Below are 57,671 nucleotides of genomic sequence, written 5' to 3'. Positions count from 1 at the left end.
AGGATTAACTACAAGCTCTGTTACTTTCTCACATAAATTTGGGATGGGGATTAGCGGGGTTATTTCTGGCGTTATGCTATCAATGTTCGGCTATCAAGCTGGTGAGGTTCAGAACCCTCAAACCTTGCACAGTATTTTATTAATGATGAGCATAATGCCTGCCATCGGTTTTCTCGCCAATGCAGCTGTCCTGACGCTATACCCGATAAACAAGCAGGTGAGTGAGCAGATGCAAAAGGAGTTAGCTGCGATCAGAGCTGAATAGTCTTTCTTTAAGGTATTTGGGTGTAATTAGGGAGTTTGAGATGCAATACAGACATGAGCTTGTACGCTTGGAAGAAGGTCTAAACGTCAAAATTTATGTTCATTCTATCTTAGATGTAACAGCTCATTGGCATCATGAACTAGAACTTCTTATGGTGTTGAAGGGGAGTGTTGATGTTCAGAAGGAGAATCAGCACTTTGTGATGCAAGCGGATGATCTTTTGTTGCTGAACCCGAATGAACTTCATGCCATTAAGGCCACTTCTGAAGACAATGTATTGTTAGCGATTCAGTTTTCTCCGGATATGCTTAGTAACTTTTATCCGGAATTGCTTCACGTTGTCTTTGATTGCAATAGCATTAAGGAGTGGGAACAGGAGAACTTTGATCGGGTACGCGCTCATTTAGCCAAAATCATTTGGTCTTTTGTGAAAAAAAAGCACTGGTTCAAATTTACTATTGAACAGGAGCTGATGGCCCTGATCGAGACACTGGTAACAAGCTTTCCCACACATCTTGTTGAAAAAAATCATCAGCAATTACGAGAAAGAGAGCTAGAGCGATTAACTCGTATCGTTCAGTACATAGAGCAACACTATGGTGAACGTATACAATTGCAGCAGTTAGCGGAAAAGGAGTGTGTCACCGTACATCACTTATCTCGTTTTTTTAAAGAGAGGATGGGCATCGCTTTTCAAGAGTATTTGTTTGACTATCGATTGTACCGAGCTTCCAACCGAATCGTAATGGGTAGCGATAAAATCTCAGATATTGCATTAGAGTGTGGATTCAATGACCCTAAGTTGTTTTATCGAAAGTTTCGAGAGAAGTATCAGCTTACACCAGTAGAGCTGCGTCGCCAGCGCAGTGCAGCCTACCCAGTATCGTCACTGGCGAGTTACATGACTGTCGATGATAATGACATTTACAAACCTCTATTCAAATACTTGAGCACAACCCTTACTCACCCTCCTAAGCCTAAAACAAAACTGCAAACAACCACACTGAATCTCTGTAATAGCCTTGGTTCGTTAACGCCTGTCTGGAGTCAGATTATGACATTTGGTTGCGCTTATGAGGGGTTAAAAGCTGAGGTGCAACAGCAAATGCGTTATACGCAGGCAGAGCTGAAGTTCAAGTACGCACGCTTCCAAGGGATATTTGTTGACCAGATGCAGATTGTTGTCTCAGCAGGGCGATATCAGTGGCGTTACGTCAATGAGTTGTTTGATTTCCTGCTATCACTCAATTTAAAACCTTTTGTTTGCTTAGGCTTTACTCCTGAACTGCTTGCTAGTGGGCAACATACAGTAGCTCAGTGGCGAGGAAACGTGACTTCTCCAAAACAGTTAGAGTTATGGCAAGATCTACTCAGTGAGTTTTTCTACAACATCTTGGAACGTTATGGGGAACAGGAAGTTTCCAGTTGGTATTTCGAGGCTTGGAACGAGCCTGACTTGGAGGGGATTTTTTGGGCAGATAGTCAAGATGCTTACCATCAACTCTATCTGGCAACCTATCAAACTGCACGCAGGGTAAATAGAAACATCAGACTTGGTGGTCCTTCAGTTAGCCACATGGCGTTTAGCCAAGGGGCATGGTTAGATAACTTTGTCGCTTTTTGTGTGCGTGAGAACCTACAACCAGATTTCTTTTCCTACCATATATATCCAGAAAAGTATGGCGCCTTTGATTCTTTGGAGAGTACCCAGAATGTATCACGTCGCTCAATGGGTCCCGATGGATGTCGAGAATTAATTGAGCTAGGGAAAAAAGCCATCTCTCCGTTAGCGATCAAAGAGCTGCATATTACTGAGTGGAATGTATCTGCTGTATGGGGGAACCGTCTGTTAGATACTGCCTATACGGCTGCCTTTATCGTCCAAAATGCGCTGAAACTCTATGATAAGGTGGATTCGTTGGCAATATGGACGTTTAGCGATCTTTTTGATGAACGTGGTCCAGCTATCGACACCTTTCATGGTGGCTTTGGTTTGCAAACCCGAGAAGGGATCCCTAAGCCAAGCTATCATGCTATTTCTCTACTGAACCGGATGGGTAAACAGGTCATTGCTCGCGACAATAACTACCTAGTCAGTCGAAGTGATAATGAGTTTCAGATTTTGATGGTCAATTATGTCCATTTTGATGATCTGTATGCGAGTGGGGATATTTCGGCAATTGAAATCATCGATCCTTACAGTGCATTTAACCCTCATCCTCAACAAGAATTTTGTTTTGAACTGGATATTGCCAAAGGGCATTATCGTTTAACTCGTTATACCTTGAGTCGTGAACATGGCTCGGCCTATGATGAATGGCAAAAGATGGGAGCACCATGCCCCCTTGATGAAGATGATATAGCGCAGCTAAAACGTGATGCCTGGCCGTCTCGGGTGTCGGAATCTCTAGTTCATCCGGGCGGAAAGCTCCAGTTATCCGCTTCTCTTTCTGAGCATGCGGTTGAACTAATTCTTATTAGTTTAAAGAGTTAGCTGGGAGGAAAACACACACCCGTTCCCCCGAGTCCACAGTAGCCGTTCGGGTTTTTAGCGAGATATTGCTGGTGGTAGTTCTCGGCGTAGTAGTATTTACCTGCGGGTAATATCTCTGTGGTGATGGCGCCATTACCGTCACCGAGTAGCACTTGATAGGCTTGCTTAGATGCTAGCGCTGCTTGGTATTGTTCGTCGCTGTATACATAGATGGCCGAGCGGTATTGAGTTCCGCGGTCATTGCCTTGTCTCATACCCTGAGTTGGGTCGTGCTTTTCCCAAAAAGCTTGCAACAGTTGCTCTAGGCTAATGATACTTGGATTGAAAACAACACGTACAATCTCTGTATGGCCAGTTTGTCCGCTGCATACCTCTTCATAGGTTGGGTTAGGCGTATAACCTCCCGCGTAGCCAACCGAGGTATTTACCACGCCATCAAGTTGCCAGAACAGACGCTCGGCTCCCCAAAAGCAGCCCATTCCAAGTAGAATTTTCTCGCAACCTTCTGCGGGTTCTGCAGTCAAACTGGTTTGATTGACGAAATGAATGTCATCGAGTGCAAGTGGCGTCTCTCGTCCTGGAAGAGCTTGTTGGGCGGTAATCATGGTTTGTTTGTCGAGCATCGTGATTTCCTTGTTGGAGTATTTTTTATATAGACCGCCTAATTCACTGTTTTCGTACAGACTTATTATTTTAGTGGCGGTATTTTTTCCTTACTTGATGTAGACAGATAATTAAGCATGATCAGCAAACCTTTACCAGTTCTAATCGCACTTGTTTCCTTTGCCCCTTCGGTATGGGCACAAAGTGTCGACCTCTCGATAGAAGGTCTAGAGGGTGAGCTGAATGATAATGTTGAAGCTTACTTATCATCTATTCCTGAAACTGAGTATAAAACCAGTTTACGTTTCCAAGCGCGAATAGAGAAAAATATCATCGAAGCGCTTAACGCTTTAGGTTACTACCACCCGGAGATTGATTTTACTGTCACACCAGATGAATCAGAGTTGATCGTCAATGTGAATCCTGGACCTGCGGTTATTTTGCAGCAGATCGACATTAAAATTGAAGGTGAAGCGAAAAGTGATCCTCAGTTCAACGCGCTGGTTGAAAACAGTGGCTTAAAACAGGGAGATCGGCTCAATCATAGTTTGTATGACACGTTAAAATCTTCGATTCGCAACCTCGCTTTGCAAAAGGGCTACTTTGAAGGGGACTTTACCGCGAGTCGATTGGAGGTCGCTCCCGACCTCAACCAAGCCTTTATCCACCTTCATTTTGACAGCGGGATGCGTTACCACTTTGGTGCCAATACCATAACCGGCAGCCAAATTGATCAAGATAGGGTCGCGTCTTTATCGCCTTATCAAGCCAATGACCCTTATCAGGCTTCCAAAGTCGGTGAGTACAACCAGAATCTTTCCAATACAGATTGGTTTTCATCGGTATTCGTTGAGCCTGACCTGAGTAAGATAGGTGAAGGGCGCGAGTTACCTATGAAAGTCTCCCTCGCGCCACAAGCAAGAAATAAACTTGAAACCGGTATCGGTTATGCAACGGATGTTGGTGTTAGAGGTTCACTCAAATGGAAGAAACCTTGGGTGAATAGTCGCGGTCACAGTTTTGATAGTAGTTTGTCTATTTCCAAGCCAGAACAAACCATCACCGCTGGATACCGAATTCCACTCGAAGATGCACTTAATGAGTATTATCGCATCCAATATGGGATGAAAAATCTCAATCAGCGTGATACGAAAAGTCTTGAGTCCAACTTGGCGCTAGAAAGGCACTGGGTGCTTGACAATGGTTGGCACCGCACCCTGTATGTTCGCTACCTGCTGGAGAACTATACTCAAGGTAAACAAGAAGATAGTGCCCAGTTTATGCTACCAGGGATAACTTTTTCTCGCAGCCGAGTTCGAGGGGGCGCGATGCCAACTTGGGGTGATCGACAAAGCTTTACGTTAGAGTATGGCGACCCTAATGCGCTCTCAGAGACTCGAGTCACTCGTTTGATTGGTGCGACAACTTGGATTCGTAGTGCCGGTCAAAACCACCGCGGTATATTCAAACTGAATGGTGGTGCCAACTTTTCTGAAGAGTTTAATAAGCTCTCGCCATCGTTACGTTTCTTTGCGGGTGGTGATAATAACCTCCGTGGTTATGGCTATGAGTCCATCTCGCCCAAGGACTCCGACGATAAATTAACCGGTGCCAAATATATGCTGACTAGCTCAATCGAGTATCAATATCGCGTATATGGTGATTGGTGGGGCGCGGCTTTTTACGATGTTGGTGATGCGTTTAATGATAAGCCAGATATTAAACGCGGTACGGGTGTTGGTGTGCGTTGGGCTTCCCCTGTCGGCCCTATTCGTCTTGATTTTGCTTGGGGGCTTGATGCAAATAAAGGCGACGAATTTAAAATCCACTTTACTTTAGGACCTGAGCTATGACCCGTGTTGTGATTAAGTGGTCAAAATGGCTTTCACTCACTTTACTCATTTTACTCCTCAGCGTTTTAGTTGCGCTGGGCGGATTACTATTTACTAATCCTGGCTTAAACCTTGTTTTGTGGGGGGCTGAGAAGTTTGTTCCTCAGCTTAAAGTTGGATCGAGTCAAGGCGCGTTTTTTCCTCGATTTACCCTTAGCAATGTTGTTTTTAAAGATGACAGCTTGCATGTCGATACTCAGGCAAGGTCACTAACGCTTGCAGTCAATGCGACATGCTTTACTGAGCCGGGTGTTTGTATCGATGAACTTGCGATTGATGGTTTGTCATTCGCTATGCCAGAGTTACCGCCAAGTTCGTCGCCAACTCAAGAGCAAGCTGAGGCGTCATCATCAGCTAAAATTACCTCTCCAATTCCTATCAAGTTAAGTCGATTGGCGCTAAGCGATATTAAGCTGGATATTTTAGGTAATCAGATCTCGTGGGATTCGTTTACCTCTGGGGCATCATTTCAAGGTAATCGCCTGCGTATCAATGCAACCGAACTTAAAACGCCAGTAGTTAAGTTAGCGGAAAGTCCGGCTGAAAATGAGCAAGCCGCCGCGCCAGAGAATCAAGCGTCAACACCAACAGAGATTGTTCTCCCCAATATTGTTATGCCACTGCAAATTGATCTTGTACGTCTTGATGTTTACGACTTTAAGCTTGATCAACCAACGCCAGTCATCGTCAACCATTTAGGCTTAGAGGCCAACGCCAAAGATTCTAAATTGGTGGTCAAAACGCTTGAACTAGATGTGCCGCAGGCGACTGCGCAGCTAAAAACAGACATTGATCTGCAAGGTGATTATCCACTCGACTTGCAACTAGATGCGACAATCAAAGAAGAGATGGCTGCAGGACAAACGATATCTCTCAAAGCGGATGGTAGTGTGGCGAAGCTGCAGCTATCGGCTCAATTGGCAGGGTTAGCCAAAGCTTTCCTTACTGGGGAACTGCAACCACTCAAGCCTGAACTACCTTTTGATTTTACTGTCACCCAAGGTGATCTGCAGTGGCCGTTAAAAGGAAAAGGGGATTACTTTGCCTCGATAGATAAACTTCAAGCTCACGGCTCTCTTAATGGCTATAACCTAGATCTAGATACCGCTCTTAAAGGGGTACAACTTCCTGATGTGTCTCTCTCGCTGCAAGGCAAAGGGGATCTCTCCCATATCAAATTGAGCCAAGTGGACATTGCCACGCTGGGAGGAACGATCTCTGGCGATGTAATGGTGGATTGGCAAGCGCCGATTAATTGGGTAGCAAACTTGACACTGGCTCACATTCAGCCCGGTTTACAGTGGCCAGAAGCAGAAGGCGATATCAGTGGGGCAGTGTCAACCTCCGGCAATTTGACAGAGCAAGGTGGATGGCAAGTCGATGTCCCGAAACTCGATATTGATGGTGTACTGCGAGAGTACCCGCTGAATATAGCAGGTAGCGTTAGCGCTGCAGATGTGGCTGGCAACAATGAGCTCAGTGTTAAAACGCCGCAGCTAGTGCTTTCTCATGGCCCCAACAGTATTAAAGCCAGCGGGGAGCTAGATAAACAGTGGCGGATGGATCTGGAACTCAACTTGCCAGACTTAATTAAATCAGTACCAGACTTAAAAGGACGTGTTGCTGGTGAAGTGGCCCTGCGTGGAGATTTAAAAGCGCCAGATGTGGGGCTAAACCTTGTCGCTAAAGGGATTGATTGGCAACAGCAGGCTCAGATTAGCAAGCTCAGTATGAAGGGGAATATCACACCACTGCCAATGCCAAGCGGTCAATTAGTGCTTAAGGTTAATCAGGCTAAGTATCAAGACAAAGTGATCGATGACGTGAGCTTGAACTTTACTGGCTCTCAGAAAAAGCATCAACTTAACCTGGATGTGAATTCGAATATCGTGTCGACGAGTTTGGCTCTGACAGGCTCACTGACCGATAAACCTGAACTCGTTTGGCAAGGTAAGCTTGAGCGGATGCGACTCTCTTCGCAGCAAGGTGAATGGCGACTGAATCAGCCAACCGCATTAGGTTTTGAAATGGCGACTGAGCAGGTTTCTGTTGCTGCCCACTGTTGGTTGCAAGCCGACTCTTCACTCTGTTTAGAGAAAGATATTAAGGTTGGACAAAGCGGTGAAGCTGCGCTCGCGTTAAGTCAGTTTGATTTTGAGCAGATCAAAACTTTTATTCCTCAGACAACGCAACTCCAAGGGCAAGTAGACGCCAATGTGTGGGCCAAGTGGGGTGATAACCAGCCACCACAAGTAAAGGCTAAGATCGAATTAGCCAAAGGTGAAGTGGTTCAAAAGATTGAACAACCTCTAGAGTTAGGTTGGGAGAGCGCGACACTGACGGCGCAACTTACAGACAATAAGCTGAGCGCAGAGTGGTTACTTGATGTAACCGATAATGGTGATATTTCTGGTAATGCCACTATTCCCGATGTGCTCAGTGACGACAAGCAAATCGATGGGCGTTTGAAGCTCACCACGTTTAATTTAGACTTCTTAGCCCCACTAGTCGGAGAGTTCAGTAAACTCAAATCGAACATTACCGCCGATCTCGCGATCACAGGCCCGGCAATGCAGCCTAAAGTAAATGGCCAGTTTGTTGTCGATGATATCTTGCTCAAAGGGGATATCTCTCCTGTTGAAGTAGACTCAGGGCGCTTAAACATTAACTTTACTGGTTATGACGCGACCTTAGCTGCCTCTATTCACACTCCAGACGGAAAGCTAGAACTCGCGGGTGATGCTGATTGGCAGGACTTGAATGATTGGAGTACCAATGTACGTGTTTTTGCCGAGGAGTTGCTAGTCAACGTGCCGCCTATGGTCAAAATCAAAGTACAACCAGATATGACCATCTCTGCTTCACCTAAATTGGCGCGTATCGATGGCACCATCGCCTTGCCATGGGGACGTGTCGTGGTCGAAGAGTTGCCACCAAGTGCGATTAGCGTCTCCAAAGATCAGGTCATTCTTAATGATCAACTGCAACCTATTGATAAGAAAAACCAAGTGCCTTTCACGGTGCAATCCAATATCAATATTAAGATTGGCGATGATTTTAAGCTCTCAGCGTTTGGTCTAGAGGGGGAGTTAGTTGGTAATCTCAATGTAGCACAGAGAGACAAAGGGCCTTTTGTTACGGGTGAGGTCAATATCGTCGATGGTTCATACCGCTCGTTTGGTCAAGACCTGTTAATTAAAGAAGGTAAGGTGCTAATGAATGGTCCGGTGGATCAGCCTTACTTGCAAATTACCGCTATTCGCAACCCAGATAACACCAAAGATGATGTGACGGCTGGGGTAAAAGTGACTGGGCCTGTTAGTGAGCCGACAGTGACCATTTTTTCTGAGCCAGCGATGGCGCAGTCGAACGCTTTATCTTATTTGTTACGTGGTCAAGATATTGATGGCGAAACGGGTGGTAATGCCATGACAACAACCTTAATCGGTTTAAGTCTCGCGAAAAGTGGTCGTGTTGTTGGGGAAATTGGCGAAGCCTTTGGGGTACAAGATCTTCAGGTTGATACCGCAGGGTCCGGCAATGATTCTCAAGTGACAGTAAGTGGTTATATTTTGCCCGGCTTAAAGGTTAAGTATGGCGTTGGTATTTTTGAGTCTGTCGGTGAGTTCACCGTGCGCTATCGCTTGATGCAAGACCTCTATGTTGAGGCATTATCTGGCGCGACCAACGCCGTTGATCTTCTGTATCAATTTGAGTTCAATTAGTCGGTAAACATCGAAAGGAGTCGATGTCATGCAACAGTTAGTATTTGTTTATGGCACATTGCGTCAGGGGCAAAGTAATCATCATTTCTTGGTGCATTCAGAATGGTTAGGGAAGTATGCGACGCCTCCCATTTACAGTCTTTATGATCTTGGCGCTTATCCAGCCGTAGTAGATGGGCATAGCGTGATTTATGGTGAAGTCTATCGGGTCAATGACCAGACGCTGCGCCAGTTAGACCTACTGGAAGATGTGCCGATAACCTATCGTCGTGAGCAAATCGACACGCCTTTCGGCTTAGCTTGGATGTACATTTATCAGCAAGCTCACCAACTAGAGACGCTAATCTCCTCCGGTGATTGGTGCCAAAAGGTGTAATACTTACCGATAGCGAATGGGTAACTTGACTAAGGAGAGAGCGATGAAATTACAATTTGTTCTAGTGGCATTAATGTTAGCCGGATGTGCCACGCAACCACCCCCGTTAAGCAGTGTGGAAGGCGATTGGTCATTATGGTAAGCAACATTATATATCAGGATGTCACTCAATCGCAGTTTCAGCCTTTTTAAACGCAAAAGAGTCGCGATTAAGCGACTCTTTTTCTTTCCTACTTTGGAAGATTAGTTTTCTTCGCGATTGAGTTCTAAAAACTCTTCCACTTTTTTAACCATGTTTTTCGAACCAACAAAGAATGGCACACGCTGGTGCAGTTCTGTTGGTTTGATATCCATAATGCGTTGTACGCCGTCAGACGCGACACCACCTGCTTGTTCGATGATGTAAGCCATAGGGTTACATTCGTATAGCAGGCGCAGCTTACCGTTTGGATGGCTTTCTGTGCTTGGGTAGAGGTAGATACCCCCTTTCAGCAGGTTGCGGTGAAAGTCTGCTACCAAAGAGCCAATGTAACGTGAAGTATATGGACGATTGTCGCTTGGCGCACTTTCCTGACAGTACTTGATGTACTTCTTCACACCCATAGGGAAGCGAATATAGTTACCTTCGTTGATTGAGTAGATGCTACCGTCTTGTGGAATCATCATGTTTTCATGTGATAGACAGAAGGTGCCTAATGAAGGGTCGTATGTGAAGCCGTTAACACCATTACCTGTTGTGTATACCAACATGGTTGAAGAGCCGTAAATGACATAGCCTGCGGCAACTTGCTTGTGACCAGGCTGAAGAAAATCTTCTTCTGTTGGCGGCGTACCGATTGGTGATACACGGCGATAAATCGAGAAAATAGTACCAACAGAAACGTTAACGTCGATGTTAGAAGAACCATCCAATGGATCCATTAATACAACGTATTTTGCGTTTTTGTTGAGTTCTTTATTAAACGCTACCGCCTCGTCTTCTTCTTCACTGGCAACACCACATACTTGATCTCGGGCTTCAAGAGCGGCCTTAAATTTATCGTTCGCGTAGACATCGAGCTTTTGCTGATCTTCACCTTGAACGTTTGCAGTACCAACTGCACCAGTAATATCACCTAGACCGGCTGCGTTAATTTCGCGGTTAACAATTTTTGCAGCAAGGCGAATTGAAGAGAGTAGGGATGATAGATCACCGCTAGCGTGGGGGAAGTCCGCTTGCTTTTCAACAATGAACTCGCCAAGGGTGCGCATTCCAGACATGGTTTTTCCTTTAAAAGTCGCTCATAGATAGGGGGAATGGGACGTCTCGTTCTCTAACGGAGCTTTTATGACTACCCGAGATAAGTGTAAAAGTTAGATCTTTTTATTGGTAATGAACTAACTGTCTTAGATCTCAAATTTTTTAGTAAACTTTCAACAGTTTTCACAGCGATGAGAGATCAGAGAGTGAGCAAAGCGTAATCAGTGAGTCATTTCTCTGTTTGAAGGTGGCTAAAGTAGTTCGCTTTTTGCCATATTGTCGCCATAATGAGGACAATATTTTCCGCTTAGAACAAGGCTTTTCTATGCACATTCATATACTGGGGATCTGTGGCACTTTTATGGGTGGTGCAGCTGTATTAGCACGTCAATTAGGGCATAAAGTCACAGGATGTGATGCCAATGTTTATCCACCAATGAGTACTCTACTCGAATCTCAAGGTATTGAAATTATAGAAGGCTTTGACCCGTCGCAACTCGACCCTGCGCCAGACTTAGTGGTGATTGGTAATGCGATGAGCCGTGGCAATCCATGTGTCGAATATGTACTGAATAATAACCTGCGTTACACCTCTGGTCCGCAGTGGTTACAAGAGTTCTTACTTCATGACCGTTGGGTATTAGCGGTGTCTGGTACTCATGGAAAAACCACAACGTCCAGTATGTTGGCGTGGATCTTAGAAGACTGTGGCTATAAGCCGGGCTTCTTAGTTGGTGGTGTACTGGGTAATTTCGGCATCTCAGCACGTCTTGGTGAAAGCATGTTCTTTGTCGTTGAAGCTGACGAATATGACAGTGCTTTTTTCGATAAGCGTTCTAAGTTTGTCCACTACCATCCTCGCACCTTAGTCATGAACAACCTAGAGTTCGATCATGCCGACATCTTTGACGATCTTGAAGCGATAAAACGTCAGTTCCATCATCTTGTTCGCACAGTACCGGGCAATGGACGCGTTTTTGCACCGAAACAAGACAGCGCACTACAAGACGTACTTGAGCGCGGTTGTTGGAGTGAAACCGAGTTTAGTGGAGAGCAAGGTGACTGGCAGGCGGAGAAAGTAAACATTGATGGCTCGCAGTTCAAAGTACTGTTCCAAGGTGAGCAAGTGGGTATTGTGAGTTGGAACCTAGTTGGTGATCACAATGTAGATAACGCTTTGATGGCGATAGCTGCAGCGCGTCATGTCGGTGTCACCCCAGACCTGGCTTGTGAATCGTTAGCCAAGTTCATCAATACCAAACGTCGCCTTGAGCTTAAAGGTGAGGTCAATGGCATCACGGTTTACGACGATTTTGCCCATCATCCGACCGCGATTGAACTGACGCTCGGTGGATTACGTAACAAGGTCGGCGATAGCAAGATTATCGCGGTACTCGAACCGCGCAGCGCTACAATGAAGCGAGGTGTGCACAAGGATACGTTGGCCGCGTCGTTACAAAAAGCCGATCAGGTGTTCTTATATCAACCTGATTCGATAGATTGGTCGGTGGAAGAGATCGCCGCTCAATGTGCCCAACCCGCGCAAACCTCCAATAATGTCGATGAGCTTGTGGAGCAAATTGTGGCTAGTGCTAGCTCAGGTGATCAGATTTTGGTAATGAGCAATGGCGGGTTCGAAGGAATTCATAACAAGCTTCTGGCAAAGCTAGCCCAATAGTGTAGTTTTTAAATATGACCAAGCAACAAAAAGCCATCACCTTAGCCTTTACTGGTGCCTCCGGCGCTCCTTATGGTTTACGCCTGTTGGAGTGCCTACTGGCTGCTGATTATCAAGTTTATCTGCTTGTTTCATCAGCGGCGAGAGTGGTGCTAGCAACTGAACATGAACTCAAACTGCCCGCCAATCCTGATTCGGCTAAGCAAACTTTGGTCGAGCACCTTAACTGTGACCCAGACAAGCTGATTGTATGCGGTAAAGATGACTGGTTCTCTCCGGTAGCATCTGGCTCTGCTGCGCCGAAACAGATGGTTGTCTGTCCATGCTCAGCAGGAAGCGTTGCAGCGATTGCACACGGTATGTCGGACAACCTGATTGAACGTGCTGCAGACGTGGTGATGAAAGAGCGCGGCCAACTGCTGCTAGTGGTTCGTGAGACCCCATTTTCTACTCTGCATCTAGAGAACATGCACAAGTTGTCACAAATGGGCGTAACTATCATGCCTGCTGCACCAGGTTTTTATCATCAACCTAAATCGATAGAGGATCTGGTTGATTTTATGGTCGCGCGTATTCTTGACCACCTAGGAATAGAGCAAGGGTTAGTGCCGCGTTGGGGCTACGATCCCCATCATTAGCAGAGGTGTGAACAGCGCTAGCTATTGAGTCACATAACTATTACAATTCGACCGTTACTCATCGGGGAGCTATTGGCTTAACTTATGTTAGTCCAGCTGAGATCAAGCGATTGCTTGGGACCCGTGTACCTGAACCAGATAATGCTGGCGTAGGAATTGAGTCTGGACTGATTATCCGCTTCTCAACCCTGTGCCGCTCATACAAGGAGAGAGCGAGCAGTGAATAACACTCTAAGAACCATTTCAATCAGCACCCTCGCGCTAGCAACGTTAGCGACATTTCCATCTTTTGCCGAACAAAACAGCTTAACGATCTACACTTATGACTCTTTTGCTGCCGACTGGGGACCTGGCCCGGTAGTAGAAAAGGCGTTTGAAGCACATTGTGATTGTGACATTAACTTTGTTGCGCTGGATGATGGCGTTTCTATTCTCAACCGCTTACGTCTAGAAGGTGACAATAGTAAAGCGGACATCATTTTGGGTTTAGATAATAACCTGATGGCAGAAGCAAAGAAGACGGGCTTGCTCACACAGCATAGTGTCGATACCAGCAAGGTTACTCTACCTAATGGGTGGACGGATAAGACGTTTGTTCCTTACGATTTTGGTTATTTCGCGTTTGTTTACAACAAGGAAAAATTGGCGAATCCACCCCAAAGCCTTAAAGAGTTGGTGGAATCTCGAGACGACCTGAAAGTGATCTATCAAGATCCGCGTACTTCGACACCTGGACAAGGTTTGATGTTGTGGATGAAGTCAGTCTACGGTGATGATGTTACGCAGGCGTGGCAGAGTCTCGCGAAGAAAACTGTTACAGTGACCAAAGGTTGGTCTGAAGCTTATTCTATGTTCCTAGAAGGTGAATCTGATCTGGTGCTTTCTTACACCACATCTCCTGCTTATCATTTGATTGCTGAGAATGACAACAAATACGCTGCGGCTGATTTTGCCGAAGGCCACTACACCCAAGTGGAAGTGGCAGCAAAAGTTAAGGCTTCAAAAAATCAGAAGCTTGCTGATGAGTTCATGAATTTCATCCTGAGTGAAGAGTTTCAATCAGCAATGCCAACCGGAAACTGGATGTACCCAGTTACGGATGTAGCATTACCACAAGGCTTCGAAACATTGACTCTGCCAAGTAAAGCGTTGACCTTTAGCGCCGATCAAGTTGCTGAGAATCGTAAGTCTTGGGTTCGTGAATGGCAAAGTGCGCTCACTTTCTAAGGGGAACTTTTGCGTAATACCCCTAAAATAGGCCTATGGGTCGCGATATTAATCGCGACCTTTGTCATTTCTGCGCTCGGTGCTTTACTGGTTAATGCGCCTTCTTTGGATATTAGCCAGATATGGCATGAACCATACTATCGACATGTCACTAAATTCAGTTTCTATCAATCTTTTTTCTCTACTTTGCTCAGTGTTGGTTTGGCTGTTCCTGTCGCACATGCACTTTCTCGGCGTCGGTTTGTCGGAAAATCCTTACTACTAAAACTATTTGCTACGACACTAGTGTTGCCTGTCTTGGTCGGTGTGTTTGGCTTGCTCGCCATTTATGGTAATAGCGGTTTGATCGCAGAGCTGTTCAAAAGCTTAGATAGCAAGTTGCCGTTCTCAATATATGGGCTCAATGGTATTTTACTGGCGCACGTGTTTTTTAATCTTCCCTATGCGACCCGACTACTGTTGCAGGCGCTAGACTCTATCCCACAAGAGCAGCATAAACTGTGCGCTCATCTCGGAATGGGGCATTGGGATAAGTTTCGTTGGATCGAGTGGCCTCGGTTGCGACAGCAATTACCTCATGTCAGTGGCTTGGTGTTTATGCTCTGTTTCACCAGTTTTGCTACGGTAATGGCACTCGGCGGTGGGCCTAAGTCAACCACGATTGAACTGGCAATCTATCAAGCAATTAAGTTTGATTTTGATCTCCAAGCTGGTGCGCTATTGGCTATCTGGCAGATGATGCTGTGCGGTGTTATGGCACTGACTATTCAGCGTTTGGCCAAACCGATTTCTGTTACTTCTGGCTCTCAGACTCAGATTGTTTACTTGTCTAAAGACTCGTTTGTTTCTCAGTGTTGGGATTGGGGGTGGATAGCCTTTTCTATGTTGCTGGTATTACCGCCGCTACTGATGGTGCTACTCAGTGGTCTTAACAGCTATGCGATTGATGTTTTTACCGATGAGCGGTTCTGGCAAGCTCTATGGGCGTCAGTGAAAGTAGCCACAATGGCAAGTGTGATTGCGGTGATTGCTGGCATTGCCATCTTGTTAACCAGCCGGAGATTGCGCCTTAACTACCGTGAGAAGAGTGCCGATCATATTGAGCTGATTGGCACCATTATTCTTGTCACACCCGGTCTTGTGATTTCCACCGGACTGTTTCTATTGCTGCGTTCATTTACGGATGTATTTAGCTTAGCGTTAGTGGTTGTCGTAGCCGTGAATGCCTTAATGGGTCTGCCATATGTGATTAAAACGCTGTCTCAGCCTATGCTGCATGTCGAGCAGCAATATCAATATGTTTGTGCCAGTTTAGGCATGAAAGGTTGGAATCGTTTTAAAGTGGTCGAGTGGAAGGCGCTGAAGAAGCCGATGGCTCATGCCTTTGCGATCAGCTTTATGTTTGCCATTGGTGATTTAAGTGCGATTGCTTTGTTTGGTAGCCAAGAATTTCGCACCTTGCCACTTTACCTATTCCAACTGCTTGGTAGCTATCAAATGGAATCTGCCGCAGTAGTATCTGTAACTCTATTACTATTGAGCGTCGGCTGTTTCACGCTCATTGAAACCTTATTAAAAGCCAACTCGAAGGTGAATCATGCTGACCTTAAGTAATGTCGATTACTACTATCACAATGAACTGTTTCATTTTGATACCTCGATTTCACCGCAGTCGATCGTTGCCCTGATGGGGCCAAGTGGCGCGGGCAAATCGACCCTATTGGCTTTAGTCGCGGGTTTTATCGAACCGACCAAGGGCTCTATTGAGGTTGAAGGCAGTAATATTGTTGGCAAAGAGCCACATCAACGCCCATTCGCAATGCTGTTTCAAGAACATAACTTATTCGCTCATTTAACAGTGCGTCAAAACATCGGGCTTGGGCTTCATCCGGGGTTGAAACTTACTGCTCAGCAACAAAACGTAATAGAACAAGCAGCGCAGCAAGTTGGGGTAGAGGCGTATCTAGACCGTTTACCAGAGCAACTTTCAGGTGGGCAGCGGCAAAGAGTCGCATTAGCACGCTGCTTTGTTCAACCACATAAAATATGGCTGCTTGATGAGCCTTTTTCGGCGCTTGATCCTATTCTGCGTGAAGAGATGCTTAGTTTGGTGAGCAAGTTAGCTAAAGATAGAAAGATCACGGTGGTAATGGTGACGCATCATATTAGTGATGCCAAGGCGATTGCCTCTGATTTTATCTTTGTCGCCAATGGCAGAGTCGAAGTTGCGGATAACATTGAACAGCTGTCATCGAGTCATGCTAACCAAGCGCTAAGTGATTTTGTCCGCGCGGGGGAGTGAGGAGGGAACGGACTTTGCCCTTAGAGAGTTGAGTTCGGGCTTCGCCTTGCGAGAAACAAATCGTCATTCCATAGAGCGACGAAGGAGCGAGTAGGGAATCTCAGAAAGCCTTCGGCTCGCTTGAAGAGATCCCCAACTCGTTCGTACCTCACTCTCGGGGATGACTTGGGAACCATCAAAAAGAAAGGGTTGACGCTCTCACGTCAACCCTCAATATTCTTCAGCTCTTCAGCTCTTCAGCTCTTCAGCTTAAATCTCTTCTTCGTTTAGCGCTTTAAGCACTTGGAAGATTTCGCGGAATGCCTTGGCAGGCTTGCCCGCTTTTTTCTCTTTTGCCGCCTGACGAGCAAGCTGGCGTAAGCGTTGACGATCCGCGGCTGGATAAAGCTCCACCACCTCAGCGATGGCACTATCACCTTCTTCAACCACTCGATCACGCAGTTGCTCTAGCTTATGTAGCTCTGCCGTTGCTTGAGAGTGCTTGTTGCGAACCTTGTCTAATGCTGCTTGAAGTGGCTCAGTGTCTTCAAAGCGCATCAGCTTACCGATGTATTGAAGTTGACGACGGCGCGCTTCGTTTTTAAAGCGCTGTGCGTCTTTGATTGCCTCTGCAAGGTCTTCACTTAGCGGGAATTTTTCCAACACAGAAGGCTTCAGGCTGGCGAGTTCTTCACCTAGCTTTTGCAACTCTTCCATATCGCGTTTCAATTCGGTCTTACTGACCCAAATGATCTCTTCTTCCTCTTCCCATGGCGCTTTTTGATTCTTACGTGCCATTTTTCTGCCTTAATTTGAACATCTATTTCTCTATTTTAACAAGAATCGTGGGGAGAAAGCGAAATTCTTGTTATTCTAAAGGCAATTGATCTTAAGAAATAAAGAAAATATGGACGTAAGACAGCAAGTTGCTCAACAGCGCGTTGAGTTAGAAGCGGCAGTAGCTAAAGCGCTAGAGATGGCAGCAGAGAAGTCTGATGCAGCCGAAGTCGCCATTAGTAAAACAACGGGCTTAAGTGTTTCTACCCGTATGTGTGAAGTAGAAAACGTTGAGTTCAATAGCGACGGAGCATTAGGGATTACCGTTTACCGCAATCAACGTAAAGGCAGCGCTTCGACTTCTGATCTAAGTGATAAAGCGATTCAACAAACGGTTCTTGCCGCGCTCGATATTGCTCAATACACCTCTGAAGATCCATTTGCTGGCCCTGCACCTAAAGAGCTGATGGTGCAAGATGTGCCTGATCTTGATTTGTTCCACCCAGATACGCCAGATCCCGATTATGCAGCGCAAGTGGCGATTGCTGCTGAGAAACAAGCTCTGTCTTACAGCGATAAAATCAAACAGAGTGACGGTGCCAGTTATGACAGTCACTACGGTCTGAAAGTTTATGGTAACAGTCACGGCCTATTAGCAAGCTATGCTTCAAGCCGTCACAGTACCAGTTGTTGTGTGATTGGTCAGGGTAACAATGGTGAGATGGAGCGTGATTACAGCTACACGGTTGCGCGCCATAAAGACGAACTTTGGGCACCAGAGATCGTCGGTCAGAAGGCCGCGGAGAAGACCGTTAGTCGTTTAGATGCGCAAAAGCTAAAAACAGGTCAATATCCAGTGATGTTTGCTGCTGATGTAGCAACTGGCCTACTTGGTCACCTAGTGATGGCGATCAGTGGCGGTAACCTTTACCGTAAATCTTCTTTCTTACTTGATCACCTTGGTAAACAAGTGCTGCCGGAATGGTTCAATGTGTCTGAACGTCCGCATGTACTGCGTGGCCTTGCTTCAAGCCCATTTGATAGTGAAGGTGTGTTTACCCAAGACCGTGAAATTATTACTGACGGTGTACTTGCAACTTACCTGCTCACCAGTTACGCAGCGCGTAAAATGGATATGGCACCAACCGGCCATGCTGGTGGTATTCACAACTGGTTTGTCAAATCAACAGGTCAAAGCTTTGAGCAAATGCTAAAAGAGCTAGGTACTGGATTATTGGTGACCGAAGTAATGGGCCAAGGCGTTAATATTGTTACCGGTGACTACTCGCGCGGTGCGGCAGGTTTTTGGGTTGAAAACGGCCAAATCCAATTCCCAGTATCTGAAATTACTATCGCAAGCAATCTAAAAGAGATGTTTAATCAGATTGTTGCGGTAGGCAACGATGTAGAGACTCGCTCGCAGATTCAGACTGGTTCTATCTTGCTAGAGTCAATGAAAGTCGCTGGTGAATAAAAGGTAAAATCTTCGCTTTCGCGTCCCATTTGTCATTCCATAGACTGACGAAGGAAGGAGTAGGGAATCTCATATAGTTTAGTTACTTGCTTTAAGAGATCCCCAACTCGCTCGTCCCTCGCTCTCGGGGATGACGATATAATTTATTGAAATAAAAGGGCTGACACAAAATGCCAACCCTTTTAGATATCATCCCGAATCCCTTTATTTTTCAAACAACTCGGTATGCAGTTTCTGAATCGCTTGCTTTGATACCGATTCTTCAACTAAAAAGCACAGGTTGTGCGGGCTTGCGCCGTAGCAGATCATGCGTAGGTTAAAGTCTTCAAGCGTACTGAATACTTGTTTTGCGTAGCCTCTGCTTTCACTCATGTTGTTACCGATCAGTGCGACTAAACACAGGTTGTGTTCCACCTCTACGGTACACAACTCTTCAAGCTCTATACGGGCAGCTTCTGGCAGCTGCGGTGCGCCACCAGAGGTATCTGTTTGATCTAAGGTTAGTGAAACACTGATCTCTGATGTGGTAATCAAGTCGACTGAGATTTTGTGTTTAGCGAGAATTTCAAACACCTTGGCCAGAAAGCCATAAGCATGGAACATGTTGGCGCTACGCAGTGTCACCATCGTTTGGTTGCAACGTAGGGCTAGTGCACGGAACAAAGGTGAGCTTTCTACTTGATGGCGAATCCAAGTGCCTCCTTTTTGAGGCTCTTTTGAAGAGCCAACAAAGACTGGAATATCATGGCGTAAGGCCGGAAGTAGTGTCGATGGATGAAGAATCTTAGCACCAAAATTAGCCATTTCGGATGCTTCGCTAAAGCTAATCTCAGGAATAGGTGAGGCCTTAGGAGCAATGCGTGGATCTGTGGTGTAAATACCGGGAACGTCGGTCCAAATTTCCAATCCAGATGCCTCAACCGCTTCTGCGATCAAGGCTGCACTGTAGTCGCTACCGCCACGACCTAAAGTGGTGGTGTTGCCTTCGGCGTCAGAGCCGATAAAGCCTTGCGTAATAACGACCGCGTCTTGGCATAGAGGAACTAATGATTGCTTTGCAAGGCTACTAATTTGCTCAAGTTGAGGCTCTGCTTTACCAAAATTACTATCGGTGCGTAGGATGTCACGAATATCAAAACGTACCGCATTGATGCCACGCTCTCTCATCAATTGAGCAAGCAGGTGAGTCGACATCAATTCCCCACATGCAACTAAGTGGTCGGTCAATTTGTGGCTGGATTGAATAGAAGCGGCTTCAGCAAGACTAGTTACGGTATCGAGAATCGCGTAGACATCGCTAGCTGCTTGGGTTGAGTCTTGTAGTTGTTCCAGTACAGCATCATGAATTTGCGCCAGTTTAGTGAGAATCTCACTGCGACGAACTTGATCTTGAACGCCGTTAGCCAATTCAACTAACAAGTTGGTTACACCTGAACAGGCGCTGCTAACAACGAGTTTAGTGTTTGGATTATCTTCAATAATTGCAGTACAGCGGCTCATTGCCTCAAAGTTAGCGACGCTTGTTCCACCAAATTTAGCTACATTAAAACTGCTCACAGCATTTCTCCCACGACTTCCTAAAATAAAAACTTTTGGTAGCTATACCAACATCCAATGTTTTGCTTTGATGAAGAGAATTGAGCGAAAGAGAGAGGGTCTTTATTTGTATGACTTACCTCAGAAGCTCATCATCAGACTGAGCTGATGACAGTTGTAGGGATTCAACCCTAACAACCGACAGATCTAAACCAACACTTCAGATCTACCTCGGCACTGCTCCCCCTCAAAGTGTTGTATAGGATTTGTGGCTCCACAACACGTCTACCTGGGCAGTGCTCCTCTTCTGCAAAAAAATTTGCTATGTGGCATAAATATTCGCCACATATCCGCATTGAACGTTTTTCTGTGAACTATGTCAATGAGAATTTGTAACTTTATGCCTTTTTATAATTAACAAACTTGTGACACTGGTTTGACCTCAATACTTTGGGCTAATTGCTGCCAGCAAAGAATTGAATTAAGGTGGGTTTAAGGAAGTAAAGATAGAACAAAAATTAAATTGATATTAAAAAGGAGCTGCCAATGACGATTCAAAGTTTTATCCCCCCACATCGCATTTTAATGGGGCCTGGACCTTCAGATATTTCCCCTCAAGTGCTACAAGCTTTGAGTCGCCCAACTGTTGGTCATTTAGACCCTTTGTTTGTCGGTATGATGGATGAATTGAAGTCACTACTTAAATACGCGTTCCAAACGGAAAATGAATTTACCATTGCGGTTTCTGCCCCAGGTAGTGCAGGGATGGAAACCTGTTTCGTTAACCTGATTGAGCCGGGTGAAAAGGTGATTATTTGTCGTAACGGTGTGTTTGGTGAACGTATGCGTGAAAATGTTGTACGCGCAGGCGGCATTGCTGAAGTTGTCGATGATGAATGGGGCGCTCCGGTTTCCGTCGATAAAGTCGAGCAAGCATTGAAAGCTCACCCTGATGCTAAGATTCTTGCCTTTGTTCACGCCGAAACTTCAACTGGTGCGTGTAGCGATGCAGAAGCTTTGGGTAAACTAGCTAAGCAGTATGGCGTGTTAACCATTGTTGATGCAGTGACTTCTCTTGGTGGTGTGCCACTAAAAGTAGACGAGTGGCAGCTTGATGCGGTTTACTCAGGTAGTCAGAAGTGTTTATCTTGTGTTCCAGGCTTGTCACCTGTGACGTTTTCCCCTGCGGCAATAGAGAAAATTCAATCACGTACTACACCTGTTCAAAGCTGGTTTCTTGATCAGAGTTTAGTGCTCGGATATTGGAGTGGTGAAGGTAAGCGCAGCTACCATCATACAGCGCCAGTCAACAGCTTGTATGCCTTGCATGAATCTCTGTTAATTCTAAAGAATGAGGGGTTAGAAAATGCTTGGCAGCGACATCGCGACATGCATGAAAAACTTAAACAAGGCTTGGAGAAGTTAGGCTTTGAGTTCGTTGTCGAGCAGGACTCTCGCTTGCCTCAGCTAAACGCTATTTATGTTCCGCAAGGTATTGATGAAGCGAAAGTTCGTACACACTTGCTTGAGACCTATAATCTAGAAATTGGCGCTGGTTTAGGCGCTTTAGCAGGTAAAGCTTGGCGTATTGGCTTGATGGGTTACGGTGCTCGCGCTGAAAATGTCGCGTTATGCTTACGAGCGCTCGAAGAGTCATTGACGCAATAGTAGTCTCAATAATATATAAGCCAATAAGGCGACCTTATGGTCGCCTTAATTATATCAATAGACTCTAGTTAGTCTCTTTTTCACTGTCAGCCTTTAAGGCATCTATATTCGGTGGGATGTACTGCACCTCAGAAAAATCTCTCTCTGGGAACAAGAATTGAGCTTCACTACGTATTTGTTCTGCTTTAACACTCTCTCCCAATCCTTGATAGGCCAAGATCAAATTGTTATAGAAAGCAGGTCGAGGTTTATCTTTAATAACCTTCAGTGACCAATCTATATATGGCTGGATAAACTGGGGATCTTGCTTATATAAGCCAATGTTGAGATAGGTGCTATAAATATCCCAATCGTATCTGTCTTTCCAAACTACAGGGTTGGTGACTTGGTTCAGTACGTCAGGATCTTTAGGCTGTGAGCGCTCAAACTGGGTAAGCACGTAATTGGTATGCAAAGTGGTCAGCATATAGAAGCTCGTCACAATCGGTATGACTAAGCTAAACACCCGTAGCGCCGTCTTGGAGATAATACTGAATGGCGCTTGGCGATAACTGCTCGCCCTTTGATCTACCCAATAAAGTAGAACAACGAAGGTTATCCAGTGGATAGCAGAATGATAGAACGGATACTCAAGCTGACTGTGCAAGACAATGGGAACAAACAGAGCAAACATCGCTAAACGAGTGCCCTTCTTAGCTTGATAGAGACGAGCGAGTACAAACAGTGCCGCGAGCACTATTGCAAGTAGTGGCAACAGTCCGCCTTCTACTCCCCAATACAATAGCTCGTTATGCGGATGATCCATAGCCGCCAAACCAGGTTTATAACTATCATTGAGCTGGTGCTGCCTAGCGGTATACACAATATATTCAGGCTCAAATCGACCGTAGCCATAACCAGTAAATGGCTTCTCGATCAACATATCCAAAGATTGTGAGTAGATCTTTTGTCTCACGTCTTCAGTTCTTAACTTTTCTTCAATTAGTTCGTTATTTGTTGGGTAAAAATTCGCGATCGCAAAAGCGAGTGATAGACCAGAAAAAATAGAAATCATCCAACCCCAAAAACGTTTTTTGGTGGCGAATTTATAGATATAAGGTAAGAGGAATGAGGTAGATAGCAAAGCGGCTAACCAACCTGTACGAGAAGCTAAAAAAATCAATAGTGGAATAGTTAATGTAGGCATTAAATACAACAATGCCACTTCACTGATTTTACGTTGGTATTTGGTTGGGTGTCGAGTGAGCAAGTAGCCCGATAAGGCTAATCCAGTCGCGAGAAAACTGGCCATTACATTGGGCTGTTGGAATATACCATAGGGGCGGTTAGCTTCGGTGTTGTAGCCGAATAGATTACCTGGCTCTAACCATAAGTACTGTAGCCAGCCGAGAACTGCCTCAATAAAGACAGCAATGGTGATAAACCATAACAAACGTTGCTTCTGTTTATTGCTGAAACGAAATTGTTGCAATACGACAAATAGAATATACCCTGCCCACAGACCAGTTAGTTTACCAAGTGATAACTCAATACTTGAGCCAGCGTATATCACAGGTAAGGTGAGCATGATGCAGCACACAAACAAGCCAATCGTAAGTTTGTTGTACCTGAGACTGCCATCACTGCCGAGCTGGTATAAGCCTAGCGCAATAGAAAAGCTGATTGCTAGCCATGTGGTTGGGTTAAATGCCAATGCGAGTCCTGCTCCCCCAGGGTTGGGCATGAAGAAGTGCATCGCGAGTAGGAAGACTATCCCAACACTAGCTAAGAAAGGTTTGGTTAATGGGATCTTTGGCGCCTTTTTTTCAAGCTCTGTCCCTGCTACATGTGTGGTCGCCATAAATATTGATACCTCAAACAAACAGACCAGTGAAGATGTTCACTGGTCTGCAAATTCTACTATTAATTGCTATTTTAACATAGGCTTGAGGAATCGGGCAGTATGAGAGCCTTCGATGAGTGACACATCTTCAGGTGTACCTTGAGCAACGATCTCTCCACCACCTTGACCACCTTCAGGGCCCAAATCGACAATCCAGTCTGCAGTTTTGATGACATCAAGGTTATGCTCTATCACCACTACAGTATTGCCATGATCACGTAGGCGATGCAAAACGGTTAGTAATTGTTGAATATCGTGGAAGTGCAATCCTGTGGTCGGTTCATCCAATATGTATAAGGTTTTACCTGTATCACGCTTAGATAGCTCACGAGCGAGTTTAACACGCTGCGCCTCACCACCAGATAAGGTCGTTGCAGCCTGACCCAAACGAATATAGGACAGACCGACATCCATCAAGGTTTGTAGCTTACGGGCTATCACTGGGACAGGATCGAAAAATCCGCGTGCATCCTCGACTGTCATCTCTAGCACTTCATCAATTGTTTTGCCTTTGTAGTGCACTTCTAGGGTTTCGCGGTTGTAGCGCTTACCTTTACACACATCACAAGGAACATAAACGTCTGGCAGGAAGTGCATTTCTACTTTGATCACGCCATCCCCCTGGCAAGCCTCACATCGACCGCCCCGAACATTGAAACTAAAGCGTCCAGGCTTATATCCACGTGAGCGTGACTCTTGAGTGCCGGCAAACAATTCACGAATCGGTGTGAATATGCCTGTGTATGTGGCTGGGTTTGAACGCGGGGTACGACCAATTGGGCTTTGGTCGATGTCGATCACTTTGTCAAAATGCTCTAGCCCTTTAATTTTCTTGTATGGAGCCGGCATGGCCGTCGTCGCACCATTTAACTGGGTATGAGCAATTTTAAAGAATGTATCGTTGACCAGAGTGGATTTACCTGATCCCGATACTCCGGTGATACAGCTAAACAGACCGACGGGAATTTCTAGAGTGACATCTTTTAAGTTATTACCTGATGCGCCAATCAGTTCGACGACTTTCTTTTTATTTTTAGGTGTGCGGTGACTTGGCACTGCGATCTGTTTTTTACCGCTGAGGTATTGGCCGGTCAAAGAATTAGGGTTAGCAAGGATGTCACTCATTGTGCCTTCGGCAACTACGTTACCGCCATGTACACCAGCACCGGGGCCAATATCAATCACGTGATCAGCAATACGGATCGCATCTTCATCATGTTCAACCACCAAGACAGTATTGCCGAGATCGCGTAAGTGAGTCAGAGTTTTTAGTAGACGTTCGTTATCACGCTGATGAAGGCCAATTGAAGGTTCGTCGAGCACATACATCACACCAACTAGACCAGCACCAATTTGACTGGCTAGGCGAATTCGTTGCGCTTCACCACCTGATAAGGTTTCTGCACTGCGAGACAAATTAAGGTAATTCAAACCAACATTGACGAGGAACTGCAGTCGATCGTTGATCTCTTTCATTACTTTTTCAGCTATCTGAGCACGTTGTCCTTCGAGTTGTAAGCACGCAAAGAAACCTAACGCATCGGCAATGCTCAGTTCGACAATCTCAGGTAGTGTGGTATCACCGATAAAGACGTTACGTGCTTCTAAACGTAGACGACTACCATCACAGCTTGAGCAGGTCTTGGTCGAGATATATTTAGCCAGATCTTCACGCACAGCATTTGATTCGGTATCTCGATAGCGACGTTCAAGGGTATTCAAAATGCCTTCAAATGGGTGGCGTTTAACTCGAATATCACCGCGATCATTAATGTACTTAAACTCGACTTCAGTACGCCCCGATCCAGTAAGGATGATATCGCGAGTTTTCGTTGGTAAAGATTTAAATGGGACTTGAAGATCGAACTCATAGTGCTCAGCCAGAGATGATAGCATTTGGAAGTAGTAGTAGTTCTTTTGATCCCAACCACGAATTGCGCCTTCCGCTAAGCTAAGCGAGTCATCTACGATCACACGTGCAGGGTCGAAATATTGCTGTACACCAAGACCGTCACAGGTGTGACAAGCGCCTGCTGGGTTATTGAAAGAGAATAGGCGCGGTTCTAACTCTTGCATGCTATAACCACAATGTGGACAGGCGAAGTTGGCGGAGAAGACGATCTCTTCTCCGTTGCCATCCATAGGAGCAATCACTGCTATGCCGCCAGAGAGTTCTAGTGCCGTTTCAAACGATTCAGCAAGACGCTGTTGTAGATCACCACGCACCTTAAAGCGATCAACCACGACTTCGATGGTGTGTTTCTTATGCAGTTCTAGCGGTGGTGGATCTGAGAGATCGCAAGTTTCACCATCAATTCTGGCGCGGATAAATCCCTGCGCCGCGAGGTTTTCGAGCGTTTTAACGTGCTCACCTTTACGCTCTTTAACGATAGGTGCGAGCAGCATCATCTTCGAGCCTTCAGGTAACTCAAGGACCTTATCGACCATTTGCGAAACTGTCTGAGCGGCCAATGGTGCTTTATGTTCCGGACAGCGAGGCTCACCAACTCGGGCATACAATAATCTTAGATAGTCATAGACCTCAGTAATAGTACCCACGGTGGAACGAGGGTTGTGAGAGGTGGACTTCTGTTCAATCGAGATCGCTGGGGATAAACCTTCAATATGGTCTACGTCTGGCTTCTCCATCAATGACAAGAACTGACGAGCATAAGCTGACAAGGACTCGACATAACGACGCTGCCCTTCAGCGTACAAGGTGTCAAAAGCGAGAGAGGACTTACCTGAACCAGATAGACCTGTAATGACGATTAATTTATCGCGAGGTATGGTTAAGTTAATATTTTTCAGGTTATGGGTGCGGGCACCACGGACTTCTATCTGATCCATTCTCAACACTCTAGGCAAAAATAAGTTGGCTAAGTATTACATAGTGTGAGAAATGTGCAAAGAAATACTGGATAAAAAAACAGTAAAAGGCAGCTGTGTAGAGCTGCCTTTTTGGTCGATAGGTGCGGTTTGGAGTTAGACGTTTTCTTTGGTTGTCTTTTGTTTACCTAACTCCGACTTGTGCGCGTCTTTTAAATAGAGATTTTCAAAACAGTAGTTAGTGGCTTCGATATAACCTTCGACACTACCACAGTCAAAACGCTGACCTTTGAATTTGTATGCTAAGACACAGCCTGCTTTGGCTTGCTTGAGTAGTGCATCCGTGATTTGGATCTCACCGCCTTTGCCAGGCTCGGTGTTTTCAATCAATTCAAAGATATCTGGAGTAAGAATATAGCGGCCAATAATAGCTAAGTTGCTTGGCGCTGTTCCAGGTTCTGGTTTCTCCACCATATCATCGACGCGGAAGATATCGTCTTTGATCATTTCACCCGAGATAACACCGTATTTATGGGTTTCATCTGCTGGTACTTCTTGGACTGCAACAATCGAGCAGCGGAACTGTTTGAACAGTGCGACCATCTGCGCTAACACACCTTCTTGCTCGTTAACACACAAGTCATCGGCTAACACGACCGCAAAAGGCTCATCGCCGATCAGCTCTTTGCCAGTAAGAATTGCATGCCCTAAGCCTTTCATTTCACGTTGGCGAATATAAGTGAAATTCGCACTTTCAATTATGTCGCGAATATCAACCAGCAGTTCTTCTTTGTTAGTACCGCTAATTTGATGTTCCAATTCGTAGTTTTTATCAAAGTGATCCATGATCGAGTGCTTACCGCGACCAGTGACGATACACATCCCATTCATGCCCGCTTGGATTGCTTCCTCAACGCCATATTCGATCAGCGGCTTATTGACCACTGGCATCATCTCTTTTGGCATTGATTTGGTGGCAGGTAAAAATCGTGTACCGTACCCCGCTGCTGGAAACAGGCATTTCTTTATCATGGTTCAACCCTTTCTATAAATACTTATTCTTAAACTGGCGCAACAATAGCACAAGGGCTATGAATTGTTCATGAATGAACGCCAACAATGCTAAAGAAAACCAGGTTGTTTTTACAATTAAGACAAAGGCCGCATATGTTGCTTTGCCCAGGCGGCTGCCTGAACTCGGTTTTTAACGCTCAGCTTTTTAAAAATTTTTTGTAGGTGGGATTTTACTGTGAACTCACTGATAAACATATCATCGGCAATTTGGATGTTGGAAGCGCCTGACATTAAACAGCGCAAGATTTGTAATTCACGGGTAGTGAGGTCAACAGTAGCGGGAGTGGTATGCGTATCAACCACGTTGCGATAGTGGAATAGCAGTTGCGCTGTTACCTTTCTTGGCAACCAAGTATCACCATTGATAATGCCCTCATAACCTTTGACGAGCTTTTCAATCTCTGAGTTTTGATAGAACACCCCTTTTAAGTGACCAAATGCTAACAGTTCGTCTGTGGTTAAGCGGTGGCAAACGTTGAATATAATGGTTTCGAATGATTTGTCGGCCAGTGGCAGGTCGCTAATGATATTTTTAAGCTGACTGTATTCTTGATAGTCAATGATTAGGATACGATGTTTATACTGTTGTAGAGCAAGTAAGAGGTCACTTGGTGCCATGGTCGGAATGGAGGTATCCATTTGCTGCTCTAATCGTTGAATAGTGGCGTTGGGTTTATCGGTGTCGGTTAGAAAATAAATGGTTCGCGCATAGATGTTTTTAGCCATGAGTCCCTCATTGCTGACGTTGATTATTGTTTTAATCCAGAGTGACTTAACCCACAGATAAGTGCGAATTAGGGTGTGGGCTTTGCGTTTTATTTCATAGTATTCGGTAATTAACTAATTTCTCAATCTCGATAAAGTTTGAAATTTCTCTAAAACTGTGTCGCGGGAGTTATGTGTAGATAATGTTTGTCGACATTGTAGTGACAGACATTTGTACCTAGCGTAAAGCGTGTTATCCTATTGCGCTATTTCTTAATCAATACCAAAGTTAGACGGAGCGAAACATGGCTAGCCGTGGAGTTAACAAAGTTATTTTAGTCGGTAATCTGGGCTCTGACCCGGAAGTACGTTACATGCCAAGTGGCGGTGCTGTAGCCAATATTACTATCGCGACGTCTGAATCGTGGCGTGATAAAGCAACTGGTGAACAACGTGAAAAAACGGAATGGCACCGTGTCGCGCTATTCGGCAAGCTAGCAGAAGTTGCAGGTGAGTATCTACGCAAAGGCTCGCAGGTATACGTTGAAGGCCAACTTCAAACACGTAAATGGCAAGATCAAAGTGGTCAAGACCGTTACACAACAGAAGTCGTTGTTCAGGGCTTTAATGGTGTTATGCAGATGCTTGGTGGTCGTGCTCAAGGTGGCGCTCCAGCACAGGGTGGTATGGGGCAACAGCAACCTCAGCAAGGTGGTTGGGGACAGCCTCAGCAGCCAGCAATGCAGCAGCAACCAGCTCAACAACCACAGTCTCAGCCTCAGCAAGCTCAACCGCAGTATAATGAGCCGCCAATGGATTTTGATGACGACATCCCATTCTAAGTGTTTGTTATTGAAAAAAAGCCGCGCAAGTCGCGGCTTTTTTATATAGTAAATAGTAGGAATAGTATTGGTGGAAGTGCTTGTTTCTTCACTTAGCGTTGATTTTAGCTGGCACATATAGAAAGGATGTCTTAATTCATGAGGTATACCCCTACCTTAAAGCTCAGTACTCGCTTGGTTGCTTTTGTGACCATGATTGTTATCAGTGCTATGTTTATCCTTTTCTTAGGTGGCACCTTATCCTTTAAACGTCTTGGCCAAGAATACTTAGATCAGTCTCTCAAAGGCATTGTTGAAGTCCTTGATAAAGAAATGGAAGACCCAGATGCGGCCTACTCGCTGCAGAGGTGGATGCCAAAAATGCTTCAAGCTTCGAATATTGTTGAGATGGAGCTGCTGTCTGAGTACGGGGTGATCTACCGCTTCAAAGATACCTCCTCTAAAGTGAATACCGCACTGCTTTACGATATCGAGTACACCTTAGAGAGAAACCAAGGCTACCGTATTCGTTTTAAAGCTATTCCTCCTTACATTGGTTATGGCTACTCTATTCAAGCATTGTGGTCGATAACGTTTGCCGTAGCTTTTATTGTCTTTTGTTTGGTTCAGGGGCTTAAATGGCTGAAAGAGCAGCTACACGGTTCGGAACTGCTCGAGGAGCGAGGACGGATGATTCTTGCGGGTCGTGTAGAAGAGCATTCAGTTGGTGATGAAAAAGAGTGGCCTTTCACCGCTAGCCAAGCATTAGATAGATTGATTGAGGAATTGCAAGATGCTCGCCAGGAGCGCAGTCGCTTTGATACCTTTATTCGCAGTCAGACCTTTCTTGATCAGTTAACAGGTACCGCAAACCGAGTATTGTTTGATAGTAAACTAGAAGCTGCTTTGTCTGAGCATGGTTCTCATGGGGGCGTATTAATCTTGAGGGTTGATGATTGGGAGCAAATTGAAGAGGAACATGCAAAACAAGAGGCCAATGATTTTCTTATCAGTGTTGGTGAAGGGTTAAACAACGTCATACAGCGTTATCCTGATGTTATCTTGTCTCGCTATTACAATTCTGACTTTGCGATATTCGCCCCTAATCTTTCGAGCAAAGAAGTCTCTAATGTTGCTGCACACTGTCTTAAGCAGTTAGCAAAGTTGAACCCTCCTTCGCCTCTAGAAAGCGATAACTGGGTGCATATCGGAGTCAGTATGTATCGCGAAGGTGAGAGCCAAGGTCGCATTCTTGATGAAGCGGAAACGGCGCTAAAAAGTGCTCAGTTGCAACGAATCAACACGTGGAGCCGTTTTAAGAAGCTCGTCAACCAAGATGAAGAGCGTGGTAGCGTTCGCTGGCGTACTTTGCTCGATGTCGCTCTACAACCAGATCAGCTCTATATTTTTTCTCAGCCCTGCTACTTATTGGATAAGCAAAATGAACCAGTAGTGGATCATTTCGAATTGTTCGCTCGTATCAATGATCCAGAAAAAGGGGTGATAAAAGCGTCACGTTTTAACTCTGCTGTTGAGTCAGTAGGTTACGAGGCAATGCTAGATAAAGCTGTGGTGAAGACAATAATTCGCCACCTAAGACATTCAAATGATTCGAATAGTTACTCTATTAATCTGCATGTGGTACCTTTTGCAGAACGGAGTTTCTTTAAATGGTTTCGTGATGAGCTGTTACAGCTCACTTCGGAACAACGAGCTAGGCTCTCGTTTGAGTTTGCCGAGGCTCGCTTGGTTAAGCATTTAGATTACATACGTCCAGTCGCTAAAATGATTACCGGGTTAGGATGCAGCGTAGTTGTCGGGCAAGCTGGGCGGTCAATAGTAAGCACCCACTATCTTAAAGAGTTCCCAGTGAGCTGTTTGAAACTGCATCGCAGCTTAATAAAAAGAATCGATCAACGCCATGAGAATCAATTGTTTGTTCGCAGTCTACTCGGGGCATGTGCTGGACTCAAAACTCAGGTTATTGCGGTAGGTGTCGATAACAAACAAGAATATCGAACCATGTTAGAGCTTGGTGTTCACGGAATTCAAGGACGGTATTTAGCAGCGGAGCAGCAAATACTACCGCAGCCGAATGAGTGTGCGACTCCGCGAGTCACTCAGAGCAAAGTTCAAATAGGACGCCGAAATCGTTGGCGCAAAGCGTAAAATAGAGATGAACATTCAATCCTTGATCGGAAAGTTTAAAAACAACAAGAAGGCTGCGACCAATGTATATGTTGTGGTTCAGCCGAGTGCGCTTTATTTCTCTGCTCCGTCAGAGCTGAATTTACCCAGTCAACTATCAATCAATGGGGTGACTTGGCAAGAAGCTTTAATGGCAGCTTTGCATGATGCTAAGGTTTCAGATATTGCTCTTAAGGTTGTTCTGGCCGCTAATATTTATCAGACTTTTCAAATTGATAAGCCAAACGTTCCGCAAGAAGAGCTGAAGATTGCATTACCATTCCTAGTCAAAGACCTGATCAGCGAAAAGATCACTGAAATCGTCGCAGACTCTTCTTCACTTTCGATCAACAATAAACTGCAAGTATATGTCGTTCAGCGTTCAATGGTGGTAGACCTTTACCAGTCTCTCAAAGCACTTAATATTGAGTTAGCTGGTGTATTGGTTGAGGACGAAATTTGGGGTCACTCTGCCAGCGATATGACAAGCTTTTTGCTATTGCAAAGAAGCAAGCAAGGGCAATTCCGCATTAGCGCTTTTGTCGACGCTCAATGCGCTTTTCAAAGGACGATTCGCGGTGTCGTCGCACCACTAACAGGCGTAGCAAGCAGTGCCCTCCAGCTTGATAGTCTAGCGCTGGAACTACAACGTTCAATTGACTATTTAACATCACAATTGCGTGGAGCCTCGCTGCACCAACTGCAAGTCTGCTGTGATGAGGAGCAGCAACAAGATTTGATTCGTGATTTGGGTGAGAGCTTGAGTGTCAAAGTTAGCGCTCTTTCCGAGCCAGCTTTGGAATCAGGTTCGCTACTTGCTGAGAGTGCTAACAAGCTAGAACACGCTGAAATCAACCTGTTTCCAGAAGATCTAAAACCGAAGAAAGAGTATTTCACGTTACAAAATGTAGCGTCAGCTTGGCTAGTGACATCCCTTGTGCTTGGCTTAATGTTTGCTGGGTTAAAATTCCAATATAGCCAAATGGATAAAGAGCTGAAAACGTATCAATCGCAACAAACAGAGTTTAAACAGCAAGCTGAGAGCTTAACTCAGCGATTGGCGCAACATAAGCCGACTGCTGCAAAAGTGGCGGCAGTCGCTAGACTTAAGGTAGAGATAGAGGCTAAGCGTAATGCTTTGCAAGCGGTCGGTGAGTTCGATGAACAGTTGCAGCTTGGTTACTCTGGAGTGATGCGTGCCCTTGCTAAGCTTGGTCGCAATGATATTTCTTTAAGCTCGATCACCCTCAGTGCAACCACGCTAGACTTACAAGGTTTAGCGCGAGAAGCACAAGCAATACCTAACTGGGTAAATCAGTTCAAAACTGAGCTTAATCTCGTCGGGCGAACATTTGAAAAGCTGAAAATTGGTCGTAATGAGCAGAATGTTATTACCTTTGAGCTTAAGACTCAGCAGGAGGACAAATAATGCAGCAGTCCTGGCAGCAGTGGGGTGAAAAGTTTGCTCAACTGAGTTCGAGAGAGAAGTCGCTGATCACTTTATGCGGTTTCGTGGTCATTATTCTTGGTTTACTTACGTTACTCATTGAACCTGCTTTTGAGCAAAACCAAGTCACCTCACAGCGTATTGCGACGACTAAACTCGATGTTCAGCGTCTAGAAGCGGATATTTTGTTGATGACCGCAAAACTGCGTAAAGATCCGGATCAGGAGCTGAATCAAGAGTACAAACAACTGATGGCAGAAAGTCAGGATCTTTCTAGCCAATTGGCGATAATGGTAGATAGCTTGATTACACCTAGCCAGATGGCGCAGTTGCTAGAGCAAGTGTTAGCCGACTCAAAAGGCTTACATTTGGTTTCTTTAGAGTCGCAAACCGCACAGCCGATAATTGGCAATGAGAACAAGGCCAATTTAGCGAGCTATTACATTCATCCAGTGAGACTCGAGTTGACTGGCAAATACTTTGCCATTGTTGACTATTTAGAAGCATTGGAAACGCTGTCTGCGAAATACTATTGGCGCAGTTTTCACTACTCCGTCGAAGAGTACCCAACTGCGCGTTTGGTGCTTGAGGTTTATACCCTAGGAACAAGACAGGAGTTTATCGGTGGCTAGAATTTGCTTTTTACTGCTTGTCGCTGGCTATTCCTTCAATGCTTTTGCATCACAAGATCCAACAGCGCCATTAGGCTGGCAGAATCCACAGCACAGTAAGGCTACAACGGTTAAGCGAAAATCCGTCCCCAAGTTGCAAAGCATTGTTTGCGAAGATAAAGGTGGATGTAGTGCGATTATCAATGGCGAGGTTGTACTAGTAGGAGAGCAGATTAGTGACTACCGAGTGAGTCAAATCAAACCAGAAATTGTGACCCTAGTCAGAGATGGTAAGCAGTGGGAATTAAAACTTTTTTCTCTAGAAGTGAAACAGTAAGGTCAGTGGAAACGTATGCGTAAATTCGCGATAGCAATCACTATTACAAGCTTATTAGCCGGTTGTGCTATGGGGCATAGAGATCCCGTAGAGGCTAAAGGTGCGATTAATCAAGCCATTAACGAGAGCAATAGTCGTACCCTAGAGACGCTCCCTCCTTCGGTTGAAGCTGATCTAATGCCAGAATTCAGCACTGATGATGCGATAGTAGCAAAGACCATCAAGCGTTTCAGAATTAAAGCCAATGGTGTTGATGCGAAGGCTTTCTTCGCCAGTTTGGTCAAGGGGACTCAGTACAGTGCGGCTATACATCCGAAAGTGACGGGTAATATCACTGTTAACTTAAATGATGTGTCATTGGATGAGGTGCTTACTGTCGTCCAAGATATGTATGGTTATGATATTGATAAAGTGGGTAATGTCATCCAGATATATCCGGCAGGCTTACGTACTGTCACCATTCCTGTCGATTATTTGCAGTTTAAGCGTGCTGGTCGTTCTCTGACCTCAATTTCAACCGGGACGATCACGAATACTGGCAATGATTCGTCTAGCTCTGATTCATCGAATTCGTCTTCCAACTCGAATAGTAGCAATAGTGTTAAGGGTGGTACTGAGATAGAGACGACCAGCGAAAGTGATTTCTGGCCACAGTTAGAAACAGCAGTGGCACAGTTGATTGGGTCTGGTAGTGGTCAAAGTGTTGTTGTGACGCCACAAGCAAGCGTTATTACAGTCAGGGCGTTTCCAGATCAAATTAGAGAAGTACGTAATTTCCTAGGCGTGTCTCAGCAGCGAATGCATCGCCAAGTCATCTTGGAAGCAAAAATACTAGAGGTGACACTTAGTGATGGTTATCAGCAAGGGATAAACTGGTCAAAAGCCTTTAGTTCTAATGGCACAAACTATACCTTAGGTCAGGGTTCGATCGTTAAGAATGCCGCAGGCGCTATCGTACCAGCGACCTTGCCGGGTATGGATGCGATTGGTACTTTGCTAGGTGGTCAGTCAAACTTGGTGATTTCGAGCGGCAGTTTTGAAGCGGTACTGAGCTTTATGGCAACACAAGGTGACTTGAACGTACTATCTAGTCCACGTGTTACTGCCTCAAATAACCAAAAGGCAGTGATTAAAGTCGGCACAGATAGCTACTATGTGACGGATTTTTCCTCGAATACCAGTACCAGTAGTAACACCAATAACGATAATACTACGACCGATGTCGAGCTGACCCCTTTCTTTTCCGGTATCTCACTGGATGTAACACCGCAAATTGATGACCAAGGTAATGTGTTATTACATGTCCACCCGGCAGTCTTAGATGTCAAAGAAGAGCGTAAAACGATCGATTACGGAAACAACAACAGCTTGACATTACCTTTGGCAACCAGCTCGATCCGTGAGTCAGACTCTGTGATCAGAGCGCAAGATGGGGATGTAGTGGTGATCGGTGGCTTGATGAAATCGAATACCTTTGATCAAGTGTCTAAAGTACCATTTTTAGGCGATGTCCCAGCTTTAGGTCATCTATTCCGCAACACGACAAAATTAACTCAAAAAACAGAGTTGGTTATATTACTTAAACCTTCTGTAGTAGGGGTAAATACTTGGCAGAAAGAGCTAGAACGTTCACGAGATATGCTACAAGAGTGGTTTCCTGACGAGCAATAATCACTATGTACCTTGAGCACTTTGGTTTCGACAGTTTGCCCTTCCATCTCACTCCAGATACTGAGATGTTTCTGGGGTTAGCGCCCCATTATGAGGCCATTCAGATGGTCAATTCAGCGCTGGAAATGGGTGAGGGGGTAATCAAAGTGACAGGTGAAGTCGGTACCGGAAAAACCATGATTTGCCGAATGCTGGTCAAACATTTTAAACCGAATGTTCAACTGGTCTTCGTACCTAATCCGGCCTTAGATGGAAGCCAATTGCGCTTGGCGGTGGCGAGTGAGCTTGGGTTGGAAGGCGGCAATGAATCCACGATTGTTGATGAAATACAAAAGCGACTGATTGAGTTGAAGAAGCAAGATAAGCAGGTGGTGGTTCTTGTTGATGAGGCTCAGGCGTTAGGTGATGATGCGTTAGAAGTACTTAGACTATTCGGCAATCTTGAAACCGAACAAGAAAAGCTACTGCAAATCGTTTTGTTTGGTCAGCCAGAATTAGATGAGCGCCTAGCGAATCATCAACTGAGGCAACTTCGTCAACGGATTACCTTCAATGCCAAATTGCGTGGATTAACTTTGGACGAGTGCGTTGCTTATATAGATAACCGTTTGAAGAAATCGGGGGGGAGCGAGAGTGTTTTTCTTCTAGGGCATAAAAAGGCCATTTGGCGAGCGAGTCAGGGGTATCCGCGACTTATCAATCAGATTTGCCATAAAGCCTTACTACTGGCGAGTAGTCAGCGTGTTAAACAAGTGACTAATGCTCAGCTTTTTGAGTCGATTCATGATACTTACGATAGCCGTAAACCTAAATTTAAAAGCCCTTTGTTATGGGGCTGGAGTTAAAGTATGAGTGCGATCAATGATGCGCTTTCGCGGCTCGCAAATAGCAAGTCAAATTTGGGTGCCAATATCCATAAGGCAGAGGTGCAGCCTGTAAAAAAAATGGCGGTTCTACCTTGGATTGTGGGAAGCTTCACCTTGAGCTTAGCTGTTGGAGGCTGGGCACTTTCTCAACAGTCCCCAACTGAGCGTATCGTCCTGTCTGTAGCTCCAATCTCTAGCCCAGTTGCCATAGCTTCACCTACGGCCAAGCTGTCGGTTGTCGATCAGCCTGTGTATCAAAGCATTACTGAAGAAAACGTCGCTACTCATCCTGTAAGTAAGGCGGTATCGTTGGCTCCCTCTCAGCAAAAAGTAGTGCCAAAACCTGTCTTAACCGCAAAAGTTGAAACAAGTACTCCTCGTTCAAGTTCAACGGTAGTGGCCAATCAAGGGGAAGTGGTGATTGAGCAAGTTGAACTTACCTCAGAGCAACTTTCAGCGAAAGCGCAAGAAAGAGCAAAGAAAGCTCTAGATAGCAATAACTTATCGGATGCTCTAAACCACTATGTAGAGTCGTTACGCTTTACACCAGCCAACAAGCAGGTGAGGAAACGCTTAGCAGCACTGTATTATGGTAAAGGCGAAGTACGAAAAGCAGCGGAAATCTTACAAAAAGGCATCGCATTAGACAGAAATGACTCTACCTTGCGTCTTTCTTTGGCAAAAATGCTTATGAAAGAACAGCAAAACGCAGTGGCCCTTACCGTGCTGAGTGCCCTTCCTGCTTCTGTTTCTGTTGAGTACTTATCATTGCGAGCCGCTTTAGCTCAGAAAGAGAAACACGATGAGCTGGCACTGCAAAGCTACCAACAGCTCGTACAACGTGAACCTGATAGTGGTCGTTGGTGGATGGGATTGGGTATTCAACAAGAGCGCGCCTTCCAGTTAGCGGATGCCAAATCATCTTATTCACAAGCCTTGACGAAACTAGGTCTATCTAGCCAATCACAACAGTTTATACGTGACCGAGTTTCCTTGATTGAAAGTTTAGAGGAGCAGCCGAGTGAAGATTAAGCTAAGAAAACGTCTCGGCGACTTGCTCGTGGAAGAAGGTATTATTACCGAGCAGCAAGTAGAGCAGGCACTCAATGCGCAAAAAACAACAGGCAGAAAACTTGGCGCGGCGCTGATTGAACTCGGTGCACTTACTGAGCACCAAATGCTGTCTTTTTTGTCTCAGCAACTGGATATTCCGTTAATTGATCTGAGCCGTGCGGACGTGGATGTCGAAGCGGTACAGCTCCTTTCAGAAGTTCACGCAAGACGGCTTCGGGCGCTAGTGATTGGTCGAAACATGGATACCTTACGTGTGGCTATGAGTGACCCTGCCGACCTATTTGCCCAGGAAGCGTTGTTAGGTCAGTTGGCGCAGTATGGCATTGAATTTGTTATTGCGCCTGAAAGCCAATTGGTTGAAGGCTTTGATCGCTATTACCGCCGCACTAAAGAGATCGCCTCGTTTGCTGAGCAGTTACAAGCTGAACACCAAGTTACAGAAGCATTTGATTTTAGTATCGAAGGTGAAGATAGCGAAGAAGTTACCGTTGTTAAGCTTATTAACTCGCTATTTGAAGATGCAATTCAAGTCGGTGCATCAGATATCCACATTGAACCAGATTCCGATGTACTTCGATTACGTCAGCGAATTGATGGCGTTCTACATGAAACGCTACTCAGTGAAGTCAATATTGCTTCTGCATTGGTGCTTCGCTTAAAGCTAATGGCCAACCTCGATATCTCAGAAAAACGTCTCCCTCAAGATGGGCGTTTTAATATCCGCTCAAAAGACCAATCTGTTGATATACGTATGTCGACTATGCCGGTGCAATATGGTGAGTCGGTGGTCATGCGTCTACTCAATCAATCGACAGGGGTACGTAACCTAGAAGAATCAGGAATACCCCCTCATCTGCTTGATAAATTAAGACGTCAGTTGCGTCGTCCTCACGGCATGATTCTGGTCACAGGCCCAACCGGTTCAGGTAAAACAACCACTCTGTACGGCGCATTAAGTGAACTCAATGAACCGGGTAAAAAGATCATCACTGCCGAAGACCCGGTTGAATACCGTTTGCCGCGAGTCAATCAGGTGCAGGTTAACCCGAAGATCGATCTCGACTTCTCTACTGTACTTAGAACTTTTCTCCGTCAAGACCCAGATATTATCCTCGTCGGTGAGATGCGTGACCAAGAAACGGTTGAAATCGGTTTGCGAGCCGCTCTGACGGGCCACTTAGTATTAAGTACTTTACATACCAATGATGCGATAGATAGCGCTTTGCGTATGATGGATATGGGCGCGCCAGGCTATCTGGTTGCCAGTGCAGTGCGTGCGGTTGTGGCACAGAGATTAGTGCGTAGGGTCTGCCCAGATTGTAAAACAGAAGATCAGCTTGATGATGCGCGAATACAATGGCTTGCCCAGTGCTTTCCCAATCAAGTGAGTGCCCGTTTTGTCAAGGGACATGGTTGCCAAAACTGTAACCTAACTGGATATAGGGGTCGTATCGGCGTGTTTGAGATGCTTGAACTTGAACATGAAATGATGGATATGCTTAGAGCCAATGACGCGGTTGGTTTTTCTCAGGTTGCACGTCAGTCACCAAACTATAAACCCCTGCTTGCGTCAGCAATGGAGCTAGCGTTGCAAGGTACGGTTAGTTTAAGTGAAGTAATGAGTTTAGGTGAGGGGGACTCATCTGGTCATGTACAATCGATTTATATCTAAGGTAAACGATGCAGAACTTTCGATACCAAGGGCGAAACTTAGATGGTAGTGCGGCTTCAGGGCAGTTAGAAGCACCAAGCCGAGACGCCGCCGCTGAGCAATTGATGGATAAGGGGATTATCCCGATTAACATCTCTGCTCACAGTGGGAAAAGCGCTTGGAACTTTGATTTTAAAGCCTTGTTAACACCAGCTATACCGCTCGAAGTGCTAGTTATTTTTTGCCGTCAGCTTTATAGCTTAACAAAAGCTGGCGTGCCACTGCTACGTTCAATGAAGGGATTAAGTCAGAATAGTGCCAATAAACAACTGCAACAGGCACTTGAGGACGTGACACATGAATTGACCAATGGCCGCAGCTTGTCAGCATCAATGCAGCTATTTCCTAAGGTGTTTAGCCCGCTATTCGTTTCTATGATACATGTCGGTGAAAACACAGGTCGACTTGACCAAGCTTTACTGCAGCTTGCTAATTATTACGAACAAGAAGTGGAAACGCGCAAGCGAATTAAAACGGCAATGCGTTACCCAACTTTTGTGATTATCTCTATTGTCATCGCGCTGTTTTTCCTCAACGTTTTTGTTATTCCGCAATTCTCCAGTATGTTCTCTCGTTTTGGTGCAGAACTTCCTTTACCCACTCGCATTTTAATCGCTACTTCAGAGTTTTTTGTTAACTACTGGGTGATGATGGTCGTAGCTATAGTTGCGACACTGTTTGGTTTTCGAGCTTGGTTAGGTACCGCTAATGGTAGAGAAAAGTGGGATAAATTTCGCCTCAAAATGCCCGTTGTTGGTGAGCTGATTAACCGTGCCCAGTTATCGCGCTTTTCACGAACTTTTGCTTTAATGCTTAAAGCTGGTGTGCCGCTTAATCAGTCTTTGGCACTCTCAGCAGAAGCGCTCGGCAATAAGTTTTTAGAGATCAGGTTAAGCGAGATGAAATCATCTATTGAGGCAGGAGGAACCATCTCAGCGACTGCGATCAACAGTGGTGTGTTTACCCCTTTGGTGATTCAAATGATCAGTGTCGGTGAAGAGACGGGGCGAATTGATGAGTTGCTCCTCGAAGTGGCGGATTTTTATGATCGTGAGGTGGACTACGATCTGAAAACTCTAACGGCGAGGATCGAGCCTATTTTGTTAGTTATTGTGGCAGGTATGGTTCTGATATTGGCTCTAGGTATCTTCCTGCCAATGTGGGGAATGCTCGATGCCATTAAAGGCTAATTTAATCGATTATATCGAGCGATCACGGCTGGCGATATGGCTTCTGGTGGTCGTCTGCTTAATAATGAGCTTTATGCTGGTGTGGCAAAATGTGGTTAAAGAAGCCAATCAATCGGCATTTCTACTGGCAAGTCAAAGAATCGTCGAGCGAGCCAGTTATTATAAGCAGCAGTGGTTATTAGCTGGGCAGCAACCGACGTTAACGATTGATGGTTATAGGCTGAACTACACTAATATGGGGTGGGTTAAACCATTGGATGAACAACAGCGGGTTGATTGTTTGTTTTGGCTTGATGTGTTGTACCCACAGCATGAGATTTTAGGTAGTAAACCTATCGTGATAGAAAATAAAACGATAGCTGATGGTTATCACTGTGACTACCTGTATATCGATGACAGATTGATGTCTATAAGTTTGATAGATAATAGGTTTATAGCCAAGGTTGGTTTCTTGGCGAAGTAGTAATATTGACGTTCTGAATATGGCGAAATAGTGCAATTTCCGTATAATGCACGGTACATAACGGTAGGTGATAAATATATGTCAAACAAACAATCTGGTTTCTCCTTAGTTGAGCTAGTTGTGGTTATCGTGGTGGTTGGCCTACTTGCTGTTGCAGCCTTACCTCGCTTTCTCGATGTGACTGATGAGGCTAAAAAAGCCAGCGTAGAAGGTGTGGCTGGTGGCTATGCCACGGGCGTGCTCTCTGCCCGAGCGCAGTGGGAAGCGGAAGCAAGACCTACAGTAACTGTAAATTCTGTAGTGAGAAATTCAGTCAATTATGATGGTGTCAAGTTTTGGCTGACAAGCTCGAGTCAATCGGGTGGTGACTTTCGTGATGGTTATCCGTATGCAATAAACACCAATGATGCCGATTTTCCTACCGCGCTCACTAACACTATTTGTGTTGAGCTAATGCAAAACCTACTCCAGAATCCGCCTAAGGTGGGGACGGTAGCTCAAGTTCAGACGGATTCAAATATTAAGTATTCAGCACAAGCTGATAATGCTCAGTCGACTTGCACTTATATTCAGCGAGAAGGCAACAGCCAACATCAGTTTGTTTATGAAATAGAGACTGGTCGCGTGACCGTAACCTTGCAGTAGCTCTGCAGACAACAACATAGAGAGATGTTTACTATGAAAAGACAAGGCGGTTTCACCCTAATCGAACTAGTGGTAGTGATTGTTATTCTCGGTATTCTCGCCGTCACTGCGGCACCACGATTTTTAAATCTGCAAAATGACGCCCGTCAAGCCTCACTGCAAGGCCTAAAAGGGGCTATGGATGGTGCGGCTGGTATCGTCTATGGCAAAGCTGCTATTGATGGCAGGGAAACATCTAGCAGTGCAGTAGCTGTATCAGGTATTAACACCATATATGGTTATCCAACTGCTACTGCTGCAGGTATAGGTGAAGCGGTTGTTGGATTAGGTACGGACTGGGATGTCGTCGCTAGTTCAGGCACAAGTATTACTTACAGTTTTGATGGTACTACAGATGCTACTTGTGCCGTTGTATATACACAGGCCTCTGGTACAAGTACCACGAGTGCTGCTTCGGCGAGTGTCGTCACTACTGGGTGTAGCAACTAATTACTTAAAGGTCAGCACACGCTGACCTTTTTTATAACCGATTATTCAACCCTGCAACCTATCAAAAATCCTTAATAAACAACAGCTCTTGTCCCATCTGGTATATACTCATCTTAAGTATAAGTCCCACGGTCACTGGTTATGGCTCGGTCAAAAGTCTCTGGTTTTACATTAGTCGAACTTATCGTCGTTATTTTATTGGTGTCGATTGTTTCGGTCTACGCTGCCAGCCGTTATTCGGGTCGTTCCGGTTTCTCTCCTTACGCTGCCCAAGAACGCGTTATTTCGGTTATTCGCCAAGTTCAGGTTAATCGCATGCAGTCTAATGTTGATATGGACGCAATCACTGGCAATACCAACTTTACGCTTAGTTTGCTCAGCAACTGCATTGGCTCTCAGGCCGCTTGTGCCGCACGTGACGATGGGCGCAGCGATTGGGTCTCGCTCAATGATGTTTCTTTTACTTCGAATGTCGGGGCATTGGTCAATTTCGATCTGCTTGGCAACCCTGATGGTGTCGCTACGCCTATCAATATCCAGATGACTTCTACTGATGGTACCTGCGCAGCAGTGCAAATTAATGCGGTTGGCTATGTCTCAGCAGGGGGCTGCTAATGACTCACTCGCGAGGGTTTACTTTGGTTGAGAGCGTGATTGTCATTGTTGTGATGGGCATTGCCATGCTTACCATTTCCAGCTTTTTAGTTCCGCAAATATCGCGCAGTGCAGATCCTCATTATCAAACGCGCGCCGCTGCACTTGGGCAAAGTGTCATGACGCAGATTTTGGCGCGTAAATTTGATCAAAATAGTGGTAATCAAGGGGGAATACCGCGCTGCTCATCAACAGATGCTGGTTCTACCCCCTGTACAGCAATAGGCAGTTTTGGCATTGATACAGGTGAAACCAATAACAACCCTGATGCTTACAACGATGTCGATGATTTCCATGGTTGCTGGGAGCCGCTTGGGGCCAATAGCTGCCGCGATTTAAACTTATTAGTTGGGGGGACTACTTATCTAAACTTTCGAGTAGATGTTGCGGTTACTTACGCGGTAACCAACCAACTGAAACGGATTCGTTTAACAGTCACTGCTTCTAATCAAACCCCAATAGTGCTTAATGCTTACCGAGGTAACTACTGATGAAAGTGAAAGGTTTTACCTTAATCGAGATGGTCGTCACCTTGATTGTTGGGGCAATTTTGGTACTGGGTATCGCGGGATTTGTCGAGTTAGGGGCGAGAGGGTATAGCGATACCGTAGACCGTCAGCGCATGCAGACTCAGGCCAAGTTTATTCTAGAGAAAATGTCTCGTGAAGTGCGCCATGCGGTACCCAATATGCTCAATAGTGACTTAGCTATTCCCCAGGCAAGCAGTTGTATTTCCTTCTTTCCAATTGTCGAGTCAGGCTTCTATGCAGTATCAGGTGCTGATTTAAACTTCGTCGTCGGGCGAGCCGGGGTCACTGTCGCAGATATCAATACGCTTAACATGGTGATTAACCCGACAGAGGCAACACCTAGCCACAATGTGGTTGCACTGACTAACGTAAGTGGCGCAAACAATACCTTTACTGTTCCAAGTGGCGCGGTTTCTTTGGTAGGAAATTCAGTCTCTAATCGTCACTACATCTATAATCCAAATGGGATGGTCAATTATTGCTTAGTCACAGGGCAATTGCGCCGCAGCGTCAGTGGTGCCAATGCGTTACCCCTTTCAGATACAGGTATTACAGGAACGTTGGAATATTTACCCGCCACAGTACAGAACAATGGCATTGTGCAAGTTGACATCACCTTTAACAACGCCGCAGGTGATGAATCAACGAGCTTTCGACAAGAGATACAGGTGCTAAATGTCCCGTAATAAGCAGCAAGGTAGTTTATATATAGTGGTCATTTTTGTGTTGGTCGTTATGGGATTTCTTGCGACCACACTTAGTCAAATCAGTTGGTCGAACAGTGATAGCCATGCGAAAGATGTCATTGGCACACAAGCGGCATTGTTGGCTCACTCGGGCAACGAATGGGCACTTGAACAGCTTTATGGTATCGACAATAACCCTGTTGTAGCCCAATGTACGGCGATTAATGGTACCAGCATCAGTACATTAACTACCACAGTGAATTGCCAAGATGTTCAAGTGACTTGTCAGGCTCGTGGTGGTCAGCTGTCGGACGGAAGTCAAATGTACGTGATCAGTTCGACGGCGATTTGTGGCAGCGGCATTACTCAAATGCAGCGTAATCAAGAAGCTTGGGTTAGGGAGTAGGCATGAAGTTGATCCGTTTGTTGTCAATATTCGCTGGGTATTTGTTGATGTCATCAGTAGCGGTAGCTGCATGTCTTTATCAAGGCAACAAAGATTTTACGGTGTCTTTTACTGTTGTGGCATCAGATAGCTATCAGAGTTTTTATCTGAAACAGGGCAGCCATGGCTATACTCTTTGGTATACCCAAACGGCACAAGTTTCGTCCGACTATATCTTTAATGAGCAGTCACTAACTAGCGGTGAAACTTATCAAATACGGATAGTCAGCGATTTCGATAGCGCTACAGGGTTAAGCCATTTAACTTATTATCGCAATTCAGGCAGCGGGTGGCACCTGATTGAGCAAAAGGTACAAGCGCTGGAGTACGGAGCTCATAGTCCTATTACCTCTCCCGGGATAAGTTCTGTCGAGTGTTTAGACTCTGCGGATTCATTGAACATATGTTCTTATGTCCCTGATGGTTTACAAACGAACAGCTATACGGGCAGTCCAGTACAAGCGTTTGGTGCTATGTCGGTATCTGGCTCTGGTAACCGGGTTTACCCGACCAGTAGTAATCCAAAATTCTCGTTTCAAGCAATTTTTCAGCCAAGCGACCTCTGTGAGTATCCAGAGGGCTCTAGTGGCGGCTTATGTAGCTTCGATCCTAGCAAGACTTTTAGTACTTTGCCGATGCCAACACCAGATTACGGCCACGGTAACACGGATCTAATTTGTAACAGCAGTCAGACGTGCCCGTTAAATAGTGGCTATTACCGAGATATTACTATTAAGCAGAATGCTAAGTTGCAGCTGACTGGAGGAGAGTACTGGCTAAATGAACTCCGGTTCGCGGAGCAGAATGCTCAGTTGGAAATTCTGGCACCTAGTATTTTGCACTACAAGCGCATCTACTTTGATCAGACTAGCATACAGATCAACCAAGCTGGTGATAGTGAAGATCTACTAATTATTGGTCATGGTGCGAATTCTGCGATTAAGTTTCCGGATCATGGGGTAGACGGTAACTATCAGGTCAAAGCTTTTTTCTACGTAGATCCAATTGCAACGAATGAGACCAATGGTTTCATCATCGAAGGAGATGGCAATCAGATTCGCGGTGGTATCACGGCAAACAGCATTGCGATCAGTGGTCGAGATAACAAAATTTATCCTTTAAGCTGTAATACAGAACCTACTACGGTAGTTACCTCGATAGATATAAAACCATTCAATTATCACCTTACCTGTGAAGCCTCGCCTGAAAATATTGTTGAGGTACACGTCTTAGACAGTAACGGTAACCCAGTATCAGGTTATACACCGACATTAGAGCAGGAGAATGGTAGCAATTTAACACTATCTTTTGTCTCTGAAGTAAGTGGAATCGCGACATATCAGGTAACAACCCATCCCCAAAATAGAACTGGTAACTATGATCTAAAAGCGAGCTTAACCACTGGCGGACAAACTTTTACCGACACAGATCAAATCAAGTTTGTACCCTATAAGTTTGAAGTGGCTGATCAGTACGTGACCGCTGGGCAAAATAATCAAGTCCCGGTTAAGGTTAAAGCCTGTAGTAACAATGGGCAGCTAATAACGCTTGGCTATACAGGCAGCCCATCAGCAGCCTTTACTTATCAAAGGCCGACATCGGCAGTCGTTGATGCGGGGGATTTGAGTTTTACCGCTAACCTCAGTGATTCAAATAGACAGGCCGACTATAACTTTAAAGAGTCAGGGCAGATTCGTGTCACCATCACAGACAATAGCTTTGTTTGTGATGATGTTCGTTGCCCCGTTGAAGGTGGGGCGCTGAAGGGGCAATTTGATGTTTACTCTCGACCTTGGAAGATTGCCATTTGTGATGTAAAGGAAACGGGCGGCAGTAACAAAGCGAACCCAGCAACGACCACAGGTTCTCCGGGCTTTGTGCCGGGAGGAACGGGATTCTCTGCCACTTATAAACCCATCACACATGGTGATTCCAATGTAGGAGTGAGCGATGAGTGTAATTACTTGTTAACAGGCAACTATAGTCTTGATAATGGCCCTCTCAACTTAGCTTACAGTGTTAGTTATCCAACGACCAGCCCGCAAATCGGAACTGTCACGCCAAGTGTGATCCCTAATTTTAGCAGCGGTAGTGAGACGCAGACGATCAATCATTCATGGACCGAGGTTGGGACATTGAGTCTTCAAACTAGCGCCTCGTACCTCACAATGAGTGTCGATCCTGATACGCAGAACGTTGGGCGTTTCTATCCGAAATACTTCCAAGTGATTAATACGCCAATCTGGAATTACCCTGGGGTTGGAGCGAGTGAGCAAAACTTTGCTTATATGAATCAGCCATTCAATGGCGTTGAGTTTTATGTAGAAGCCCTGAACCTACAGGGTAACTCGGTACAAAACTACGGCAACTTTGTTGCTAGTAATACCGCGGGTTTTGCCTTGTATGAAGCTAACCCTACCTACACCAGTCGTTTTCATTCAGGGACGCCTAGTAAGGCTTGGGCGGTGAGTTCGAGCAAGAGTATTGGTACCTTTAAACTAGAAGAAAACTCGCCTTCTACTACTTGCGCGAACGAGTTGTGCTGGGCCAAAGCGACGCCTGCTGATGGCTATGAAGATGGACCATTTAATACATCCGGCGGTACTGCTTCGACTATTTCTATTGACGCAGTGAGTGGCAACGCCGACCCTATTGATTATCAATCAAGTGGGCAACCAAGATTGCTTACAAGCCAACCTGTTATTTATTTTGGTCGCGCTGTGCTTGATAGTATCGGCGGAGTGGCAAGCAGTACTATGAACATTCCACTCAGAATTGAGTTCTGGAATGGTTCAGGCTTTGTTACCCATAGTGGTGACGATACGACTAACATAGCTGGCATCAATGTGGTTAGTGATAACCATACTATCTGGGTCGATAACGGCTCTACAGCGGAGAATGTTAACTTAGCGGCTGGCGGTGTGGTTACTGATGGCGCATCTAATTCCATTACGGTTTCACAGTCTGCGGCTGTTGCGGCTGTCAGACAACAAACGCAAGTGTGGTTAGATTTGCACAGAGGAGCAAATATCGTCCCTTGGCTACGATACCGTTGGCAAGACGCTAATCGAACTGAAGTCAATGGGGAAGAAGATCCTTCTACCGTTGTTACTTTTGGCATTTTCCGTGGTAATGATCGGGTCATCTTCCGCGGCGAATCTGGATTAACCGGCCAGTAATATTTGTCATTTTTTTGCCTATCGTTAGGAATCTGTTAGAAATTGCGTGTTTCAGCCCATGTTTACACTTCAATGCCTTGCTGTGACGGCAAGGCATTGGTACATTTAGTGCAATTTTCTATCTTCTAATTCTTTCAGGACGAGCGAAGAATATGTTCAAAAAACTTCGTGGCATTTTTTCTAATGACCTATCAATCGATTTAGGTACTGCCAACACACTTATCTACGTTAAAGGACAAGGTATCGTTCTAGACGAGCCTTCAGTCGTTGCCATTCGCCAAGACCGTAACCGCGCAGGTAAAAGCGTTGCGGCTGTCGGCCATGCGGCTAAACAAATGTTGGGTCGTACACCGGGGAACATCTCTGCTATCCGTCCAATGAAAGATGGCGTTATTGCTGACTTCTACGTGACTGAAAAAATGCTTCAGCACTTTATTAAGCAAGTGCATGACAACAGCGTACTAAAACCAAGCCCACGCGTACTGGTTTGTGTTCCTTGTGGTTCTACACAAGTTGAGCGACGCGCGATTCGTGAATCGGCGCTCGGTGCGGGGGCTCGTGAAGTTTACCTTATTGATGAGCCAATGGCGGCAGCAATTGGTGCAGGCTTACGCGTGTCAGAGCCAACAGGTTCTATGGTGGTCGATATCGGCGGTGGTACGACTGAAGTGGCAGTTATCTCGCTAAACGGTGTGGTTTACTCGTCGTCGGTACGTATCGGTGGAGACCGTTTTGATGAAGCTATAATCAACTATGTCCGTCGTAACTACGGCAGTTTGATTGGTGAAGCGACGGCTGAAAAGATCAAACATGAAATCGGCTCTGCTTATCCAGGTGACGAAGTTGAAGAAATCGAAGTCCGTGGCCGCAACTTAGCTGAAGGTGTACCACGTAGCTTTAGCCTTAACTCAAATGAGATACTAGAAGCTCTGCAAGAGCCACTAACAGGTATTGTATCGGCTGTTATGGTCGCACTAGAACAATGCCCGCCAGAGCTAGCGTCTGACATTTCTGAAAACGGTATGGTTCTGACGGGTGGTGGTGCACTGCTAAAAGATCTTGATCGTCTGCTAACAGAAGAAACGGGTATCCCAGTTGTTATCGCTGAAGATCCACTAACGTGTGTTGCTCGTGGTGGTGGTAAGGCGCTAGAGATGATCGACATGCATGGCGGCGACCTATTCAGCGAAGAATAAATTGAATGATCTTGGCCTAGTGCCAAGATTGGCAAGATAAGGATCTCATATTCCATGAAGCCTATTTTTGGCCGGGGACCTTCACTACAGTTACGCCTGTTTTTTGCCGTTATTCTATCAGCCAGCCTTATGCTGGCTGATAGTCGTTTAGGTGCATTTGCTCAAATTCGTTATTTGCTTAATAGCATGGTTGCCCCAATTCAGTACTTGGCAGATGTCCCACGCGTGATGTTTGATGGCGCCTATGAGCGTTTCAACATTCGCCAAGACTATATGGAAAGTACGCGCAGGCTTAAGCGTGAAGTGCTTCGTCTTAAGAACGATCTACTGCTGCTTGATCAGTACCGAGAAGAAAATCAAAGGTTGCGTAAGCTGCTTGGATCTTCGTTTATTCGTGATGAGCGCAAAGTCGTCACCGAAGTTATGGCGGTAGATACTTCGCCTTATCGTCATCAAGTTGTGATTGATAAAGGTCAGATTGATGGTGTCTACGTTGGTCAACCTGTGGCAAATGAAAAGGGTATTGTTGGGCAAGTCACGTTTGTTTCGGCGCACAACAGCCGTGTATTACTGCTTACGGACAGTTTGAGTGCGATTCCAGTGCAAGTGATCCGCAACGATATTCGAGTTATTGCTTCAGGTACCGGTAAATCTGATCGTATCAACCTTGACCATATTCCGATCAGTTTAGATATCGAAGAAGGTGATCTATTAGTGACGTCTGGTCTGGGGGGAATTTATCCAGAAGGCTTCCCTGTGGCTCACGTTGCAGAAGTCGAACGCGATACAGCGCGAGAGTTTGCGGTTATTGAAGCCGAGCCTGTTGTTGACTTTGAGCGCCTGCGTTACCTGCTGCTGATTTGGCCGAATGACTCTCGTCAGGAAAAAATTCAACAAGTCACTCCAGAGAACCTAGAGGAACAATAGAACATGGCAAATAGTGTGTTAAAAGGAAAGTTTGTCATTGCTTGTTCTTTCTTAATAGCGCTTACCCTACAAACGATACCTTGGCCGGGAATGCTCGATTTGCTGCGCCCTTCTTGGTTGTTGTTGGTGACTTGCTACTGGGTACTAGCTCTACCGCATAAAGTGAATGTTGGTTCAGCACTCATACTAGGCTTATTGTGGGATCTATTGCTTGGCTCCACGTTAGGTATCCGCGGCATGATGATGTCGATTGTCGTTTATCTCGTCGCACTTAACTTCCTCGTCATTCGTAATATGGCGCTATGGCAACAAGCGATACTGATTGGCGTGATGTCTATATTGCTCGATGTGCTTATTTTCTGTGGCGAGTACTTGATCCAAGATGTGGCCTTTAACCCGGTCTCGCTGTGGAGTGGTTTGATCAACTGTATTCTTTGGCCTTGGATGTTCTTATTAATGCGTCGAGTAAGACGCCACTGGCACATACGATAGTAAAATGACTAAACCATTGATTTTGGCCTCAGGCTCGCCAAGACGTAAAGAGCTACTTTCTCAACTCGGCTATGCCTTTTCTGTCCTGAAAACGGATGTCGAAGAGTGTCGCCAATCCGGTGAGAGCGCATTTGAATATGTTTCTCGCCTTGCTAAAGATAAAGCGATGGCGGCAGTAGAGCTTGAGCCAAATTCAGTGGTTATCGGTTCTGATACCATCGTTGTATGTGATGAGCAGGTATTGGAAAAGCCAGATGATTTAGCGCATGCTAAAAAAATGTTATTAGCACTCTCAGGTAGAACGCATCAAGTGATGACTGCCGTGACTGTCGCATCGAAAGAGATTCAAGAAACAGTCGTGGTTTCTACCGACGTGTGGTTCAAAACTTTGTCAGAGCAAGAAATAGAACAATACTGGCACACGGGCGAACCATGCGATAAGGCTGGTAGTTATGGTATTCAAGGCTTAGGCGGACGCTTTGTAACTCGCATCGAAGGCAGTTACTACGCAGTTGTTGGCTTACCCCTGTACGAAACTGACCAGCTCTTGCACAAATTCTTATAAATAAAATTTGAGGTACTCTTATGAGTGCAGAGTTAATTATCAACGTGACCCCAAGTGAAACTCGTGTGGCCATGATTGAGGGCGGAACTCTACAAGAGATCCATGTTGAACGTGAAGCAAAACGCGGTATTGTCGGCAACATTTATAAAGGCAAGGTCAGTCGAGTTTTACCTGGTATGCAGGCAGCATTTGTTGATATAGGGCTCGAGAAAGCCGCTTTTCTTCATGCGTCAGATATCGTTCCTCACACAGAATGTGTCGCTGAAAATGAAAAACAACAGTTTCAAGTACGCGATATTTCAGAATTGGTGCGCCAAGGGCAAGACATTGTGGTTCAGGTGGTCAAAGACCCACTGGGAACTAAAGGTGCGCGCCTGACCACTGACATTACTTTACCTTCTCGTTACCTTGTCTTTATGCCAGGTGCTAGCCATGTTGGCGTGTCTCAACGCATTGAAAGTGAGCAAGAGCGCTGCCGTCTGAAGAAAGTTGTCGGCGAATACTGCGATGAAGATGGCGGTTTTATTATTCGCACTGCCGCTGAAGGTGCCGACGATAAAGAACTCTCCCAAGATGCCGCCTTTCTAAAACGCTTATGGTCGAAAGTCACCGAGCGTCGCAGTAAATACAAAACCCGGGCGACTTTGTATGGTGAGCTAGGGTTATCTCAACGTATTCTACGAGATTTTGTCGGGACGGAGCTGACTAAGATCCTGGTGGATTCACGCCTTGAATTTGAAAATCTCAAAGAGTTTACTTCTGAGTATGTGCCTGAACTAACAGAAAAACTTGAGCTTTATGAAGGTGATAAGCCCATCTTCGATATGTACGACACTGAGAACGAAATTCAGCGCTCTTTGGAGCGTAAGGTAGAGCTTAAATCCGGTGGTTATCTTATCATCGATCAAACTGAAGCCATGACCACTGTAGATATCAATACCGGAGCATTTGTCGGTCGACGTAACCTAGAAGAAACCATCTTCAATACCAACATCGAAGCGACCCAAGCGATTGCTAGACAGTTAAGGCTGCGAAACCTTGGCGGTATTATTATTATCGACTTTATTGATATGGCTTCTGATGAGCATCGTGACCGTGTACTCACTTCTTTGGCTGCTGCCTTAAACAAAGACCGTGTCAAAACTAACATTAATGGCTTCACTCAGCTTGGTTTAGTCGAGATGACGCGCAAGCGCACCCGAGAAAGCATTGAACATATTCTTTGTTCTACCTGTCCAACTTGTGAAGGGCGTGGAAGTGTTAAGACAGTTGAGTCGGTTTGCTACGAGATTCTACGTGAGATTACTCGCGTCAATCGTGCTTATGATGCCGATAAATTTGTTGTGTATGCCTCTCCTGCGGTAGCTGATGCCTTACAAGGAGAAGAGTCTCACGCCCTAGCTGAACTTGAAGTATTTATTGGCAAACAGGTGAAAATCCAGGCTGAGCCTTTGTATATTCAAGAGCAGTTTGACGTTGTTATGATGTAAAGGTTGTTTGTGATTTCAACGGCTACACGGCTAGTTCGATTATTGTTATGGCTCACCGTTACTGTTTTGGTCATTTTGGCTGCGACAGTAACGGCGCTGCGTATCGCGCTGCCTCAACTCAACCATTTTCAACCTCAAATCCAGAGCTGGATCAACCAAGGCTCAGGGTTAGAATTTGACGTTTCTGAAATAAAGGGGTTTTGGCGTAATACCCATCCGTCACTTTCTTTGCAAGGTGTAACGGCTAAAACACCGGAAAGCAGCGGCATCCACTTCTCAGCGGAGAATGTAGAGATTGAGCTAGATTTGATTCAGTCATTGATTCAACAGCAGCCTGTTGTTGCTGATCTCAATATTTACCAGTTCAATTTAGATATTACTTCAGTTGAGTGGGTCAATACCGACAGCGACCAACCTCCGCAACTGCAACCTCAGGGTGAGCAGAAAGATGTGATGCAGCAGTTAGATCAACTGTTGTTACGTCAACTCGACGGCTTCGCCTTAACTGAGTCGAAAATTCAATTTCTGGGTATAGATGGTACGAGCCGAGAGCTCGATATCAAAAGGTTACAATGGCAAAACAATGGGCGTCATCATCGAGCAGATGGTGAAGTCAGTCTCGCACATGGCAATCTAAACTCTGCAGAAGTCAAAGCAAACTTTGTCGATCACGGCTCACTAAAGGATGTCAGTGGTGAGTTTTACTTGTCAGTGCAAAACGTCTTGATTACGCCTTGGCTGACCAAGTTTATCAAAACTGAATCAGGGATAGATAAAGGGCAAGTGAGCTTTAGTAGCTGGTTGACTTTAACTCAAAGTAAACCAACCAGTGCCTATCTGGAGTTTGATTCGTCAGAGCTAAGCTGGAAAGAAGGTGGGCATCACGAACTATGGTTAGAGTCTGGTGTTGTTGAACTAGAACCAAGGAATGAAGGTTGGCAAGTAAATGCTCACTCACTAAAACTCAATACCGATGAGGTGGAGTGGCCGGATCTCGATGTTGCCTTTGATTGGCAGCCAAACGAGTGGCGTTTAAATGTTTCACAGCTCGATATTGCGGCGATTACTCCGCTAATCAAACTGGCACCGAAGTCCAAAGCGAGCACTGATATTCTTAAATCTCTTTCTCTCGGTGGACAAATCGAAGACATTCGAGTCTCTATGGCTGATGGTATCGATAGCATCAAATACTCTGCTGAACTGTCAGGTGCTTCCATGTCGCAGTGGGATTTGCTACCAGGTTTGAATCATTTATCTGCCTCTATTGCCGGTAACCTCAGTCAGGCGAAGGCCAAGGTTTCATTGATTGATGATGTTTTACCCTATGGGGATGTGTTCCAAGCGCCGCCCCATATTAGGCAAGGACAAGTCGATGTTGTTTGGCAAAATAGTGAGTCTGGTTGGAGTTTGTGGGCTGATAAAGTGACAGCTGCGACTCCCGATCTTCAAGTTTTAGGCGCTTTTAAACTCGATTTCCCTCACGATCGCAGCCCATTCTTGTCCTTCTATGCCGAAGCCGATTTATACAATGCTGCGGAAACTTGGCGCTATTTACCGACTTTAGCGCTAGGCCGTGAACTGACCGACTATTTAAGTACTGCGATTCAAGGTGGCAAGGTAAATACTGCTAAGTTACTTTGGTATGGTGAGTTGGGCGATTTTCCGTATCACAACAATGACGGCATGTTTCAGGCATGGGTTGGCTTAAAGCAAGCGAAATTTAGCTTTGATACCGCTTGGCCGCCAATCACCGATCTACAGTTAGATCTGCTGTTCCAGAACGATGCCATGTATCTCGACTCGCGCAGTGCCACTCTTATGGATGTCAAAGCCAAGCGCATTTCCGGGCGTATTCCCGAGTTAGCGGAAGGTGGTCATATCGAAATCGAAGCACAGGCTGTCGCACAAGGTAATGCGGTGCGTGACTACATGACCGCTTCCCCGTTGGTCGATTCGGTTGGTGCAGCATTAACCGCAGTTCAAGTTGATGGGCAGGTGGAGTCAAGCTTTCAACTCAATATCCCGTTTAGTGAAAATAAGGAAGCTCGCGCCTGGGGATACGCCGATCTAAAAGACAACCACGTTACTATTGATGCTCCGCCAATGACGTTAGAAAAAGTGTCGGGTCGGGTTGAATTTGATAATGACGTTGTCAGCGCCGCCGGATTATCCGCCGGGTTACTTAATCAGCCTGTGTCAATTGATTTCCAAGGTGAGAATATTGACCAAGGCTATGGCGTGGCGATTGACGTCGTTGGTGATTGGGATGTTGAACCTTTAGTTCCTTATCTCGGCAAGCAGTGGCTTGAGCCACTAAGTGGGCATACCCCTTGGAATATGGATGTTGATATCCAGCTTAACGATGTCGGCTTTACCTACCAAATTAATACTCAAGCGGATCTTAAGTTTCTTGCCAGTGACTTTCCTGCACCACTAAATAAGGTAGCAGGGAGTGCAGGTAAAGCACGGCTTGAAGCGTCGGGTAACCAAGAGAGCATCACTGCTCGCGTCCAGCTACCCAATTTTAAGTATCAAGCTGAAATCGATATCCGACCAGAAGTTCCAGTGCTAACTGATACCTATTTAGTACTGGGTAAGGGCAGTTACAGAATCAGTCCGGTCGCTGGCCATCAGGCAAAAATTTTGGTCGATGATCTCAATTTAGATCAGTGGTTTGAACGCTTTGCCGTTGAAGAAGGGCCATCAGAAGCACTCGTCGCTCAGATGAATACACCAGAAATCCCTTTGCCGACAAGAATCGACCTTGATGCCAAAGAGCTTACGCTGGGCACTATTGATTGGAATGATGTTGATTTTAGTGCCAAGCGCAAAGGCTTAGGCTGGTACCTGAGCCTAGATAGCCAAGAGGCAAAAGGTGAAGCTAGTTATATTGAACCTTATGACCTATCAGTGTCTTTAGAGCGTCTGCATGTCTATATTCCCGCTTTGGATAAGGAATACAAAGACAAAGGTATGTTTGAGCCAGAAAACAATGATGCACCGCTTATCAGCCACTTTGAGCGTACATTCCATGAGCAGATTCCCAATATTACCCTGACAATCGACGATTTTTGGTTACAGGGATATAAAGTCGGCAAGACGCACCTTGATTTGCAGCGCCAAGGTGAAAAGCTGGAATGGAAGAAACTGACATTTGAAAGTGGTGCCAACAAAGTTGATATGACAGGCTGGTGGCAACTGAATGAAACTGAAAGCCACACCAAATTCGACATTGAGATGTCTGGTGAAAACAACAGTGATGTGATGGAGCGCTTTGGTATTTCTTCAGGGATTCAGCGAGCCCCATTTGAAATCAGTTCGCAGTTAGAATGGGATGGCTCTCCTTGGTCAGGCAAGGTGGATACTCTAAGTGGTGAAGTGTCGACTAAGCTAGGTAAAGGTATTATCTCTGATGTCAGCGGTGCTGCGCGTTTGCTGGGGATATTTAGCTTAGACTCTATTATCCGCAAGATGCAGCTCGATTTTAGTGATGTCTTCGATAGGGGGATGGCCTTTAACTCGATCACAGGGAGTGGCTCGATTCGTAATGGTATATTCCTCACCAATGACATCGAAATGGATGCCGTTGCCGGAGAGATGAATATTAAAGGCCTCGCTAACCTTAATTCTCGCACTGTTGATGCGGAAGTAAAATTCACACCGGATATCACCTCAGGCATTCCGGTATTAACCGCTTTTGCCGTGACGCCACAAACCGCATTGTATGTACTGGCCATTACGACTGTTATATCACCGGTAGTAGAAGTCTTTACTCAGGTAAACTATGAAGTAAAAGGTCCGCTAGACTCACCTGTAGTTAAAGAGCTGTCTCGTAGTAAGGGCGAGTTTGAGCTGCCAGAGTCACTACGAGAATCGACTAAATAAGGAACAAAGCTCATGGAACGAGTGGGATTAATTCAAATGACCTCAGGGCCAATCCCGAGTGACAATTTGGCCTATATCCGTAAGCAAGTGGCTAATTTGGCTGACCAAGGTGCTCGATTAATCGTTACACCCGAGAATGCACTAGTGTTTGGTAATCGTAGCGACTACCACCGACATGCAGAGCCGATAGGTCAAGGGCAATTACAAATCTCTTTATCTGAGATGGCGAGGGAGAATGGAATTTGGCTAGCAATAGGAAGCATGCCAATTCAGCGAGAGCAAGGAGTGACCACAACCTCATTGCTCTATTGTCCTGATGGTCTGCTTGTTGCCCAGTATGACAAGCTGCATATGTTTGATGTTGATGTCGCTGACAGTCATAAGCGCTACCGTGAGTCAGAAACCTTTATGCCCGGAAGTGCAGTCGTTGGTTACCAAGCACCATTTGCCCATATTGGCCTGAGTATCTGCTATGATGTTCGTTTTCCTAGTTTGTATAGCGAACTGGCACACTTAGGCGCAAATTTGATTCTCGTTCCTGCGGCTTTTACCGCCGTGACTGGAGAAGCGCATTGGGAAATCTTACTTCGTGCACGTGCGATTGAGACTCAGTCTTGGTTGATTGCGGTTAATCAAGTTGGAACTCATCCATGTGGAAGAGAAACCTGGGGGCACTCGATGGTCATTTCTCCGTGGGGCAAGGTGGTCGCGAGCCTTTCCGATCAACCAAGTAATTTATTGGTCGATATCGATTTAAGCCAAGTAAAAGAATTAAGAGCTGCGATGCCAGTGGGTCAGCATGCTCGATTCAGCAACCAGTTACAAAATTAAGAGCAAAGTATGACAATAAATCACGTAGAAGGTGCATTGCTAAAGTCAGCCGGACTTAGTGAACAAGATATTGCTGATACGCTTGCGAGTATTGCGACTCGCCAAATTGATTACGCCGATATCTATTTTCAGTCGAGTTGGCATGAATCTCTGGTTTTAGAAGATAGCATCATCAAAGATGGCTCTTTCAATATTGATTGCGGTGTAGGCGTTCGTGCTGTCACTGGTGAGAAAACCGGTTTCGCCTACTCTGACCAAATCCAGCTAGAAGGCCTGACGCAAAGTGCAGTTGCTGCTCGTGGTATTGCTCAGCAAGGTCAAAACGGCAAAGTTCAGGCGTTTAAGCGTAGCGATAATCAAAGCTATTACTCTGCAGCTAACCCATTAGAAAGCTGGCAGAAAGAGCAAAAAACCAAGCTGCTTAAAGAACTCGATGCCTATATTCGAACGAAAGAGCCGTTGATTAAAGAAGTGTCTATCAGCTTGAGTGGCGTGCATGAGCAAATGCTGGTGGCGGCTACAGATGGTACTTATGCTGGTGATATACGTCCGCTAGTGCGCTTATCTATTAGTGTACTGGCACAAAAAGGTGATCGCCGTGAGCGTGGTAGCTCTGGCGGTGGTGGTCGATTTGGTTACGATTTTTTCCTCACTGATAGTGATGGTGCTAAGGTCGCGTACCACTATGCCGATGAAGCGATCCGTATGGCGCTAGTAAACCTTGAAGCTGAAGCCGCGCCTGCTGGTATGATGCCTGTGGTACTCGGCTCTGGTTGGCCGGGCGTTCTGCTGCATGAAGCAGTCGGCCACGGACTTGAAGGTGACTTTAACCGTAAAGAGTCTTCAGTATTTAGTGGCAAAGTCGGTGAGAAAGTAACGTCTGAGCTGTGTACTATTGTTGATGACGGTACATTG

Annotated in this window: 46 protein-coding genes and 2 riboswitches (2 of these 48 cut by a window edge); of the genes, 38 read left to right on the top strand and 8 right to left on the bottom strand. The window is 45.5% G+C overall.

All coding sequences use genetic code 11. The features are described from left to right. On the top strand, positions 1 to 265 hold the 3' portion of the coding sequence (locus ZX61_RS09620) for an MFS transporter (RefSeq protein WP_049844423.1). It extends 1,070 nt beyond the left edge of the window; 265 of the gene's 1,335 nt are visible here — the last part of the coding sequence; the start codon falls outside the window, past its left edge; the stop codon is at positions 263 to 265. Between the two features lie 40 nt (positions 266 to 305). Next, positions 306 to 2,759 (top strand): GH39 family glycosyl hydrolase, encoded by a 2,454-nt coding sequence (locus ZX61_RS09615; protein ID WP_049844422.1) that lies wholly within the window; start codon positions 306 to 308, stop codon positions 2,757 to 2,759. On the opposite strand, the gene msrA is transcribed toward ZX61_RS09615, so the two are convergent. Then, positions 2,756 to 3,382 (bottom strand): peptide-methionine (S)-S-oxide reductase MsrA, encoded by a 627-nt coding sequence (gene msrA / locus ZX61_RS09610; protein ID WP_049844421.1) that lies wholly within the window; start codon positions 3,380 to 3,382, stop codon positions 2,756 to 2,758. The two genes, ZX61_RS09615 and msrA, sit on opposite strands and share 4 nt — an antisense overlap. Before the next feature lie 117 nt (positions 3,383 to 3,499). Between msrA and tamA the strand changes: the two genes are divergently transcribed. The 3 genes from tamA to ZX61_RS09595 are packed head-to-tail and all read left to right on the top strand — an operon-like array spanning position 3,500 to position 9,355. Next, positions 3,500 to 5,215: an autotransporter assembly complex protein TamA gene (gene tamA / locus ZX61_RS09605; protein WP_049844420.1), complete on the top strand. Its 1,716-nt coding sequence runs from the start codon at positions 3,500 to 3,502 to the stop codon at positions 5,213 to 5,215. Further along, positions 5,212 to 8,979 (top strand): autotransporter assembly complex protein TamB, encoded by a 3,768-nt coding sequence (tamB, locus tag ZX61_RS09600; protein ID WP_049844419.1) that lies wholly within the window; start codon positions 5,212 to 5,214, stop codon positions 8,977 to 8,979. The genes tamA and tamB overlap by 4 nt, the downstream gene beginning before the upstream one ends. 28 nt (positions 8,980 to 9,007) lie before the next feature. After that, on the top strand, positions 9,008 to 9,355 hold the full coding sequence (locus tag ZX61_RS09595) for a gamma-glutamylcyclotransferase family protein (RefSeq protein WP_049844418.1): 348 nt from the start codon (positions 9,008 to 9,010) through the stop codon (positions 9,353 to 9,355). Between the two features lie 243 nt (positions 9,356 to 9,598). Here the strand turns inward: ZX61_RS09595 and fbp are convergent, their stop codons facing one another. After that, positions 9,599 to 10,615 carry a class 1 fructose-bisphosphatase gene (gene fbp / locus ZX61_RS09590; RefSeq protein ID WP_049844417.1) on the bottom strand — a complete coding sequence of 339 codons (1,017 nt, stop codon included), beginning with the start codon at positions 10,613 to 10,615 and terminating at the stop codon, positions 9,599 to 9,601. A 305-nt stretch (positions 10,616 to 10,920) separates the two neighbouring features. On the opposite strand from fbp, the gene mpl reads away from it, so the two are divergent. The 5 genes from mpl to thiQ all read left to right on the top strand — a co-directional run bounded on the left by mpl (position 10,921) and on the right by thiQ (position 16,440). Beyond that, positions 10,921 to 12,273, top strand: a complete 1,353-nt coding sequence (gene mpl / locus ZX61_RS09585) for a UDP-N-acetylmuramate:L-alanyl-gamma-D-glutamyl-meso-diaminopimelate ligase (protein WP_049844416.1) — start codon at positions 10,921 to 10,923, stop codon at positions 12,271 to 12,273. A gap of 14 nt (positions 12,274 to 12,287) precedes the next feature. After that, positions 12,288 to 12,911 (top strand): flavin prenyltransferase UbiX, encoded by a 624-nt coding sequence (locus tag ZX61_RS09580; protein ID WP_049844415.1) that lies wholly within the window; start codon positions 12,288 to 12,290, stop codon positions 12,909 to 12,911. Between the two features lie 52 nt (positions 12,912 to 12,963). Then, positions 12,964 to 13,084: riboswitch (TPP riboswitch) on the top strand. 67 nt (positions 13,085 to 13,151) lie between these two features. Then, the gene (thiB, locus tag ZX61_RS09575; protein WP_371719519.1) at positions 13,152 to 14,138 is read left to right on the top strand and encodes a thiamine ABC transporter substrate binding subunit; all 987 of its coding nucleotides are present in this window, start codon (positions 13,152 to 13,154) and stop codon (positions 14,136 to 14,138) included. Between the two features lie 9 nt (positions 14,139 to 14,147). Next, positions 14,148 to 15,752, top strand: a complete 1,605-nt coding sequence (thiP, locus tag ZX61_RS09570; RefSeq protein WP_049844413.1) for a thiamine/thiamine pyrophosphate ABC transporter permease ThiP — start codon at positions 14,148 to 14,150, stop codon at positions 15,750 to 15,752. Beyond that, positions 15,736 to 16,440 (top strand): thiamine ABC transporter ATP-binding protein, encoded by a 705-nt coding sequence (gene thiQ, locus ZX61_RS09565; RefSeq protein ID WP_049844412.1) that lies wholly within the window; start codon positions 15,736 to 15,738, stop codon positions 16,438 to 16,440. Before thiP ends, thiQ begins: the two co-directional genes overlap by 17 nt. A 249-nt stretch (positions 16,441 to 16,689) precedes the next feature. Here thiQ and yjgA read toward each other — a convergent pair whose 3' ends face one another. Beyond that, the gene (gene yjgA, locus ZX61_RS09560; protein WP_049844411.1) at positions 16,690 to 17,217 is read right to left on the bottom strand and encodes a ribosome biogenesis factor YjgA; all 528 of its coding nucleotides are present in this window, start codon (positions 17,215 to 17,217) and stop codon (positions 16,690 to 16,692) included. Between the two features lie 109 nt (positions 17,218 to 17,326). Here yjgA and pmbA point away from each other — a divergent pair, with 109 nt between their 5' ends. Next, positions 17,327 to 18,670 (top strand): metalloprotease PmbA, encoded by a 1,344-nt coding sequence (gene pmbA, locus ZX61_RS09555; RefSeq protein WP_049844410.1) that lies wholly within the window; start codon positions 17,327 to 17,329, stop codon positions 18,668 to 18,670. Positions 18,671 to 18,874: 204 nt separating this feature from the next. Here pmbA and lysC read toward each other — a convergent pair whose 3' ends face one another. Then, positions 18,875 to 20,227: a lysine-sensitive aspartokinase 3 gene (gene lysC, locus ZX61_RS09550; protein WP_049844409.1), complete on the bottom strand. Its 1,353-nt coding sequence runs from the start codon at positions 20,225 to 20,227 to the stop codon at positions 18,875 to 18,877. Between the two features lie 116 nt (positions 20,228 to 20,343). Next, positions 20,344 to 20,521: riboswitch (Lysine riboswitch) on the bottom strand. 231 nt (positions 20,522 to 20,752) lie between these two features. Between lysC and ZX61_RS09545 the strand changes: the two genes are divergently transcribed. Continuing rightward, the gene (locus tag ZX61_RS09545) at positions 20,753 to 21,874 is read left to right on the top strand and encodes a pyridoxal-phosphate-dependent aminotransferase family protein (RefSeq protein WP_049844408.1); all 1,122 of its coding nucleotides are present in this window, start codon (positions 20,753 to 20,755) and stop codon (positions 21,872 to 21,874) included. Positions 21,875 to 21,938: 64 nt separating this feature from the next. Here the strand turns inward: ZX61_RS09545 and ZX61_RS09540 are convergent, their stop codons facing one another. The 4 genes from ZX61_RS09540 to ZX61_RS09525 all read right to left on the bottom strand — a co-directional run bounded on the left by ZX61_RS09540 (position 21,939) and on the right by ZX61_RS09525 (position 28,385). Further along, a complete protein-coding gene (locus ZX61_RS09540; protein WP_049844407.1) occupies positions 21,939 to 23,714 on the bottom strand; it encodes a PglL family O-oligosaccharyltransferase in 1,776 nt (591 codons plus the stop codon). Between the two features lie 69 nt (positions 23,715 to 23,783). Continuing rightward, on the bottom strand, positions 23,784 to 26,606 hold the full coding sequence (gene uvrA, locus ZX61_RS09535) for an excinuclease ABC subunit UvrA (protein WP_049844406.1): 2,823 nt from the start codon (positions 26,604 to 26,606) through the stop codon (positions 23,784 to 23,786). A gap of 135 nt (positions 26,607 to 26,741) precedes the next feature. Beyond that, the gene (gene galU, locus ZX61_RS09530) at positions 26,742 to 27,617 is read right to left on the bottom strand and encodes a UTP--glucose-1-phosphate uridylyltransferase GalU (RefSeq protein WP_049844405.1); all 876 of its coding nucleotides are present in this window, start codon (positions 27,615 to 27,617) and stop codon (positions 26,742 to 26,744) included. Between the two features lie 117 nt (positions 27,618 to 27,734). After that, positions 27,735 to 28,385: a LuxR C-terminal-related transcriptional regulator gene (locus tag ZX61_RS09525; RefSeq protein ID WP_049844404.1), complete on the bottom strand. Its 651-nt coding sequence runs from the start codon at positions 28,383 to 28,385 to the stop codon at positions 27,735 to 27,737. Between the two features lie 284 nt (positions 28,386 to 28,669). Here ZX61_RS09525 and ZX61_RS09520 point away from each other — a divergent pair, with 284 nt between their 5' ends. From ZX61_RS09520 to tldD, 26 genes are all read left to right on the top strand, one after another. After that, positions 28,670 to 29,206, top strand: a complete 537-nt coding sequence (locus ZX61_RS09520) for a single-stranded DNA-binding protein (RefSeq protein WP_049844403.1) — start codon at positions 28,670 to 28,672, stop codon at positions 29,204 to 29,206. 138 nt (positions 29,207 to 29,344) lie between these two features. Then, positions 29,345 to 31,354, top strand: a complete 2,010-nt coding sequence (csrD, locus tag ZX61_RS09515; protein ID WP_049844402.1) for an RNase E specificity factor CsrD — start codon at positions 29,345 to 29,347, stop codon at positions 31,352 to 31,354. Between the two features lie 7 nt (positions 31,355 to 31,361). Beyond that, entirely contained in the window at positions 31,362 to 32,801 is a 1,440-nt protein-coding gene (locus ZX61_RS09510; protein WP_049844401.1) for a hypothetical protein, read from the top strand. Then, positions 32,801 to 33,451 carry a type II secretion system protein GspM gene (locus tag ZX61_RS09505; protein WP_049844400.1) on the top strand — a complete coding sequence of 217 codons (651 nt, stop codon included), beginning with the start codon at positions 32,801 to 32,803 and terminating at the stop codon, positions 33,449 to 33,451. Before ZX61_RS09510 ends, ZX61_RS09505 begins: the two co-directional genes overlap by 1 nt. Next, positions 33,444 to 33,767: an MSHA biogenesis protein MshK gene (locus ZX61_RS09500; protein WP_049844399.1), complete on the top strand. Its 324-nt coding sequence runs from the start codon at positions 33,444 to 33,446 to the stop codon at positions 33,765 to 33,767. The genes ZX61_RS09505 and ZX61_RS09500 overlap by 8 nt, the downstream gene beginning before the upstream one ends. A 15-nt stretch (positions 33,768 to 33,782) precedes the next feature. Then, positions 33,783 to 35,438, top strand: a complete 1,656-nt coding sequence (gene mshL / locus ZX61_RS09495; protein ID WP_049844398.1) for a pilus (MSHA type) biogenesis protein MshL — start codon at positions 33,783 to 33,785, stop codon at positions 35,436 to 35,438. 5 nt (positions 35,439 to 35,443) lie between these two features. After that, positions 35,444 to 36,283 carry an ExeA family protein gene (locus ZX61_RS09490; RefSeq protein ID WP_049844397.1) on the top strand — a complete coding sequence of 280 codons (840 nt, stop codon included), beginning with the start codon at positions 35,444 to 35,446 and terminating at the stop codon, positions 36,281 to 36,283. 3 nt (positions 36,284 to 36,286) lie between these two features. Continuing rightward, positions 36,287 to 37,336, top strand: coding sequence for a tetratricopeptide repeat protein (locus ZX61_RS09485; protein WP_049844396.1), 1,050 nt, complete (start codon positions 36,287 to 36,289; stop codon positions 37,334 to 37,336). Continuing rightward, complete coding sequence (locus tag ZX61_RS09480) at positions 37,326 to 39,050, top strand: GspE/PulE family protein (RefSeq protein ID WP_049844395.1); 1,725 nt, start codon at positions 37,326 to 37,328, stop codon at positions 39,048 to 39,050. The genes ZX61_RS09485 and ZX61_RS09480 overlap by 11 nt, the downstream gene beginning before the upstream one ends. 8 nt (positions 39,051 to 39,058) lie before the next feature. Next, positions 39,059 to 40,279: a type II secretion system F family protein gene (locus ZX61_RS09475; protein ID WP_049844394.1), complete on the top strand. Its 1,221-nt coding sequence runs from the start codon at positions 39,059 to 39,061 to the stop codon at positions 40,277 to 40,279. A gap of 73 nt (positions 40,280 to 40,352) precedes the next feature. Next, a complete protein-coding gene (locus tag ZX61_RS09470) occupies positions 40,353 to 40,742 on the top strand; it encodes an MSHA biogenesis protein MshF (protein WP_235431320.1) in 390 nt (129 codons plus the stop codon). Positions 40,743 to 40,820: 78 nt separating this feature from the next. Beyond that, complete coding sequence (locus ZX61_RS09465) at positions 40,821 to 41,387, top strand: prepilin-type N-terminal cleavage/methylation domain-containing protein (protein ID WP_049844392.1); 567 nt, start codon at positions 40,821 to 40,823, stop codon at positions 41,385 to 41,387. A 33-nt stretch (positions 41,388 to 41,420) separates the two neighbouring features. Then, a complete protein-coding gene (locus tag ZX61_RS09460) occupies positions 41,421 to 41,876 on the top strand; it encodes a prepilin-type N-terminal cleavage/methylation domain-containing protein (protein ID WP_049844391.1) in 456 nt (151 codons plus the stop codon). 141 nt (positions 41,877 to 42,017) lie between these two features. Further along, positions 42,018 to 42,491 (top strand): type II secretion system protein, encoded by a 474-nt coding sequence (locus ZX61_RS09455; protein ID WP_049844390.1) that lies wholly within the window; start codon positions 42,018 to 42,020, stop codon positions 42,489 to 42,491. Next, on the top strand, positions 42,491 to 43,021 hold the full coding sequence (locus tag ZX61_RS09450) for a type IV pilus modification PilV family protein (protein ID WP_049844389.1): 531 nt from the start codon (positions 42,491 to 42,493) through the stop codon (positions 43,019 to 43,021). The genes ZX61_RS09455 and ZX61_RS09450 overlap by 1 nt, the downstream gene beginning before the upstream one ends. Further along, positions 43,021 to 43,746: a PilW family protein gene (locus ZX61_RS09445; RefSeq protein WP_049844388.1), complete on the top strand. Its 726-nt coding sequence runs from the start codon at positions 43,021 to 43,023 to the stop codon at positions 43,744 to 43,746. The genes ZX61_RS09450 and ZX61_RS09445 overlap by 1 nt, the downstream gene beginning before the upstream one ends. Next, positions 43,736 to 44,152, top strand: coding sequence for a hypothetical protein (locus tag ZX61_RS09440; RefSeq protein ID WP_049844387.1), 417 nt, complete (start codon positions 43,736 to 43,738; stop codon positions 44,150 to 44,152). The genes ZX61_RS09445 and ZX61_RS09440 overlap by 11 nt, the downstream gene beginning before the upstream one ends. A gap of 2 nt (positions 44,153 to 44,154) precedes the next feature. After that, positions 44,155 to 47,370 (top strand): Ig-like domain-containing protein, encoded by a 3,216-nt coding sequence (locus ZX61_RS09435; protein WP_049844386.1) that lies wholly within the window; start codon positions 44,155 to 44,157, stop codon positions 47,368 to 47,370. A 152-nt stretch (positions 47,371 to 47,522) separates the two neighbouring features. Beyond that, positions 47,523 to 48,566, top strand: a complete 1,044-nt coding sequence (locus tag ZX61_RS09430; RefSeq protein ID WP_004747218.1) for a rod shape-determining protein — start codon at positions 47,523 to 47,525, stop codon at positions 48,564 to 48,566. A 54-nt stretch (positions 48,567 to 48,620) separates the two neighbouring features. Beyond that, the gene (gene mreC / locus ZX61_RS09425; protein ID WP_049844385.1) at positions 48,621 to 49,493 is read left to right on the top strand and encodes a rod shape-determining protein MreC; all 873 of its coding nucleotides are present in this window, start codon (positions 48,621 to 48,623) and stop codon (positions 49,491 to 49,493) included. Between the two features lie 3 nt (positions 49,494 to 49,496). Further along, positions 49,497 to 49,985, top strand: a complete 489-nt coding sequence (gene mreD / locus ZX61_RS09420; RefSeq protein WP_049844384.1) for a rod shape-determining protein MreD — start codon at positions 49,497 to 49,499, stop codon at positions 49,983 to 49,985. A gap of 4 nt (positions 49,986 to 49,989) precedes the next feature. Beyond that, positions 49,990 to 50,550, top strand: coding sequence for a Maf family protein (locus tag ZX61_RS09415; RefSeq protein ID WP_049844383.1), 561 nt, complete (start codon positions 49,990 to 49,992; stop codon positions 50,548 to 50,550). A 20-nt stretch (positions 50,551 to 50,570) separates the two neighbouring features. After that, positions 50,571 to 52,040, top strand: coding sequence for a ribonuclease G (gene rng, locus ZX61_RS09410; protein ID WP_049844382.1), 1,470 nt, complete (start codon positions 50,571 to 50,573; stop codon positions 52,038 to 52,040). A 9-nt stretch (positions 52,041 to 52,049) separates the two neighbouring features. Then, positions 52,050 to 55,925 carry a YhdP family protein gene (locus ZX61_RS09405; protein WP_049844449.1) on the top strand — a complete coding sequence of 1,292 codons (3,876 nt, stop codon included), beginning with the start codon at positions 52,050 to 52,052 and terminating at the stop codon, positions 55,923 to 55,925. Between the two features lie 12 nt (positions 55,926 to 55,937). After that, complete coding sequence (locus tag ZX61_RS09400) at positions 55,938 to 56,756, top strand: carbon-nitrogen hydrolase family protein (protein WP_049844381.1); 819 nt, start codon at positions 55,938 to 55,940, stop codon at positions 56,754 to 56,756. Between the two features lie 9 nt (positions 56,757 to 56,765). Then, a protein-coding gene (gene tldD, locus ZX61_RS09395; protein ID WP_049844380.1) for a metalloprotease TldD crosses the window boundary here: on the top strand, positions 56,766 to 57,671 show its 5' portion. The gene runs 540 nt beyond the window's last position; 906 of the gene's 1,446 nt are visible here — the first part of the coding sequence; the start codon lies at positions 56,766 to 56,768; its stop codon lies off the right edge, out of view.

The organism is Vibrio sp. VPAP30 (assembly GCF_001188205.1).
Lineage (GTDB): Bacteria > Pseudomonadota > Gammaproteobacteria > Enterobacterales > Vibrionaceae > Vibrio > Vibrio bivalvicida.
Note: the sequence above shows the minus strand (reverse complement) of the source record. Positions and strands in the feature narration are given on the sequence as shown.

What these genes read in the sequence shown, in the direction of transcription:
- ZX61_RS09615 (WP_049844422.1), top strand. Translation starts at nt 306, where the DNA reads ATGCAATACAGACATGAGCTTGTACGCTTGGAAGAAGGTCTAAACGTC.
- msrA (WP_049844421.1), bottom strand. Translation starts at nt 3,382, where the DNA reads ATGCTCGACAAACAAACCATGATTACCGCCCAACAAGCTCTTCCAGGA.
- tamA (WP_049844420.1), top strand. Translation starts at nt 3,500, where the DNA reads ATGATCAGCAAACCTTTACCAGTTCTAATCGCACTTGTTTCCTTTGCC.
- tamB (WP_049844419.1), top strand. Translation starts at nt 5,212, where the DNA reads ATGACCCGTGTTGTGATTAAGTGGTCAAAATGGCTTTCACTCACTTTA.
- ZX61_RS09595 (WP_049844418.1), top strand. Translation starts at nt 9,008, where the DNA reads ATGCAACAGTTAGTATTTGTTTATGGCACATTGCGTCAGGGGCAAAGT.
- fbp (WP_049844417.1), bottom strand. Translation starts at nt 10,615, where the DNA reads ATGTCTGGAATGCGCACCCTTGGCGAGTTCATTGTTGAAAAGCAAGCG.
- mpl (WP_049844416.1), top strand. Translation starts at nt 10,921, where the DNA reads ATGCACATTCATATACTGGGGATCTGTGGCACTTTTATGGGTGGTGCA.
- ZX61_RS09580 (WP_049844415.1), top strand. Translation starts at nt 12,288, where the DNA reads ATGACCAAGCAACAAAAAGCCATCACCTTAGCCTTTACTGGTGCCTCC.
- thiQ (WP_049844412.1), top strand. Translation starts at nt 15,736, where the DNA reads ATGCTGACCTTAAGTAATGTCGATTACTACTATCACAATGAACTGTTT.
- yjgA (WP_049844411.1), bottom strand. Translation starts at nt 17,217, where the DNA reads ATGGCACGTAAGAATCAAAAAGCGCCATGGGAAGAGGAAGAAGAGATC.
- pmbA (WP_049844410.1), top strand. Translation starts at nt 17,327, where the DNA reads ATGGACGTAAGACAGCAAGTTGCTCAACAGCGCGTTGAGTTAGAAGCG.
- ZX61_RS09545 (WP_049844408.1), top strand. Translation starts at nt 20,753, where the DNA reads ATGACGATTCAAAGTTTTATCCCCCCACATCGCATTTTAATGGGGCCT.
- ZX61_RS09540 (WP_049844407.1), bottom strand. Translation starts at nt 23,714, where the DNA reads ATGGCGACCACACATGTAGCAGGGACAGAGCTTGAAAAAAAGGCGCCA.
- uvrA (WP_049844406.1), bottom strand. Translation starts at nt 26,606, where the DNA reads ATGGATCAGATAGAAGTCCGTGGTGCCCGCACCCATAACCTGAAAAAT.
- galU (WP_049844405.1), bottom strand. Translation starts at nt 27,617, where the DNA reads ATGATAAAGAAATGCCTGTTTCCAGCAGCGGGGTACGGTACACGATTT.
- ZX61_RS09525 (WP_049844404.1), bottom strand. Translation starts at nt 28,385, where the DNA reads ATGGCTAAAAACATCTATGCGCGAACCATTTATTTTCTAACCGACACC.
- ZX61_RS09520 (WP_049844403.1), top strand. Translation starts at nt 28,670, where the DNA reads ATGGCTAGCCGTGGAGTTAACAAAGTTATTTTAGTCGGTAATCTGGGC.
- csrD (WP_049844402.1), top strand. Translation starts at nt 29,345, where the DNA reads ATGAGGTATACCCCTACCTTAAAGCTCAGTACTCGCTTGGTTGCTTTT.
- ZX61_RS09510 (WP_049844401.1), top strand. Translation starts at nt 31,362, where the DNA reads ATGAACATTCAATCCTTGATCGGAAAGTTTAAAAACAACAAGAAGGCT.
- ZX61_RS09505 (WP_049844400.1), top strand. Translation starts at nt 32,801, where the DNA reads ATGCAGCAGTCCTGGCAGCAGTGGGGTGAAAAGTTTGCTCAACTGAGT.
- mshL (WP_049844398.1), top strand. Translation starts at nt 33,783, where the DNA reads ATGCGTAAATTCGCGATAGCAATCACTATTACAAGCTTATTAGCCGGT.
- ZX61_RS09490 (WP_049844397.1), top strand. Translation starts at nt 35,444, where the DNA reads ATGTACCTTGAGCACTTTGGTTTCGACAGTTTGCCCTTCCATCTCACT.
- ZX61_RS09485 (WP_049844396.1), top strand. Translation starts at nt 36,287, where the DNA reads ATGAGTGCGATCAATGATGCGCTTTCGCGGCTCGCAAATAGCAAGTCA.
- ZX61_RS09475 (WP_049844394.1), top strand. Translation starts at nt 39,059, where the DNA reads ATGCAGAACTTTCGATACCAAGGGCGAAACTTAGATGGTAGTGCGGCT.
- ZX61_RS09470 (WP_235431320.1), top strand. Translation starts at nt 40,353, where the DNA reads ATGCTGGTGTGGCAAAATGTGGTTAAAGAAGCCAATCAATCGGCATTT.
- ZX61_RS09465 (WP_049844392.1), top strand. Translation starts at nt 40,821, where the DNA reads ATGTCAAACAAACAATCTGGTTTCTCCTTAGTTGAGCTAGTTGTGGTT.
- ZX61_RS09460 (WP_049844391.1), top strand. Translation starts at nt 41,421, where the DNA reads ATGAAAAGACAAGGCGGTTTCACCCTAATCGAACTAGTGGTAGTGATT.
- ZX61_RS09455 (WP_049844390.1), top strand. Translation starts at nt 42,018, where the DNA reads ATGGCTCGGTCAAAAGTCTCTGGTTTTACATTAGTCGAACTTATCGTC.
- ZX61_RS09450 (WP_049844389.1), top strand. Translation starts at nt 42,491, where the DNA reads ATGACTCACTCGCGAGGGTTTACTTTGGTTGAGAGCGTGATTGTCATT.
- ZX61_RS09445 (WP_049844388.1), top strand. Translation starts at nt 43,021, where the DNA reads ATGAAAGTGAAAGGTTTTACCTTAATCGAGATGGTCGTCACCTTGATT.
- ZX61_RS09440 (WP_049844387.1), top strand. Translation starts at nt 43,736, where the DNA reads ATGTCCCGTAATAAGCAGCAAGGTAGTTTATATATAGTGGTCATTTTT.
- ZX61_RS09435 (WP_049844386.1), top strand. Translation starts at nt 44,155, where the DNA reads ATGAAGTTGATCCGTTTGTTGTCAATATTCGCTGGGTATTTGTTGATG.
- ZX61_RS09430 (WP_004747218.1), top strand. Translation starts at nt 47,523, where the DNA reads ATGTTCAAAAAACTTCGTGGCATTTTTTCTAATGACCTATCAATCGAT.
- mreC (WP_049844385.1), top strand. Translation starts at nt 48,621, where the DNA reads ATGAAGCCTATTTTTGGCCGGGGACCTTCACTACAGTTACGCCTGTTT.
- mreD (WP_049844384.1), top strand. Translation starts at nt 49,497, where the DNA reads ATGGCAAATAGTGTGTTAAAAGGAAAGTTTGTCATTGCTTGTTCTTTC.
- ZX61_RS09415 (WP_049844383.1), top strand. Translation starts at nt 49,990, where the DNA reads ATGACTAAACCATTGATTTTGGCCTCAGGCTCGCCAAGACGTAAAGAG.
- rng (WP_049844382.1), top strand. Translation starts at nt 50,571, where the DNA reads ATGAGTGCAGAGTTAATTATCAACGTGACCCCAAGTGAAACTCGTGTG.
- ZX61_RS09400 (WP_049844381.1), top strand. Translation starts at nt 55,938, where the DNA reads ATGGAACGAGTGGGATTAATTCAAATGACCTCAGGGCCAATCCCGAGT.